This is a genomic window from Pseudoflavonifractor capillosus (assembly GCF_016902575.1).
Taxonomy (GTDB): domain Bacteria; phylum Bacillota; class Clostridia; order Oscillospirales; family Oscillospiraceae; genus Enterenecus; species Enterenecus capillosus_A.
The window spans coordinates 1-56,568 of record NZ_JACSNZ010000005.1; the positions used below are offsets into that span (position 1 = coordinate 1).

General features: G+C 53.5%; 57 protein-coding genes, 1 tRNA gene, 1 other RNA gene and 1 pseudogene (1 of these 60 only partly in view). 34 read left to right on the top strand and 26 right to left on the bottom strand.

Annotation, left to right across the window (positions count from 1 at the left end):
* Nucleotides 1–316 precede the first annotated feature (316 nt).
* The gene (locus tag H9X86_RS03000) at nucleotides 317–901 is read left to right on the top strand and encodes a helix-turn-helix domain-containing protein (RefSeq protein WP_204900104.1); all 585 of its coding nucleotides are present in this window, start codon (nucleotides 317–319) and stop codon (nucleotides 899–901) included.
* Nucleotides 902–1,149: 248 nt separating this feature from the next.
* Here the strand turns inward: H9X86_RS03000 and H9X86_RS03005 are convergent, their stop codons facing one another.
* The gene (locus tag H9X86_RS03005; protein ID WP_204900105.1) at nucleotides 1,150–1,965 is read right to left on the bottom strand and encodes a choice-of-anchor A family protein; all 816 of its coding nucleotides are present in this window, start codon (nucleotides 1,963–1,965) and stop codon (nucleotides 1,150–1,152) included.
* Between the two features lie 123 nt (nucleotides 1,966–2,088).
* Entirely contained in the window at nucleotides 2,089–2,367 is a 279-nt protein-coding gene (locus H9X86_RS03010; RefSeq protein WP_204900106.1) for an alpha-helical endospore appendage domain-containing protein, read from the bottom strand.
* Nucleotides 2,368–2,521: 154 nt separating this feature from the next.
* On the opposite strand from H9X86_RS03010, the gene H9X86_RS03015 reads away from it, so the two are divergent.
* The 3 genes from H9X86_RS03015 (at nucleotide 2,522) to H9X86_RS03025 (ending at nucleotide 6,286) form a co-directional block, all read left to right on the top strand.
* On the top strand, nucleotides 2,522–4,225 hold the full coding sequence (locus H9X86_RS03015; RefSeq protein ID WP_204900107.1) for an ABC-ATPase domain-containing protein: 1,704 nt from the start codon (nucleotides 2,522–2,524) through the stop codon (nucleotides 4,223–4,225).
* Nucleotides 4,226–4,355: 130 nt separating this feature from the next.
* Nucleotides 4,356–5,858, top strand: a complete 1,503-nt coding sequence (locus H9X86_RS03020) for a Y-family DNA polymerase (protein ID WP_204900108.1) — start codon at nucleotides 4,356–4,358, stop codon at nucleotides 5,856–5,858.
* Nucleotides 5,855–6,286 carry a hypothetical protein gene (locus H9X86_RS03025; protein WP_204900109.1) on the top strand — a complete coding sequence of 144 codons (432 nt, stop codon included), beginning with the start codon at nucleotides 5,855–5,857 and terminating at the stop codon, nucleotides 6,284–6,286. The genes H9X86_RS03020 and H9X86_RS03025 overlap by 4 nt, the downstream gene beginning before the upstream one ends.
* 41 nt (nucleotides 6,287–6,327) lie before the next feature.
* Here the strand turns inward: H9X86_RS03025 and H9X86_RS03030 are convergent, their stop codons facing one another.
* From H9X86_RS03030 to rnpB, 11 genes are all read right to left on the bottom strand, one after another.
* Complete coding sequence (locus tag H9X86_RS03030; protein ID WP_204900110.1) at nucleotides 6,328–8,028, bottom strand: CvpA family protein; 1,701 nt, start codon at nucleotides 8,026–8,028, stop codon at nucleotides 6,328–6,330.
* 123 nt (nucleotides 8,029–8,151) lie between these two features.
* A complete protein-coding gene (gene trxA, locus H9X86_RS03035) occupies nucleotides 8,152–8,457 on the bottom strand; it encodes a thioredoxin (RefSeq protein WP_204900111.1) in 306 nt (101 codons plus the stop codon).
* Nucleotides 8,458–8,531: 74 nt separating this feature from the next.
* The gene (locus tag H9X86_RS03040) at nucleotides 8,532–10,829 is read right to left on the bottom strand and encodes a xanthine dehydrogenase family protein molybdopterin-binding subunit (protein WP_204900112.1); all 2,298 of its coding nucleotides are present in this window, start codon (nucleotides 10,827–10,829) and stop codon (nucleotides 8,532–8,534) included.
* 2 nt (nucleotides 10,830–10,831) lie between these two features.
* The gene (locus tag H9X86_RS03045; protein WP_204900113.1) at nucleotides 10,832–11,302 is read right to left on the bottom strand and encodes a (2Fe-2S)-binding protein; all 471 of its coding nucleotides are present in this window, start codon (nucleotides 11,300–11,302) and stop codon (nucleotides 10,832–10,834) included.
* Nucleotide 11,303: 1 nt separating this feature from the next.
* On the bottom strand, nucleotides 11,304–12,095 hold the full coding sequence (locus H9X86_RS03050) for an FAD binding domain-containing protein (RefSeq protein ID WP_204900114.1): 792 nt from the start codon (nucleotides 12,093–12,095) through the stop codon (nucleotides 11,304–11,306).
* A gap of 117 nt (nucleotides 12,096–12,212) precedes the next feature.
* On the bottom strand, nucleotides 12,213–12,791 hold the full coding sequence (locus H9X86_RS03055) for a nucleotidyltransferase family protein (RefSeq protein WP_204900115.1): 579 nt from the start codon (nucleotides 12,789–12,791) through the stop codon (nucleotides 12,213–12,215).
* Between the two features lie 202 nt (nucleotides 12,792–12,993).
* Complete coding sequence (locus H9X86_RS03060; RefSeq protein ID WP_204900116.1) at nucleotides 12,994–14,337, bottom strand: RsmB/NOP family class I SAM-dependent RNA methyltransferase; 1,344 nt, start codon at nucleotides 14,335–14,337, stop codon at nucleotides 12,994–12,996.
* Between the two features lie 27 nt (nucleotides 14,338–14,364).
* Nucleotides 14,365–15,162: an HAD family hydrolase gene (locus H9X86_RS03065; RefSeq protein WP_204900117.1), complete on the bottom strand. Its 798-nt coding sequence runs from the start codon at nucleotides 15,160–15,162 to the stop codon at nucleotides 14,365–14,367.
* A 113-nt stretch (nucleotides 15,163–15,275) separates the two neighbouring features.
* Nucleotides 15,276–15,983, bottom strand: coding sequence for a queuosine precursor transporter (locus H9X86_RS03070; protein WP_204900118.1), 708 nt, complete (start codon nucleotides 15,981–15,983; stop codon nucleotides 15,276–15,278).
* The gene (locus tag H9X86_RS03075) at nucleotides 15,980–16,693 is read right to left on the bottom strand and encodes a radical SAM protein (protein WP_346011424.1); all 714 of its coding nucleotides are present in this window, start codon (nucleotides 16,691–16,693) and stop codon (nucleotides 15,980–15,982) included. The genes H9X86_RS03070 and H9X86_RS03075 overlap by 4 nt, the downstream gene beginning before the upstream one ends.
* A gap of 92 nt (nucleotides 16,694–16,785) precedes the next feature.
* Nucleotides 16,786–17,164, bottom strand: an RNA gene (gene rnpB, locus H9X86_RS03080) — RNase P RNA component class A.
* Between the two features lie 103 nt (nucleotides 17,165–17,267).
* Between rnpB and murD the strand changes: the two genes are divergently transcribed.
* Genes murD through H9X86_RS03120 form a run of 8 tightly spaced genes read left to right on the top strand, consistent with a single transcriptional unit; the run spans nucleotide 17,268 to nucleotide 26,984 of the window.
* Nucleotides 17,268–18,656 (top strand): UDP-N-acetylmuramoyl-L-alanine--D-glutamate ligase, encoded by a 1,389-nt coding sequence (gene murD, locus H9X86_RS03085; RefSeq protein ID WP_204900120.1) that lies wholly within the window; start codon nucleotides 17,268–17,270, stop codon nucleotides 18,654–18,656.
* On the top strand, nucleotides 18,653–18,805 hold the full coding sequence (locus H9X86_RS03090; RefSeq protein WP_204900121.1) for a hypothetical protein: 153 nt from the start codon (nucleotides 18,653–18,655) through the stop codon (nucleotides 18,803–18,805). Before murD ends, H9X86_RS03090 begins: the two co-directional genes overlap by 4 nt.
* A 5-nt stretch (nucleotides 18,806–18,810) precedes the next feature.
* The gene (locus tag H9X86_RS03095) at nucleotides 18,811–20,061 is read left to right on the top strand and encodes a methionine gamma-lyase family protein (protein ID WP_204900122.1); all 1,251 of its coding nucleotides are present in this window, start codon (nucleotides 18,811–18,813) and stop codon (nucleotides 20,059–20,061) included.
* A gap of 46 nt (nucleotides 20,062–20,107) precedes the next feature.
* Nucleotides 20,108–20,767 carry a sporulation protein YunB gene (yunB, locus tag H9X86_RS03100; RefSeq protein ID WP_204900123.1) on the top strand — a complete coding sequence of 220 codons (660 nt, stop codon included), beginning with the start codon at nucleotides 20,108–20,110 and terminating at the stop codon, nucleotides 20,765–20,767.
* 21 nt (nucleotides 20,768–20,788) lie between these two features.
* On the top strand, nucleotides 20,789–22,810 hold the full coding sequence (gene ligA, locus H9X86_RS03105) for an NAD-dependent DNA ligase LigA (RefSeq protein WP_204900124.1): 2,022 nt from the start codon (nucleotides 20,789–20,791) through the stop codon (nucleotides 22,808–22,810).
* Between the two features lie 19 nt (nucleotides 22,811–22,829).
* Nucleotides 22,830–24,008 (top strand): aminotransferase class I/II-fold pyridoxal phosphate-dependent enzyme, encoded by a 1,179-nt coding sequence (locus H9X86_RS03110; protein ID WP_204900125.1) that lies wholly within the window; start codon nucleotides 22,830–22,832, stop codon nucleotides 24,006–24,008.
* Nucleotides 23,998–24,912 (top strand): DNA/RNA non-specific endonuclease, encoded by a 915-nt coding sequence (locus H9X86_RS03115; protein WP_204900126.1) that lies wholly within the window; start codon nucleotides 23,998–24,000, stop codon nucleotides 24,910–24,912. Before H9X86_RS03110 ends, H9X86_RS03115 begins: the two co-directional genes overlap by 11 nt.
* A 23-nt stretch (nucleotides 24,913–24,935) precedes the next feature.
* Nucleotides 24,936–26,984, top strand: a complete 2,049-nt coding sequence (locus H9X86_RS03120) for an ATP-dependent helicase (RefSeq protein ID WP_204900127.1) — start codon at nucleotides 24,936–24,938, stop codon at nucleotides 26,982–26,984.
* Between the two features lie 124 nt (nucleotides 26,985–27,108).
* Here H9X86_RS03120 and nagE read toward each other — a convergent pair whose 3' ends face one another.
* The 7 genes from nagE to H9X86_RS03155 all read right to left on the bottom strand — a co-directional run bounded on the left by nagE (nucleotide 27,109) and on the right by H9X86_RS03155 (nucleotide 35,041).
* Entirely contained in the window at nucleotides 27,109–28,629 is a 1,521-nt protein-coding gene (gene nagE, locus H9X86_RS03125) for an N-acetylglucosamine-specific PTS transporter subunit IIBC (protein WP_243416808.1), read from the bottom strand.
* Nucleotides 28,630–28,758: 129 nt separating this feature from the next.
* On the bottom strand, nucleotides 28,759–29,019 hold the full coding sequence (locus tag H9X86_RS03130) for an HPr family phosphocarrier protein (RefSeq protein WP_204900128.1): 261 nt from the start codon (nucleotides 29,017–29,019) through the stop codon (nucleotides 28,759–28,761).
* Entirely contained in the window at nucleotides 29,016–30,638 is a 1,623-nt protein-coding gene (ptsP, locus tag H9X86_RS03135) for a phosphoenolpyruvate--protein phosphotransferase (protein ID WP_204900129.1), read from the bottom strand. The genes H9X86_RS03130 and ptsP overlap by 4 nt, the downstream gene beginning before the upstream one ends.
* A 31-nt stretch (nucleotides 30,639–30,669) precedes the next feature.
* On the bottom strand, nucleotides 30,670–31,164 hold the full coding sequence (locus H9X86_RS03140; RefSeq protein ID WP_204900130.1) for a PTS sugar transporter subunit IIA: 495 nt from the start codon (nucleotides 31,162–31,164) through the stop codon (nucleotides 30,670–30,672).
* Nucleotides 31,151–32,017 carry a PRD domain-containing protein gene (locus H9X86_RS03145; protein WP_204900131.1) on the bottom strand — a complete coding sequence of 289 codons (867 nt, stop codon included), beginning with the start codon at nucleotides 32,015–32,017 and terminating at the stop codon, nucleotides 31,151–31,153. The genes H9X86_RS03140 and H9X86_RS03145 overlap by 14 nt, the downstream gene beginning before the upstream one ends.
* Before the next feature lie 282 nt (nucleotides 32,018–32,299).
* Nucleotides 32,300–33,031 (bottom strand): copper homeostasis protein CutC, encoded by a 732-nt coding sequence (locus H9X86_RS03150; protein WP_243416809.1) that lies wholly within the window; start codon nucleotides 33,029–33,031, stop codon nucleotides 32,300–32,302.
* A gap of 129 nt (nucleotides 33,032–33,160) precedes the next feature.
* The gene (locus tag H9X86_RS03155; RefSeq protein ID WP_204900133.1) at nucleotides 33,161–35,041 is read right to left on the bottom strand and encodes a DUF4914 family protein; all 1,881 of its coding nucleotides are present in this window, start codon (nucleotides 35,039–35,041) and stop codon (nucleotides 33,161–33,163) included.
* Nucleotides 35,042–35,435: 394 nt separating this feature from the next.
* On the opposite strand from H9X86_RS03155, the gene metF reads away from it, so the two are divergent.
* The 5 genes from metF (at nucleotide 35,436) to H9X86_RS03180 (ending at nucleotide 40,226) form a co-directional block, all read left to right on the top strand.
* Nucleotides 35,436–36,305 (top strand): methylenetetrahydrofolate reductase [NAD(P)H], encoded by an 870-nt coding sequence (metF, locus tag H9X86_RS03160; RefSeq protein ID WP_204900134.1) that lies wholly within the window; start codon nucleotides 35,436–35,438, stop codon nucleotides 36,303–36,305.
* A complete protein-coding gene (locus H9X86_RS03165; RefSeq protein ID WP_204900135.1) occupies nucleotides 36,302–36,982 on the top strand; it encodes a methionine synthase in 681 nt (226 codons plus the stop codon). Before metF ends, H9X86_RS03165 begins: the two co-directional genes overlap by 4 nt.
* Nucleotides 36,969–39,377, top strand: coding sequence for a homocysteine S-methyltransferase family protein (locus tag H9X86_RS03170; RefSeq protein ID WP_346011425.1), 2,409 nt, complete (start codon nucleotides 36,969–36,971; stop codon nucleotides 39,375–39,377). The genes H9X86_RS03165 and H9X86_RS03170 overlap by 14 nt, the downstream gene beginning before the upstream one ends.
* Nucleotides 39,378–39,444: 67 nt before the next feature.
* The gene (locus H9X86_RS03175; protein ID WP_204900136.1) at nucleotides 39,445–39,648 is read left to right on the top strand and encodes a 4Fe-4S binding protein; all 204 of its coding nucleotides are present in this window, start codon (nucleotides 39,445–39,447) and stop codon (nucleotides 39,646–39,648) included.
* Nucleotides 39,645–40,226: a 4Fe-4S binding protein gene (locus H9X86_RS03180; protein ID WP_204900137.1), complete on the top strand. Its 582-nt coding sequence runs from the start codon at nucleotides 39,645–39,647 to the stop codon at nucleotides 40,224–40,226. Before H9X86_RS03175 ends, H9X86_RS03180 begins: the two co-directional genes overlap by 4 nt.
* A 38-nt stretch (nucleotides 40,227–40,264) precedes the next feature.
* Here H9X86_RS03180 and H9X86_RS03185 read toward each other — a convergent pair whose 3' ends face one another.
* The 3 genes from H9X86_RS03185 to H9X86_RS03195 form a co-directional block, all read right to left on the bottom strand.
* Nucleotides 40,265–40,924, bottom strand: coding sequence for a Crp/Fnr family transcriptional regulator (locus tag H9X86_RS03185; RefSeq protein WP_204900138.1), 660 nt, complete (start codon nucleotides 40,922–40,924; stop codon nucleotides 40,265–40,267).
* A gap of 12 nt (nucleotides 40,925–40,936) precedes the next feature.
* Nucleotides 40,937–42,922: a YgiQ family radical SAM protein gene (locus H9X86_RS03190; protein WP_204900139.1), complete on the bottom strand. Its 1,986-nt coding sequence runs from the start codon at nucleotides 42,920–42,922 to the stop codon at nucleotides 40,937–40,939.
* A gap of 89 nt (nucleotides 42,923–43,011) precedes the next feature.
* A complete protein-coding gene (locus H9X86_RS03195) occupies nucleotides 43,012–43,686 on the bottom strand; it encodes a Crp/Fnr family transcriptional regulator (protein WP_204900140.1) in 675 nt (224 codons plus the stop codon).
* A gap of 132 nt (nucleotides 43,687–43,818) precedes the next feature.
* Here H9X86_RS03195 and H9X86_RS03200 point away from each other — a divergent pair, with 132 nt between their 5' ends.
* Entirely contained in the window at nucleotides 43,819–44,187 is a 369-nt protein-coding gene (locus H9X86_RS03200; protein WP_204900141.1) for a VOC family protein, read from the top strand.
* 48 nt (nucleotides 44,188–44,235) lie between these two features.
* Here the strand turns inward: H9X86_RS03200 and H9X86_RS03205 are convergent, their stop codons facing one another.
* Nucleotides 44,236–44,697, bottom strand: coding sequence for a manganese catalase family protein (locus H9X86_RS03205; RefSeq protein WP_430736086.1), 462 nt, complete (start codon nucleotides 44,695–44,697; stop codon nucleotides 44,236–44,238).
* Nucleotides 44,698–44,735: 38 nt separating this feature from the next.
* Between H9X86_RS03205 and H9X86_RS03210 the strand changes: the two genes are divergently transcribed.
* The 7 genes from H9X86_RS03210 (at nucleotide 44,736) to H9X86_RS03240 (ending at nucleotide 49,539) form a co-directional block, all read left to right on the top strand.
* Nucleotides 44,736–44,933: a hypothetical protein gene (locus tag H9X86_RS03210; RefSeq protein ID WP_204900143.1), complete on the top strand. Its 198-nt coding sequence runs from the start codon at nucleotides 44,736–44,738 to the stop codon at nucleotides 44,931–44,933.
* Nucleotides 44,930–46,438, top strand: a complete 1,509-nt coding sequence (locus H9X86_RS03215) for a recombinase family protein (RefSeq protein ID WP_204900145.1) — start codon at nucleotides 44,930–44,932, stop codon at nucleotides 46,436–46,438. The genes H9X86_RS03210 and H9X86_RS03215 overlap by 4 nt, the downstream gene beginning before the upstream one ends.
* Before the next feature lie 65 nt (nucleotides 46,439–46,503).
* Complete coding sequence (locus H9X86_RS03220) at nucleotides 46,504–47,187, top strand: DNA alkylation repair protein (RefSeq protein ID WP_204900146.1); 684 nt, start codon at nucleotides 46,504–46,506, stop codon at nucleotides 47,185–47,187.
* Nucleotides 47,188–47,271: 84 nt separating this feature from the next.
* The gene (locus H9X86_RS03225; protein ID WP_204900147.1) at nucleotides 47,272–48,051 is read left to right on the top strand and encodes a DUF134 domain-containing protein; all 780 of its coding nucleotides are present in this window, start codon (nucleotides 47,272–47,274) and stop codon (nucleotides 48,049–48,051) included.
* Nucleotides 48,052–48,053: 2 nt separating this feature from the next.
* Nucleotides 48,054–48,521 (top strand): methylated-DNA--[protein]-cysteine S-methyltransferase, encoded by a 468-nt coding sequence (locus H9X86_RS12705; RefSeq protein ID WP_204900148.1) that lies wholly within the window; start codon nucleotides 48,054–48,056, stop codon nucleotides 48,519–48,521.
* Nucleotides 48,522–48,627: 106 nt separating this feature from the next.
* Complete coding sequence (locus tag H9X86_RS03235) at nucleotides 48,628–49,317, top strand: SanA/YdcF family protein (protein ID WP_204900149.1); 690 nt, start codon at nucleotides 48,628–48,630, stop codon at nucleotides 49,315–49,317.
* 145 nt (nucleotides 49,318–49,462) lie between these two features.
* Nucleotides 49,463–49,539: transfer RNA gene (locus H9X86_RS03240), tRNA-Pro, on the top strand.
* Nucleotides 49,540–49,838: 299 nt separating this feature from the next.
* Here H9X86_RS03240 and H9X86_RS03245 read toward each other — a convergent pair.
* Both H9X86_RS03245 and H9X86_RS03250 read right to left on the bottom strand, forming a co-directional pair.
* A pseudogene (locus tag H9X86_RS03245) lies at nucleotides 49,839–50,030 on the bottom strand (manganese catalase family protein); the annotation flags it as partial.
* Nucleotides 50,030–50,482, bottom strand: a complete 453-nt coding sequence (locus H9X86_RS03250; protein ID WP_204900152.1) for a spore coat protein CotJB — start codon at nucleotides 50,480–50,482, stop codon at nucleotides 50,030–50,032. The pseudogene H9X86_RS03245 and the gene H9X86_RS03250, both read right to left, overlap by 1 nt.
* Before the next feature lie 155 nt (nucleotides 50,483–50,637).
* On the opposite strand from H9X86_RS03250, the gene scfA reads away from it, so the two are divergent.
* The 9 genes from scfA to purB all read left to right on the top strand — a co-directional run.
* Nucleotides 50,638–50,781 (top strand): six-cysteine ranthipeptide SCIFF, encoded by a 144-nt coding sequence (gene scfA / locus H9X86_RS03255; RefSeq protein WP_087229878.1) that lies wholly within the window; start codon nucleotides 50,638–50,640, stop codon nucleotides 50,779–50,781.
* A gap of 70 nt (nucleotides 50,782–50,851) precedes the next feature.
* Entirely contained in the window at nucleotides 50,852–52,213 is a 1,362-nt protein-coding gene (scfB, locus tag H9X86_RS03260; RefSeq protein ID WP_204900153.1) for a thioether cross-link-forming SCIFF peptide maturase, read from the top strand.
* Between the two features lie 98 nt (nucleotides 52,214–52,311).
* Nucleotides 52,312–52,941, top strand: a complete 630-nt coding sequence (locus tag H9X86_RS03265) for a hypothetical protein (protein WP_204900154.1) — start codon at nucleotides 52,312–52,314, stop codon at nucleotides 52,939–52,941.
* Between the two features lie 103 nt (nucleotides 52,942–53,044).
* On the top strand, nucleotides 53,045–53,548 hold the full coding sequence (gene ruvC, locus H9X86_RS03270; protein WP_204900155.1) for a crossover junction endodeoxyribonuclease RuvC: 504 nt from the start codon (nucleotides 53,045–53,047) through the stop codon (nucleotides 53,546–53,548).
* Between the two features lie 10 nt (nucleotides 53,549–53,558).
* Nucleotides 53,559–54,164 (top strand): Holliday junction branch migration protein RuvA, encoded by a 606-nt coding sequence (gene ruvA, locus H9X86_RS03275; protein WP_204900156.1) that lies wholly within the window; start codon nucleotides 53,559–53,561, stop codon nucleotides 54,162–54,164.
* Nucleotides 54,165–54,184: 20 nt separating this feature from the next.
* Nucleotides 54,185–55,246, top strand: a complete 1,062-nt coding sequence (ruvB, locus tag H9X86_RS03280; RefSeq protein WP_204900157.1) for a Holliday junction branch migration DNA helicase RuvB — start codon at nucleotides 54,185–54,187, stop codon at nucleotides 55,244–55,246.
* A gap of 100 nt (nucleotides 55,247–55,346) precedes the next feature.
* Nucleotides 55,347–55,937: a sigma-70 family RNA polymerase sigma factor gene (locus H9X86_RS03285; RefSeq protein WP_204900158.1), complete on the top strand. Its 591-nt coding sequence runs from the start codon at nucleotides 55,347–55,349 to the stop codon at nucleotides 55,935–55,937.
* A gap of 65 nt (nucleotides 55,938–56,002) precedes the next feature.
* Nucleotides 56,003–56,281 (top strand): zinc-ribbon domain containing protein, encoded by a 279-nt coding sequence (locus H9X86_RS03290; RefSeq protein WP_204900159.1) that lies wholly within the window; start codon nucleotides 56,003–56,005, stop codon nucleotides 56,279–56,281.
* A gap of 229 nt (nucleotides 56,282–56,510) precedes the next feature.
* On the top strand, nucleotides 56,511–56,568 hold the 5' portion of the coding sequence (gene purB, locus H9X86_RS03295) for an adenylosuccinate lyase (protein WP_204900160.1). The gene runs 1,379 nt beyond the window's last position; the window shows 58 of its 1,437 coding nt (coding positions 1–58); the start codon lies at nucleotides 56,511–56,513; its stop codon lies beyond the right edge, outside the window.

A 56,568-nucleotide genomic window follows, 5' to 3' on the forward strand; every position in this document is an offset into this window, starting at 1 on the left:
AACGCCTTTAGGCGTGGCTAGTAACAAAGGGCTTTGCCCGCATATGAAGAACCCCCGGCTATGCCGGGGGGTTCCTATTGTCCTGGCCTATTTTGCAACAGGCCCTTTTGTTTTGGGAACTGTAAGTAATTTCAATGTTCGGTGGAAGTCATTTCTGGCTTTGCCAAGGTTTCCGCCCTTTGTGAAAATGCAGATACGGAGCATAAGTGGTGCCCCACTTATGCTCCGTATCTTGTTTGTCCTACGCAGCGTAGGTTGTGGCAGGGAGAAATGGCTGATATAATCACCCTACAAACTACGAAATGGAGGAAATTCCGTGAACCAATATGTCACAGGAGCTGTGATCAAACGTTTGAGGGAAGGAAAAGGTCTGACACAAGCTCAACTGGCGGAGAAAATAGACGTCAGCAGCAAAACCGTGTCCAAGTGGGAAACAGCAAAAGGATTGCCGGATATCTCACTCATCGAGCCTCTTTCATTGGCCCTGGGCGTCTCAGTGATGGAGTTGCTGTCCGGAGATGCGGTAGTCAACCAAAATAAGTCCGCCAACATGCTCCGTTCTGCCTTTTATGTGTGTCCCATTTGCGGCAATGTGATCCACTCTATGGGTCAGGCGGCCTTCAGCTGCTGCGGTGTGGCTTTGCCTGCCCTGGATGCAGAGGAATTGGATGAGGCGCATAGGATAACCATCGAAAAAGTAGAGGACGAGGAATATCTTACTGTGAATCATCCTATGACCAAAACCCACTTCATCTCTTTTCTGGCTTATGTTACATCGGATCGTTTTCAGATGGTAAAGCTGTACCCAGAGGGGAACCCATCTTGTCGTTTCCGGTTTCAGGGACGAGGATATTTATATCTCTACTGCAACCACCACGGTTTGATGAGACAGCGAATTTGATCAAACAACAACCAGCTCCGTGCACAATGTGCTGAGCTGGTTGTTGTTTCATATGGATTCCAGGAGGGGACACAGCTGGTGTTGAAAGATCTAATCCGGGTGATATTGTGTGCGGACCATGGTCATTGTGCACTTCTTTTTTACACTCTGTAATCATAAATGCAATCCTGAAACAAATCTAGCTTGCTTTTTAGAGCAGTCTGCTGCAATGCAACGAACCCCAACAGAACGGTGATGGCCTGACAGCGTCACTGAGCAACGGGTAGCTCACCTACGAACAATTCGTTGTGACTCTCCGCATTTCCGGTAAAGGAGGAGAAAACGATATTGCCGTTGAGTTGACTGAAGGTGGTGGTAGCATCAGCAAAGGGCGCAAGTACCGAGCCGTAGATGGCAGTGGTGCTGTTGGACCAGGTCAGGGCCTCGGGGTAGTTCCACACGATTCGGCGGGCATGGGCCCTGGTGGCTGCGGTGCCATTGCGGAAGATCGGGTGGCTGCCATATTGGATATTGGGCCCGGTGATGTTGATGAGGGTGGTGGAGGAGAGGGGTGCGGTGATGTTAATGCCATTGAGCTGGTTCAGAGCCAGCCCGGTTCCATAAATATCAGAGCTTTCAAAGTTGAAGATATTGAGGGCTTCGTCGGTGCCGCTCAAATTGAGCTGACCTGACACCACCTCGCCTACGCCATTTGGCTCCAAAGCGGCCCAGTAAATGGAGGCACACTTCAAATATCGCTCTCCCTCAGTAAAGTCAATGGGTGTTCCGATCACCAGCGAACCGTTGGGATTGCCCATGGTGTAACCGATGACGGTACTGCTGGGACTGATGACGGTATTGCCGCTGGCATTGGATCCGGCAGAAACATTTACGTTTCCTGCTATCACAAAGGAAGGGTCGGTGTTGGCCGGGGGAAGCGGGGCAATACCGGCTCCCACGCCATAGTTACTCAAGGTGGCAGTTCCGCCTACGGCCACCCGGCCCTCGGCATCCGTATTGCTCAGAGACATATCTCCAAATACAAAAACATTATATTCGTTGGCCAAGCCAAAATTTGTTGTCATGCTGGAATCCTCCTGGACAAAATAATGAGGCGTTGTTACCTTATGGCGCAGTACATGCCACCGCAAAAAGGTTGGGAGCTCCCAGAGAAGGTCCATCCTTGTGCGGGTTATTCCACGGGCATATCATCCTTGGGGCACAGATAGTACCGGAAGATGGACAGCTTGGAGTGGAGGAATCATTTCCAGTCTGGACACAGCGTTCACCATAGACTCCACAGACTTGTTGGTGAGCAACAGAACCTCGGGGCTAACGTCCTCCATGACCACCATCTTCTGGATTTTTCCACCTTCGGCATTGAGAATGTGAGACAGGGCAGTTTCCTCCAGAGCCACGGACTGGATGATGTCCGTAATGGCCTGTGCTCTAGTGGCGTTGCTGGGCGTAATGACTGGCATTTCCATATGATATCAACTCCATATCCAATCTAAGCTTGCGCTCCTCCTATCCTATGCAGGGGGTGCGCCCAATGTTCCGGGAAAATGAGTGGCGGTTGAAGGAGACGTGAACTTGGGGTATACTGAACTTGTAAACACTTTGACGCAGGAGGGCCAACGAATGCAGACTGCCTCACAACTTCAACAGCTTCTTACCCGTATTGATCGCAGGAGCTATCCCGCCTACAAAGAAACTCGGGGTACGTACCAGTTTCCCGACTATATGTTATCCATTGACCATGTGCAGGGAGATCCTTTTGCAGCTCCCTCCAAGTTGAGTATCCATGTGAAAGGGCGGAGAGCCGGATTTCCACCGGCTCTGTATGCACAGCCTTGCCAACGCATTGCACTGCAAGATGCCATTACCCGCCTGTTTGAGAAGCAAGCCAGCCAAGTATCCGGGGTAGCCAAGGGATCTGGTCACAGTGGCCTCATTTCCATCAGCCGCTGTGGTCAGGAAGTGCTGGAGCGCACGGCATGCAGCATAGATGCCGTCACTGGCGATGTTGTTTTACGGCTGGAGGTAGGCTTCCCAGCCAACGGGCGCACCATCAATGCCAGCCAGTTGAGCAAAATTCTCTTTGATCTGCTTCCCCAGTGTGTGGAGCGTTCTCTGTTTTATGTCAATCTGGACAGAAAGCACCTTCAGGCAGTGGCAGATTTGGCCGAGGATCAGCAGTTCATCCGACAGGCCTTGCCCCAAATGGGACTGTGTGCCTTTGTGGCCGACGGCAGTGTGTTGCCCCGGGCCTCTGGAATCTCTGCACAGCCTATGAAAGGCAGTGTGCCATTTCGTTCGCCCCGGGAGTTGGCTGTCACGCTGGAGTTGCCCCATAGAGGGAAAATCACCGGTATGGGGATTCCCCAGGGAATCACATTGATCGTGGGGGGAGGGTATCACGGAAAATCCACTCTGCTCAAGGCTCTGGAGCTGGGGGTATACAACCACGTCGCAGGAGATGGTCGAGAATATGTCATCACCGATGATACCGCCGTAAAAGTCCGGGCCGAGGACGGTAGAAGCATCAAATGTACAGATATCTCCATGTTCATTCAAGGTCTGCCCAATGGGAAGGACACCGCTCGATTTATCACAGAGGACGCCAGTGGCAGTACCTCTCAAGCTGCCAATGTGGTAGAGGCTATGGAGGCGGGCGCCAAGGTACTGCTTATGGACGAGGACACCAGCGCCACCAATTTCATGATTCGAGATGAGCTGATGCAGCGAGTGATACGCCGGGATAAGGAACCCATTACGCCGTTTTTGGAGCGGGTGGAGGAGTTGTATCACCGCCACGGTGTCTCTACCATCCTGGTGGCGGGCAGCTCCGGGGCCTATTTCCACGCTGCCCACCACATCATTCAGATGGACTGCTATGTACCCCGTGACATCACTGAACTGGCCAAGGAGGAAGCCCGGGCGTTTCCTGCTGCCTTCACGGGGTTGGAGCCAGCCAAAACCCCAAACGATATCCGTTGCCCTAAGCCTTCAGGTGATCTAAGGGGAAATGAACGGGTGAAGATCAAGACGCTGGGCCGGGACGGAGTATCTATCAACCGTGAGAGCATTGATTTGCGTTATGTGGAGCAGCTTACAGATGCTGAACAGCTTACTGCCTTGGCCTACTGTATGGTGTATGCCTATCAGCATCTGTTAGACGGGAAAAGAACCCTGCAGCAGGTGGTGGCTGAATTGAATGCAGCCACAGAAGGCAGGGGATTGGAGAGCCTGGTGGGGCGTGGCTTTAGTGTGCCATTCATGGCCCGGCCCAGGCCCCAGGAGATCTTTGCCTGCTTCAATCGGTATCGTGGGCTGAGAGCGTAAGAAATCAACCAGTTTGACAGGTAATGTGAACCTGACTATTCCCTATGGGGGTCGGAGCACATAAAAGTCCCAGTTATGGGACATTCTTTGAGGTAGAATTTTTCCATCATGCTGGAGGGAGGTGTGGTACATGGCGGAGAGAACCTATCTTTCCATCGACTTGAAATCGTTTTACGCATCCGTGGAATGTATTGAGCGGGGCCTTGACCCCATGACCACCCATCTGGTGGTGGCAGACCAGAGCCGGACGGAAAAAACCATCTGCCTGGCGGTATCTCCCGCTCTGAAGGCCTATGGAATTTCGGGACGAGCCAGGCTCTTTGAAGTGGTGCAGAAGGTCAAAGAGGTCAATGCTCAGCGACAGCGCAAGGCTCCGGGCGGCATTCTCACTGGCTCTTCCCATCAGGCACCCCAGATCCTGGCCTGCCCGCAGCTGGCCCTGGACTATCTGGTGGCTCCGCCCCAGATGGCCCACTACATTGATTTCAGCACCCGGATTTATCAAGTATATTTGAAATATATAGCTCCGGAGGATATGCACGTTTATTCCATCGACGAGGTGTTTATGGATATCACGCACTATCTGGACACCTACGGAATGACCCCACAGGAGCTGGCCCAAACCATCCTGCTGGATGTGCTCCACACCACAGGTATTACCGCCACGGCCGGGATCGGCACCAATTTGTACCTGGCTAAGGTGGCCATGGACGTTGAGGCCAAGCATATCCGGCCGGATAAAAATGGGGTGCGCATTGCCTGCTTGGATGAAATGAGCTACCGCCGCAATCTATGGACACACCGTCCCCTCACAGATTTTTGGCGGGTGGGCAGGGGATACGCAAAAAAGCTGGAGCGCCAGGGACTATATACCATGGGAGACATCGCACGGTGCTCTCTGGGCAAGCCCAGCGATTATTATAACCAGGAACTGCTCTACAAACTCTTTGGGGTCAATGCCCAGCTGCTCATCGACCACGCTTGGGGGTGGGAGCCGTGCACCATCGCAGACATTAAGGCCTACCGCCCCAGCGCCAATAGCTTAGGGTCAGGGCAGGTGCTGCAATATCCCTACGAAGCAGACAAGGCCCGGCTGGTGGTGCGGGAAATGACGGATCTTCTGGTGTTGGATCTGGTGGATCACCGCCTGGTTACCAATCAGATCACCCTGACGGTAGGCTACGACAGAACAAATCTGGAGGACCCCCAGCGACGGCAAGCCTATCACGGTGCAGTTTCCACGGATGTCTATGGCCGAGTCATTCCCAAACACGCCCATGGGACAGCCAATCTGGAAAGGTACACGTCATCCGCCCGGGAAATCGAGGCGGCTATGACACGGCTCTTTGACCGTATTGTTAACCCCAATCTTCTGGTGCGCAGGCTGAACATCACTGCCAATCGGGTGCTGCGAGAAGATTGCTTGCCTCAAGATCGGCCGCAACAGATGAGTTTGTTTGCCGATGATAGTCAGCAGGAACAGATTCGGCTGGAGCGAGAGCGGCAGAAGCAGCAGGCCATTCTCACCATCAAAAAGAAATATGGAAAAAACGCTGTGCTCAAGGGCATGAACCTCCAGGAGGGGGCAACAGCCCGGCAGCGCAACAACCAGATCGGAGGGCACAAGGCATGAAGTCAGAGCTGCATCCGTATCGGGACATCCTCCATATGCCTCGTCCCACACAGTATGCTCGTCCTCCCATGTCCCGGCAAGATCGGGCGGCCCAGTTTGCTCCCTTTGCCGCCCTTACCGGCCATGATGCCGCCATCGGGGAGACGGCCCGTATCACACAACAGCGGCGACACCTCACCGAAGACGTCCGAGAGCAATTAGATCGCAAGCAGCAAATTTTGCAGACCCACGCCGGGGATCACCCTCCTGTCACCGTGTGCTACTTCCAGGCAGATTCCAAAAAAGCAGGCGGTTCGTACCAAACGGTGACTGGACACCTGCGAGGTGTGGATTGCTATAAGCGGCTGCTGCGCCTTACAGAGGGAACGGAGATCCCCCTGGATGACATTGTGGAGCTGAACAGCCCTCTGTTTTCTCAAATGGATTGACAAAAGCGCCACCGACAGAAGTTTGTCGGTGGCGCTTTTCCTTAAGATTCCGGTAGGGCAGCAGGGGCATCAATGGTGAGAGAATATCCTTGGGCGATTGCCGCATTCTCTTCTGTGACCTGATGCTCAATGGTCACCTGGTCTCCCACATTTAGAATCACAGCCTCTTGGTTATCCCGGGCAGAGAGAGCATAGAAGACCGTCTGACCCTCCAGACGCACATAGTAGTAGGTGTTGCCATCCAGGACTGCAGAGCGAATCTCAGCCACGGTTCCTTGAACGGTGGTCTGGGGTACTTCCTCTTCCTGGGTCAACCCCTTGTCTGTGAGCATCCGGATATACTCCTGCTCACATTGAGAAACTGTATTTCCGGTGGCCACCAGCTGATACTGAGCCACATTGACCATGGCATAGCTCTTCACCAGTAGAGTGTCATCTTGCAAAGGAATGAAATAGGTGGGCTGACCTGCCACATTGATGAGCAAAGGGAAGGTGGCGGTGTAACCCAGGTCCTGTACCAAGCCCTCCGCAGATGCCTGGGCAGCTTCCTCAGTGGCACCGGGGGCATCATAGAAGAAGGTCTCCTTGGTGCGCTGGTTGGAGAGCAGGAATCCCAAATTGGATTGGTCTGAGTTGGCAGAAGTGACCCCGGTGTACACATACACATCGTCATTGATGGCAATATAGTTGTACCCTTCGGTGGTCACTGTCACGTCCTTTTGGCCAAAGATGGAGTTGAGGAATCCGTTGACCAACGTGCCGTAGTAGTCGTACTGCTGCATGATGAGGGCGGGGGTATACAGATTATCCACCCAGGAAGGCACCTCGTCATAATATTGGCTTTCCCCGGTGATGGCATTGCACAGCACCGCACCTTGGATGTCGGTGCCGCCAAACAGTCCGATGGTCTTTACCACCCGGGGAGCGATCCACCAAGGCTGTCCGTCCTCATCAATTTCAAACCGAGGGGTGGAGAACATAAACGTGGGGTACTGGAAGCGCAGATGCCGCATAATATTTCGGTTGAGCGGTTCGGAAAAGGAGTATTTCATTCCCTCATTCAGCCGCACCACCTGGGCTTCCTGGGTAACCATGTCCACCAATACATAGGCAGGGAGGCCCTCGCCCCGGTTTGTCAGCCATTTGATCAAATCGGCATAGGCCACAGGTGCCACCCGCACGGGACGGCCCTGGTAATTGATCTGAGTGGAGTCCCCGCCGTACTCGAACTGACTGACCATGTCGCTGAGGGTGCCCATTTGTCGATCACCCAGGTATTCCGCCGAAGTGCGATCCAACGTCGGAATTTCGTCAAAGGAGATTTGGCTGATATCCTGAGCAAACTCCCCGCTGTTCACAGTCAGCAGCTGGCGGTAATCCTGGGCCCGAAAGATAGGCAGCGAAACGATTTGACCCACACCCCCAACCACAACGAGCAGCAGCATGAAAATGCCAACGGGCAAGCACTGCTGTTTGATGAAACGGAAGTATTGTTTTACTTTTTCCTTTCCGTCCATCACCACATGGCTGTCTTGAAATCCAGAGGTGACCAGGGTGCAGATCATATAGACCAAGCATAGCAGGAACAAGAAGCCGTAAAACTCTGTGGCCTGAAGGTTAATGGCCGGTAGGGTGACGTAAAAGTAGACAAACCCCACCACAGCCGTCACCAAAAGATTGACCAGAATTTTCCCCAACTTTCCCTTCGGCCACGGGATGGTCTTCCCGTTGGATTTTTTCATAGCTGGTTGCTCCTTTCGCATTCGTAGGTTTGAGGTCAGTATACCCGTTTTGTAAGGAAAAAGCAACGGGAATACCAAACAACCCCCGCAGCCGTGTAGAAACAGCTGCGGGGGTTGACCTGCTTACAGCATGCGCAGGATGGCTTCTTTGGGCTGTACACCCACAGACTGGGCCACGGCCTCGCCGTTCTTCATCACCACCAAGGTGGGAATGCTCATCACTCCGAACTGGCGGGCCAGGTCGGGCTGCTCATCCACGTTCACCTTACCCACCTTGATGTCAGTACGCTCGGCAGCGATCTGGTCAATGACGGGGGAGAGCATCCGGCAGGGGCCGCACCACTCAGCCCAGAAGTCCAGCAGCACGGACTGGGAGGCCTGGAGGACCTCGGTATCAAAATTTTCCTTGGTAATGGTCATAGCTTTCATAGGAACATCTCCTTTAGGTTTGTTGTTTGATGGTGTTATCATACACCCGTTAGCATTTCCCTTCTGTGACAAAATCACACAGAGGTTTTTTCGTAGTATTTCTCACCCAGCAGAATCTTCTCCGGGGTAATGGGCAATTCTCTGTGCCATACACCAGTGGCGTTGTACACTGCATGGGCAATGGCAGGGGAGGGGGTGTTGATGACGATCTCACCAATGGATTTGGCGCCAAAGGGGCCGGTGGGCTCGTAGCTGGACTCAAATTCCACGTGGATCCGTCCCACGTCCTGGCGTGTGGGGATCTTATACTGCATGAAGGAATTTTCCCGGATGGCACCCTTGTCTGTATAGGTGATGTCCTCATACAGAGCCATGCCGATACCCTGGGCAATGCCGCCCTCGGTCTGTACCCGGGCCAAATTGGGGTTGATGACGGTGCCACAGTCCACGGTGGCCTCGTAGTTGAGCACCTGGATGGCGCCGGTGGCCATGTCGATCTCCACCTCTACCATGCCTGTCATATAGGGGGGCGGGGAAACGGGAGAAGAGGTGGTAGCAGTGAACTGGGTCTCAAACTGGTTGTTGACCATGGAGGCGGTGGCCACGTCCACCAGAGAAACCTTGCGCTGAGGGTCGCTGACACAGATCACTTCCTTGCCGTCAAACTCCGTGTCCTCCACGCCGCACTTGAGCAGAACGGCGCCAATCTTCTGGATGCTCTCCCGCAGCTTCTGGCAGGCCTCTTCCACCGCACGACCGGTGAGATAGGTGGTGGAGGATGCGTAAGAACCGGAATCATAGGGGGAGGCATCGGTGTCTGCACCGTAGACTACCACATTGTCCACGTCGCATTCCATTACTTCAGCCGCCATCTGGGCCAGAATGGTGTCACAGCCCGTACCCATATCAGCAGCGCCAATGGTCAAGGCATAGAATCCGTCGTCATTGAGCTTGATGGTGGCACCACCAATATCCACATTGGAAATGCTGGAGCCCTGCATGGCCATGGCCACACCCACACTGCGCACCTTGCCGTTGCCCATGTCCCGGCAGGGGTACTTTTCATCCCAGCCCATACGCTCAGCAGTGGCCTTAAGGCATCGGTCCAGAGCGCAGGCATTACAGGGCTCATAATAATAGGCGGGGAGCACCTGGCCCTCTGCCACCAGATTCATCTCACGCAGCTTCACAGGATCCATCTTCAACTCGGCAGCCAGCTCGTTGACAATGCTCTCCACAGCAAACAGACCCTGGGTAGCGCCGTAACCACGGTAGGCTCCGGCCGCCTGCACATTGGTGTATACCACGTCGTAGCAGAAACGATAGGCCTCTTGATTGCGGTTGTAAAGCGGAATGGATTTATGCCCGGACAGACCCACGGTGGTGGGGCCGTGCTCTCCGTATGCTCCGGTGTTGGACAGGGTATACATATCAAACCCACGGATGCGGCCATCCTTCATGGCACCGATGCGCACCGTGATCTCCATCTCATGACGGGGGCTGCCGGCGGTCTGGCTCTCCTGACGGCTATAAACCAGGTAGGCAGGTTTACCGGTTTTCCAGGTGACCAGAGCAGGGAAGATTTCCGTGACACAGCTCTGCTTAGCGCCAAATCCGCCGCCGATACGGGGCTTGGTCACCCGCACCTTGGACTTAGGAATGTCCAGGGCATGGGCGATGATGCGTCGGGCGTGGAAGACGATCTGCGTGGAGCTGAGCACATTCAGCCGCCCGTAAGTGTCTATATAGGTGTAGGTGCGGAAGGTCTCCATCATGGCCTGGCTGTTGGCTTTGGTATGGTAAGTGCGCTGGAGAACAACGTCACAGTCAGCCAAAACAGCCTCGATGTCGCCGTGGCCAGTCTCCTCATGGGCACACAGGTTGCGGTGATTATCCGCCCCCACAGGACAGTGCGCGATCCAGTTGTCCTCGGGGTGAACCAGAACAGGGTTATCCTTGGCAGTGCGGAAGTCCAACACAGCAGGAAGCACCTGATAGGTGACTTTAATGAGCTTTAGGGCTCGATCCACAGCCTTTTCCGTTTCCCCGGCCACCACAGCCACGGCATCCCCGTGAAAGCGCACATGGCGATCCAGCAGCAGTCGGTCATAGGGGCTGGGTTCAGGGTAGGTCTGACCGGCCATGGTAAATCGCTTCTGGGGCACATCCTTGTAGGTGAAAATGGCCTCGATTCCCGGCACCTTCATGGCGATAGAGGTGTCAATGCTCTCAATCATGGCATTGGCGTGGGGGCTGTGAAGTACCTTCACCACCAGAGCATTGGGGTCACGAAGATCACCGGTATATACCGGCTTTCCTGTGACCAGGGCCATGGCGTCCTTTTTACGAACGGGTTGGCTCACATGTCGCATATTCACGCCCCTCCTTTCTGGGCATCCTTGAAGGCCAGATAGGCCTGGATGCCTCGCAGCTGACCCTCATAACCGGAGCAGCGGCACAGATTACCGCTGAGGTAGGAGAGAATTTCCGCCTCGGTGGGGTGGGGGTTTTCCCGGAACATGGCAATGGCGTTCATCATCAGGCCGGGATTGCAAAATCCGCACTGCTCAGCGCCCTGGTCAGCGATGAAAGCACCGAAGTCGGCAGCCTCCTCCTGGAGTCCCTCCAGTGTGGTGATGCGATGACCTGCCACCCGGGCAGCCAGCATAGAGCAGGACAATACCGGTTTATCGTCCATAAAAACGGTGCACAGACCGCAGTTGGAGCTCTCACAGCCACGCTTGACGCTGGAGCATCCCAGTCTGCGCAGTACATCCAGCAACAGGCTATCCGCTTCAATGGCGGTGGTTACAGGTTTCCCGTTGAGTTCAAATTTCAGTTCCATGTTAGTTCTCCTCACAAGCGGCCATAACACCCCGCTGCACCAGTGTGCCGCAGATCTGTTGGCGATATTGGGCACTGCCCCGCATATTGGAGCCAAAGCTCAGCTTCTCGCTGACATAGGAGCCAAACTTTTGGGCACTTTCTATATTTACACCCTGGCACAGCAGCGACTCCTGGTCACGCACTACCTTGGCCTTGTGGGGGCGTGCACCCACCGCAGCTTGCCAAACGCCGTCCACACAGGAAACAGCGCAAGTAAGAATGGGAAAGTCGGTGCGGGCGTGACGCATGGCTTGGTAAGAAACCTGGATGGGACGCTTGTCCACCACCAGCTTCACCAGAATGTCCCGATCCTGCTCCTTCTGCGCATACTCCTCCAGAGAGAGTACCCCAGCATGGTGGCACACCACCTTGGCGTTTAGTGCTAAGAATATGGTGAGCACATCGGAGAAGCCATAGCGGCCGAAGATAGATCCGCCCACTGTGGCAGTGTTGCGGAACTGCACACCCACAATATCTTTCACTGCATCAGCCACGGCGTTATGGGTGAAGGCATTGAGGGCTGGGTGCAGCTCCAGCTGACGCATTGTGACCATGCACCCGATTTCAAAAGCGGTATCCGTCTCTACAATGGTGTCCAATCCCAGATTGGACAGGTCGATGGCAGTGTCCACATTGCGGGTGGTCATTTTCATCCAGTGCATTCCGCCCAAAATGAGGTTGGACTTCTTTTGATTCAATTCATAGGCTTGTTCCAGACTCTCTGCCCGGATATATTGTTTGATGGTCAACAAGATACTTCCTCCAAACCTTATATATTCACACGTTCGGCCAATGCACAATAATACACAATATATTGTACCCTAATTTTCTCGGTATGTAAAGCGACAAAAAAGCACACCCCATACCCATCAGGGGTGCGCTTGTAAATACTGTTGGATTTTGGATAATTGCTCAGGGATGTCTGCATCCCATAGCTCATGTGCCCCCTTCGCCTCCACATAGTATACCGGTGTTTGACCCACAGCGGCCATACCGCCCCGCTCCCCAGTCAACTGCATCAGAGCAGGGAAGAGGTGGGAGGGAAAGATGGTGGGGCTGGAGTGCTGCCCTTCATAGGAAAGTCGGTGAACGGCTTGAGGCAGGGAGAGAAAAGCATCTACCAGCCGTTGGATGGTGTCTGCGCTGCACAGGGGCTGATCTCCCATCACAAACAGGCACCCATCCGCTTCTCTCAGGGCCTTTAACCCCAGTCGGATGGATTGACTCTGAGGCCCACCCTGGTAGGCACAGACCTCCATGCCCTGATCTTTGCATAGCAGCGCAACCTCTGGGTGACTGACCACAGCTAAAATCTGAGCAAACAGGGGAGTGGGGATTGCATGCAACGTGTGTGATAAGAGGGGAGCGCCACTAACTGGAGCCAGTAGTTTATTTTCACCGAAACGCAGGCTTTTCCCCGCAGCTAAAATGATACAGGCAATCCGCATCGACGTTCCTCCTCACAAGGAAATGATGTACAGCAAATCCTTGGCACCCAAGGTTTCTTTTCCCTGGTTGGTGGCAACAAATCCAGAGTATGCCACCAAAGGCGGCATTCCATGCCTGGATTTGAATATCGGCCAAAACCGGGGCATCCTCTGGAACAGCTGGGCGAAGCATTATCTCCATATTGGGCATCTCTCCTCACGTTTAGCGCAGCGTACGCCGCAACCCTTTGGGAAAGTGATTTTTCAACACCCCGTTACTCCCTTTGACCCAGCCCAGGGACAAGCCGTCCACCTTGAGCAGCGTCCAACCGTTTTGGGTTCCGGGGATGGTATTTCCAGAGAGATAGGCGGCAATCTCCGGGCTGTCCACGGGGTAATCCACCTGAGACGCTGTCTCCTTCAGCCACAGAGCCAGGGCATGAGCAGGCTCAAAGCGATTTTTCAGCAGCTGACCCAGTTCCAATCCTGCCCGAAGCACTTTCAGCCCTTTCAACGCAGGCATTTCACTGGGCACCATCCACAGATTTTTCCCAAAGGAAATTAGCTTACCGTCCGGCAATACAACCCCGGCAGCTTGACAAAATTCCGTCAGCTCCTTGGGGGCGGAGATGCCAGGCTCCAGAGGCTGTGCCTGTCCTGCTTCATCGCCCTGCCGTTCCAGCACCGCCGCAAAGTGGCCCTCTCCATGTAGATGGTGCGGCCAGAGCCGGAATGTGCGCTCCAGACCGCAGGGCGGGGCATCCACCCAGTCCGGGCGACCGGGCGTAAACCAAGGCGCCTCCACGGCAACCAGGGAGAAATCCGGATGGCTTTGGAGAAATCCGGCAATGACCCCCTCATTCTCCTCTGGAGCAAAGGTGCAGGTGGAGTATACCATTCGTCCACCGGGACGGAGCATCTGGGCAGCAGAATGGAGAATTTCGCTCTGCCGATGGGCACACATCTGAATGGTCTCCACACTCCAGTCGGTGGATGCAGCTTCTTCTTTGCGGAACATTCCCTCCCCAGAGCAGGGAGCGTCCACCAAAATGCGGTCAAAATACGCCTGGAATCGTCCGGCCAGCTTGCGGGGATGCTCATTGAGCACCAGGGAATTGGCCACAGCCATACGCTCCAGATTGCGGCTGAGAATGACTGCCCGCTTGGGTTCAATTTCGTTGGACACCAGCAATCCCTGTCCATCCAGCAGGGCAGCTAACTGAGAAGACTTACCTCCTGGGGCGGCACACAGATCCAGCACCCGCATCCCGGGTCTCACATCCAGTAGCCCGGCCGGGGCCATGGCGCTGGCCTCCTGGAGATAGTACAGTCCTGCCTCATGGTAGGGGGACAGGCCAGGTCTGGTGTTGGGATCGTAATAATACCCCAGTTCTGCCCAGGGTACTGGAGTCAGGCCAAATTGACTCAGAGGCGGGGGCGTAGCTGTTTTCAATTTGTTGATGCGCAGCGCCACCCAACGGGGATGCTCTGCAGCGGCTAGAAATTGTGTCAGTTCCGCTTGGCCCAGCTGCTCTTCCAGCCGTTTGAGAAATCCTTCTGGAAACATAGGTCGTCCTCCATTTTGCGGGAAATATCAGGGCAGTTGGTTGGTGTCCAGATAATGACGCAGCACGTCCTCCACCCGGTGGCAGGTGGTGGGAAACCGCTTGAGCAGTTCCTCTTCTGCTGACGCCATCAGGTATGGATGTCCCACCACAGAGAGCATGGCTACATCATTCCAGTTGTCGCCAAAGGCCAGGACGTTCTCAGGTTTGATTCCCAGCACATCACATAGGCCCAGAACGCCTTGTCCTTTATCTGCAATGGTAAAGTCCAGCCAATCCTCGCCTGCCACAGCCATTTGAAAGACCTGAGACCAAGTGGGGCCCAGGGCATCCGCAGCAGGCTGAGTCCCCAGAGGGCAGTAGGCGGACACCTTCAGTATTTCCTCTGGGATCTCCGCCACATCCTCCACAATTTTCAGCTGAAATCCCTTAAAGTCCCGCATATGCGCTACGTACTCTTGGGTGCACCGACACAGATAGGCATACTTTGCCCCGGTAATCAGCAGCTGGCTGTCCGGCAAGTCCAAAATTTCACGGGCCAGGGCTAACGATTTCTCTCTGTCCATGGGGAAGGATGTGAGAATGGGAGCTTTCTCCTCAGTGCCGGGGCCATAGACGACCCCACCATTTTCACACACGTAGGATAGCTCATCGGCCATGCTCGGGAAGAGCGTACGCAGCGAGTGATACTGCCGCCCGGAAGTGGGACAGAAGGGGATCCCTCGGGCCTTGAGCTGCTGGATGAGGGTAAATACTTCGTCGGAAAGCACGGTGTCGCCGTAAGGCAGCAGAGTGCCGTCAATATCGCTGACAACAAGTTGGATCATATGGTTCATTCCTCCAAGCGGAAACGATGTGAAATCCCGGTGATTATATCACATTGTCCCGATATTCACAAGAGAAAACCCTCCACGAAAGGGTCTCGTGAAGGGTTCAGGTGTCAAGACTGGGATGCCTGTTTTTTCTCGTGAATGAGCCGGGCCCAATATACAATAGGGGTGTCCAGCAGGGAAGTGAAGATAAAAATCACGTAGCTGGATAGAACGATGGACACCAGGGTGGAGGTATCATACATGCCATAGAAGGCAAAAATGGTGTACAAAATGGCGTTAAGCAGCTGAGAGATAAGGGTTGATCCATTGTTGCGCACCCAGAGGAAACCACGCCGGTCACCACTGAGACGCTGGGTCAAATCCCACCATTTGTGATACAGCCACACATCAAAGATTTGGACAATGGCGTACACTGCCAGGGAGGCCAGCATCAGCCTGGGAGTGTTGGAAAAAATGATTTTAATGGCGGGTGTTGCCCAATCCCCGGAAGATGGCAAATACATTAACCATGACTGGGACACCAGCACAAAGAGGATGTTGGCGGCGATGCCGATCCAGACCGCCTGCTGTGCTTGTTTTTTTCCTGCAATCTCGCTGAGGATATCTGTTACCAGGAAGGTAGTGGCGAAGAGAATATTACCCAGGGTCATCTCCATGCCAAAGGCCTGCACCAAAATCAGCACCTCGATGTTGGCGGCAATGGTGGCAAAGACGGTGAAGCTCAGCAAGCCGCTGGTGCCAAACAGAGCAAACCATACCAGCACTGAGCCGTACAGGACCAGCAGGGTGATGATGAGCAGCATTTCATTTCTCATAGTTTTTCTCCTACTCCAAAGTCTGTATTATCCAGCAGAATATCCACCCTGGGGTTATCTTTATACAGAGGATAGACCTTCTCAATAAAGATCTCCCGCACAGCCGAGTCCGGCTGTACTTGGGTTGTATTGGGCACCATAATATTGATACACACTCGCTGAAAATGGGCAAGCCCCGTCTCCACGTCTCGCTTCATGCTCTCCTCGTTCTGGCCGGAAAGTCCAAAAAGAAGGCAGCAGTCGTCAAAGGGGGCTGCAATGGCAGCGGGATCACTCTCGTCGATGCCCTTGTCCAGTACCTGCTCACGGTATACCGCATCAAAGGTCTCCACGCCAATCTTCACGTGCAGGCAGATCCCCATGGATTCAAAATGCTTGCGCAGCGCAGGCAGGGTCTTGCGAAACAACCAGTGGCTCTCCACATGAAGATCTCGAATCCCCCGCTCCCGGCACACCCGATCCACCTCCAACAGCGTGGAGGGGTGCAGCTCGGCAAAGGAGCCGGAGTTAATGACCTCTAAACGGTGGTATTGACCAGTGACGTGGGACAGAGCCTCCCGGTTCAACTCTAGATTGGCCTGTTCGTCCTGTGAAGCGTCCAAATGGTAGTCGCAAAATCGACACCGCTTCCAGGCGCAGCCCCGGCCGCGCAGCAGCACGATCTCCCGTGGATTCTTATCTTCTATGACGGAATAACGACTGAGCTCCACTGCCATCTCTCCTCGACAAAAAATACGGCGCACTCCTTGCAGAGTACACCTGAAAATGAAACAGCCCGCACCCAGCAGGAGCGAGCCGTTTTGGTACAAGTGAGCCTATAAGCCGGGTTCTGTCCTTTAAGACAGCCATCTATCTAGGCGCAGCGTTGCCACTACGCTCCAGCCACCTCCTCAACGCAGCCGGGCCGGCTTTGTGTGCGTTTCCACGGTGTTGCTCCGGATAGAGTTTACAGCGATGAGCAGTTCCCAGTCATCGGGCGGGCGCTTATCTCCGCCTTTCCACCCTTACCTTAGCCACCGCCCCTCTTTCGAGGGCCATACTAGACTAAGGCGGTATATCTCTGTTGCACTTTTCCTGAAGTCGCCTTCGGCGGGCGTTACCCGTTATCCTTGCCCTACGGAGCCCGGACTTTCCTCATGAACGGCCTTTCGACCTGCCCACGCGGCTGTCCAGCTTACTTGCCGTATCATTGTACTTCAACTTTGCATGATTGTCAAATGGCAGTTTATGCGTTATAATATTCTGATGTCATTTACTCCTAAAGGGAAAGGGAGGCCGAAGTCAATGGAATCAATTTTAACAGATTATTTGAACTCTCTCAAGGGGAAAAAGATTGCCGTTATCGGCATGGGGGTGTCCAACGCCCCCTTGGTAAAGCGGATGTTACAGGCCGGACTGAGCGTCCGGGTATGCGATAAGCGGGAGCGGGAGAATTTTGAAGGCCTGGCCGAACTGGAGGCCAAGGGTCTGCGGGTAAGCCTGGGCGCCAACTATCTGGATGGTGTGGAGGGCGCCGATGTGATTTTCCGCACCCCCGGTGTCCGTCCTGACGTGCCTCAGATCACCCGAGCGGTGGAGCAGGGAGCGCGGCTGACCTCCGAGATGGAGACGTTTTTGGAGCTGTGTCCCTGCAGCGTCATTGCGGTCACTGGTTCGGACGGCAAGACGACAACCACCACCATCATTGCAGGCCTTTTGAAGGCAGCTGGTTACCGCACCTTTGTGGGTGGCAACATTGGACACCCACTTCTGTGCGAGGTGGATGAGATCCGTCCCGACGACATGGTGGTACTGGAGTTGTCCTCCTTCCAGCTGATGACCATGAAGCAAAGCCCCAATATTGCCGTCATCACCAACCTGTCCCCCAATCATCTGGATGTTCACAAGGACATGGAAGAATATATTGCTGCCAAGCGCAATATTTTTGCCTACCAGGACACCGGGGACAAGTTAGTGCTCAATGCAGACAATGAAATCACAGCCAGCTTTGCCTCTCAGGCCAGAGGAGAGGTTACCTTGTTCAGCCGGAAGAAGAATCTGGAGCGCGGGGTCTGCGTACGGGAGGGAATGATCTGTTACCACACCCGCCCCATTCTGGCTGCCGACGATATTCTTATCCCCGGTGTACACAACTTGGAGAACTACATGGCAGCCATTGCCGCCCTAGATGGCCTGGTGTCGGATGAGACCATCCGGGAGTATGCCAAATCCTTTGGCGGAGTGCCCCACCGCATCGAGCTGGTACGGCAGCTGGACGGGGTGCGCTACTACAACGACTCCATTGCCTCCAGCCCTACCCGCACCATCGCCGGACTGCGTTCCTTCCAGGACAAGGTGATCCTCATCGCCGGTGGCTACGACAAGCACATTCCCTACGACGTGCTTGGCCCACAGATCGTCCAGTCTGTCAAGTGCCTGATTTTGACTGGAGCCACCGCAGACAAGATTGAACAGGCTACCCGGCAATCCACCGGCTATACCCCAGGCAACCCTGAGATCATCCGCTGCGACAACCTGGAACAGGCCGTGCACACAGCCCACGACCAGGCAGAAAGCGGGGATGTGGTCATTCTCTCTCCCGCCAGCGCGTCCTTTGACTGCTTCCGCAACTTCGAGGAGCGGGGCAACAAGTTCAAACAGTATGTAAATACGCTGGAGGGTGCTCATTCTTGAATATCTTGGAAAGCCTTAAAATTCTGTGTCAGACTGGGGGCCCCTCCGGTTACGAACACGCAGTGGCTTCGGTGGCTGCCAGTGGCGTGCAGGCCTGCGTGGACCTGGTGGCCAAGCTGGCCAATACTAAGCTAGAGAAAGAGTGTTAAATATAATGTCTTTACAGTTTTCTGACGAGTTGCGTACCCTGGCCCAGCGGGCAGAGGAGACGCTGAAGGAGCAGTTCGCCCGCATTGATGCGGTAGCAGAGGCGAACACCCTGCGGGTGTTGGATGCCTTCCGTCAATTCCGGGTAGCAGAGAGCTACTTCGCCGGTACCACTGGGTACGGCTACGACGATCTGGGCCGGGACAAGCTGGACGAGATCTATGCCCACCTCTTCGGTACGGAGGATGCTCTGGTGCGTATCGGGTTTGTCAACGGCACCCATGCCATCTCCGCCGCTCTCTTTGGCTGTCTGCGCCCCGGAGATGTGCTGGTGTCCGCCGTGGGGGCCCCCTACGACACCCTGTTGGGCGTCATTGGTGTGACAGATAAGGGCTCCGGGTCTTTGAAAGACTTCGGTGTGGCCTACCGACAGGTAGATCTCACTCCGGAGAATACCCCGGATCTGGATGGGCTGGCCCAAGCGGTGGCCGACCCCAAGGTGAAAGCAGTGCTCATTCAGCGCTCTAAGGGTTACTCTACCCGTGCATCCCTGTCTGTGGATGAGATTGGCCAGATGTGTGAGATCATCCGCCGCCACAATCCCAACACTGCCATTTTGGTAGACAACTGTTACGGAGAGTTTGTGGAGGAGAAGGAGCCCACCCACGTGGGAGCTGATTTGGTGGTTGGCTCTCTCATCAAGAACCCTGGCGGTGGTCTGGCCCCCACTGGGGCCTATCTGGCTGGCCGCCACGACCTCATTGAAGGGGCTGCCATGCGTTTGACCTGCCCGGGAATCGGCAAGGAGTGCGGTTCCACTCTGGGGAACAATCGGCTGCTCTATCAGGGCCTGTTTATGGCCCCTCACACTGTGGCTCAGGCCCTAAAGACTGCGGTGTTTGGAGCTGCCCTCATGGAACAGATGGGGTATGCCACGGAACCTCACTCTTTGGCACCACGCCACGATATCATCCAGATGATTCACCTGGGTAATGGGGAAGGAGTCAAGGCATTCTGTCGTGGCATCCAATCCGGAGCTCCTGTGGACTCCTACGTAACGCCGGAACCCTGGGATATGCCTGGCTATGACTGCCAGGTGATTATGGCTGCCGGAGCCTTTATCCAGGGTGCTTCCATCGAACTGTCCGCAGACGCTCCTATGCGAGAGCCCTATACCGTCTATCTCCAAGGCGGACTCACCTATGAGTCCGGCAAAGCGGGCCTGATGCTGGCTGCTCAGGAACTGTTGGGACACTGAATGAGTCAAGCCCCCGGGTGCATACAATGGCCCCGGGGGTGATGACGTGTCAGTACCATTGCGCTGTCGGTTGCAGCGATGGAGTCAGCGGTCAAAGTCTCGTTTTCTCGTCCTGACCCTGTTGCTCTGTCTCTTAATACTGCTTCTCTTCGAGTTTTTTTCCAACCATCTTCGGCCGGTAGTGGAGACCGTTGCCGTGAGTGAAGCCACCAACCTCATCTCTGTTGCCGTAGCAAATGTGGTAGAGCAGTGTATGCAGGAGCAGGGATTGGGGTACGATGATTTGATGGAAATTCGTCAAACCCAGGAGGACGGAATCGTCACCGTTACCGGGCGCACAACCGTCATCAGCCAGCTGAAAAGTGAGATCATACAGTCCTTGGTAGCGCAGTTGGAAACCCTGGACGCAGGGCAGTTGGGGGTACCCTTGGGCAATCTCACTGGGTGGATGCTGTTTTCTGGGCTGGGTCCCAAATTACGGGTGTCCATCGACTCGGTGGGAGATGTGACGGCACAAGTGCGTAATTACTTTGAAAGTGCGGGCATCAATCAGACGCACCACCAAGTGCTCATGGATATCTCCGCCACAGTGCATCTGTTCATTCCCGGCGAAATCACTTCTGTGACAGTAGAAGATACCGTATGTCTGGCCGAAACGATACTCATCGGGAAAGTCCCTGACAACTATATACAAACTGGATCATAATCACAAAGGAGCTCAACGGATATGGATCCCTTACAGCAAATTCAGAAGCTCCGTCAGGAGCTCAATCAGCACAACTATCAATATTATGTTTTGGATCAACCCACCATCTCTGACTTTGAATACGACCATATGCTACGGCAGCTGGAGGAGCTAGAGCAGGCATATCCCCAGTGGATTACCCCAGACTCTCCCACCCAACGAGTGGGCGGAAAAGCTCTGGATAGCTTCAACCAAATCGCCCACCGGGTCCCCCTCCAGTCTCTGCAGGATGTCTTTTCTCCGGAGGAGCTGATGGAATTTCACCAGCGCATCTCTCAAAACGAAAGGCTGGAATACTTGTTGGAGCCCAAGGTGGATGGCCTGTCCGTAGCCTTGGAGTATGAAAACGGGGTTTTTGTCCGTGGTGCTACTCGTGGAGATGGCATGGTGGGAGAGGATGTCACCGAGAACCTGCGCACCATTCGTTCCATCCCCATGGTGCTGGAAGGTGCGCCGGAGACCCTCATTGTCCGGGGCGAGGTGTATATGCCCAGGAAAACCTTTGAACGGCTCAATCAAGAGCGAGAGCTGCGGGGTGAACCTCTGTTTGCCAATCCTCGCAACGCTGCTGCTGGCTCCATGCGTCAGCTTGACCCGAAAGTTGCGGCATCTCGTGGCCTTGACATTCTAATTTTCAATATTCAGTATGTAAACGGAATTACCTTTACAGCTGATAGTGACAGTTTGGACTATTTACGGGGTTTACGATTCAAGGTCATTGACTATCTCAAATCCTCTGACATGGATGAGATTCAACGGGAGATTCAAAAGCTGGGAGAGCAGCGGGAAAAATATCCCTTTGATATCGACGGAGCTGTTGTGAAGGTGAATAGCTTTACTGTGCGTGAAGCTCTAGGAGAAACTGCGAAGTTCCCCCGTTGGGCTGCTGCCTTTAAGTATCCACCCGAGCAAAAGGAGAGTGTGGTACGAGATATCGTCGTACAGGTGGGACGTACCGGGGTGCTCACACCCAAAGCAGTGGTGGATCCCGTACGGTTGGCAGGAACGACGGTGACCAACGCCACCCTTCATAATCAGGATTTTATCTCTGAAAAGGATATCCGCATCGGGGACACCGTGGTTGTGCAGAAGGCAGGGGAAATCATCCCGGAGATCGTTTCCGTTGTTGCCTCCAAGCGCCCTGACGGCACCGTGCCTTACGAACTGCCCCACCAGTGTCCGGTATGTGGTGCCCCAGTGGTGCGTGATGAGGACGGGGCTCACGTGCGTTGTACAGGCGCAGAGTGTCCTGCACAGCTGCTGCGTAATCTCACGCACTTTGCCAGCCGGGATGCTATGGACATTGAAGGCCTGGGCCCCGCAGTGGTAGAGGCTCTGGTGCAGGCTGGGCTGGTACGCACCCCTGCTGATCTCTACACCCTCCAGCAGGATGAGGTAGCCGAGTTGGATCGGATGGGGCAGAAGTCCGCAGAGAATCTGCTTGCTGCCATCCTGCGTTCCAAGAAAAATGATCTGTCCAAACTTCTCTTTGCCTTTGGCATTCGTCAGGTAGGGCAGAAGGCTGCCAAGGTATTGGCAGCCAAATTCGGCTCCCTGGAGGCACTGGCACAGGCCGGGGTAGAGGAGCTTACCGCCATTGATGACATTGGCCCCATCACAGCTGAATATCTGACAGCTTGGTTTGCGTCCCCTCAGAGCCAGCATTTGGTGCAGAGTTTGGTCCAGGCAGGGGTGAACACCTTGAGTACCGCCGTACCGGTGGGAGACCGCCTGGCAGGGCTCACCTTTGTCCTCACCGGTGAGCTGTCACACAATTCCCGGAAAGAGGCAGGTGCAATGCTAGAGGCTTTAGGGGCCAAGGTGTCTGGCTCCGTGTCCAAAAAAACCAGCTGCGTCATTGCAGGGGAAGCTGCCGGTTCCAAACTCCGCAAGGCCAATGAATTGGGTGTCCCCGTGCTGGACGAGGATCAATTCTTACAACTGGTCAGCGATGATGCCCAGCTTTATCAGCCAATTCTGGCATCTATCACCGCCGAGAAATAGAAAACGAGGTAAGATTGTCATGCAATACAAAGAGGCCCAGCGCATGGAACAATTCCAGCCTGGTATTTTCAACGTCCTGGATGAACGCCGTCAGCAGCGTCTGTCCCAGGGGTTGCCCGTCTATAACCTGTCCATCGGCACCCCGGACTTTCTTCCCGAGCCACATGTGGTACAGGCACTGGCTCAGGCGGCATCCGACCCGGACAACTATCACTACTCCCTCACTGAACTGCCCCAGCTGGTGGATGCCGTACAGCAGTGGTATCTCCGTCGCTACGGGGTCAAATTAGCACCTGACGAGTTGATGAGTGTCTACGGTTCTCAGGAAGGGCTGACTCACGTTGGCTGGGCACTGTGTGACCCGGGAGACGTGGTACTGGTTCCTGATCCTGGCTATCCTATTTTCGAAATGGGCCCCGCTCTGTGTGGCGCCCATATAGTCCGTTATCCTTTGATCAAGGAGAAGGGGTATCTGCCAGATTTGGATGCCATTGACCCGGAGCTAGCCCAAAAGGCCAGGTTGATGGTGGTGTCCTATCCTGCCAACCCCGTGTGTGTCACGGCACCGGACGAGTTCTACCACAAGCTCATTACCTTTGCCAAAGCAAACAACATTATTATTCTCCACGACAATGCCTACTCCGACATTATCTTTGACGGCCGGGAAGGTAAATCTTTTCTGGCCTACGAGGGGGCCAAGGAGGTTGGTGTGGAGTTTAACTCTCTATCCAAGACCTATAACCTCACTGGGGCTCGTATTTCCTTCGTCCTTGGCAACAGAGAACTGATTCAGACATTCCGGAGGTTGCGCTCCCAAATTGACTATGGCATCTTCCTGCCGGTGCAGTATGCGGCCATTGCAGCCCTCAATGGACCTCAGGAAAGCGTGGCACGCAATCGGCAGGAATACCAAGCCCGACGTGATGCCCTGTGCGGTGGTCTGCGCTCCATTGGCTGGGATGTTCCAGACAGTCAGGGCAGCATGTTTGTCTGGGCGCCATTGCCCCAAGGGTATCACAACTCTGTGGACTTCTGTTTTGAATTACTGGAACGAACCGGACTGTTGTGCACGCCCGGCTCTGCCTTTGGCCCTCTGGGAGAAGGGCATGTGCGGTTTGCCCTGGTTCAGCCGGTGGATGTGATGGAGAGAATTGTAGATGCTGTGGCAGAAAGCGGGATTGTCAGCCATGAAGAATAAGATATTGATTTTCTGCCTTTCTGTGCTGATGGCGGTGCAGATGATTGGCTGTTCCACCACCTCTGTGCCAACACAAAGTCTCCCTGCCACCACTGTTCAACCCAGTGCTTCACCGTCTTCCAATGAGATTACTTATACCTTAGATTCCCTGCCTCCCTATGAGGATACCCCCTATGTGGTGCTCCAAGATAATGTGCCGGGCTTCCAGGAGTCTGATTTTGCCACCGAAGCCTTTGAAACCTATTCTTCCTTGGATGAGTTAGGGCGGTGCGGTGTCGCTTATGCCAACATCTGCACGGAGCTGATGCCCACGGAGGAGAGAGGGGAGATCGGGCAAGTGAAGCCCTCCGGCTGGCACACAGTGACCTACGACGTGGTAGACGGAAGATATCTATACAACCGTTGCCATCTCATTGGATTTCAGTTGGCTGGTGAGAATGCCAATAAGGAAAACCTCATTACAGGCACACGGTATCTCAATGTGGAGGGGATGCTTCCCTTCGAAAACCAGGTGGCAGACTATGTCAGGGAGACGGACAATCACGTCCTCTATCGAGTTACCCCTGTGTTTCAGGGGGATGATCTGGTTGCCTCCGGCGTTCAGATGGAGGCCTACTCCGTAGAAGACGGCGGCGAGGGTATCTGTTTCAACGTTTACGTCTATAACGTCCAGCCCGGTGTGGTCATCGACTATGAAACCGGGGAGAGCTGGCTGGACGAGAGCGTTTCACCCTCTGAAGGTATGGACACTCATTACGTTCTCAACACCAACTCCAAGAAGTTTCATCTCCCGGATTGTTCCGGCGTGCAGGACATGAAGGAATCCAACCGTCAAGATTACCAAGGCACCCGGAAGCAGCTGCTGGAACAGGGCTACACCCCCTGCAACATATGTCATCCATAAAATCACAGACAACGGAGTCTATCATGACACTGACCCAGTTTTTGAATACCTATCACCTATCCCTCAATCAACAGCAGCAACTGGCCGTCCAGACATTGGATGGCCCAGTGCTGCTGTTAGCAGTCCCTGGCAGTGGGAAAACTACCGTCTTAGTCAGCCGCATCGGCTACATGGTACTGGCTTGTGGCATTGCACCCGAATCCATCCTCACCATGACCTACACGGTCTCGGCAGCCCAAGACATGCGTGGACGATTTGCGGCACTCTTTGGGGCTGAGTATGCCAAGCGGCTGGAGTTTCGCACCATCAATGGGGTGTGCAGCCGTATTATCTCTTGTTATGAGCGCATGACAGGACGCAAGGCCTATGCCTTGATGGAGGATGCCAGAGAGCAAAGTGCCTTGATCGGCAGCTTGTACCATCAGCTTACCCAGGAGTATGCTACTGAAAGCACCATCAAGTCCATACAGACTGCCATCACCTACGCTAAAAACCAAATGCTCAAGGATGATGCACTGGAGCAGGTGGAGGTAGATGGAGTGGAGTTTCCAGCCCTGTATCGAGCTTACAATCAGACCTTGCAGCAACAGCAAAAGATGGACTATGACGACCAAATGGTGTACGCACGAAAAATTCTCCGTCTGTGTCCTCCAGTTCTGCGCTACTTTCAGCAGCGATATCGCTACCTCTGTGTGGACGAGGCCCAGGACACCTCTAAAATCCAGCACAGTATCATAGCCCTGTTGGCTCAACATAGTCAGAACCTCTTTATGGTTGGGGATGAGGATCAGAGCATCTACGGCTTCCGGGCCGCCTATCCCCAGGCCCTGCTCCAATTTCAAAGCTCCTATCCTAACGCTAAAGTTCTGTATATGGAAACCAATTATCGCTCCACCCGGGAGATCGTCACCGCAGCACAGTCCTTTATTGAGAAAAACGCCAATCGACATCCAAAGCAGATGATTTCTACTGGACGGAGAGGGCCAGATATCCGGCAAGTTACGGTGTGGGATCGCAAAAGTCAATATACATATCTGGCTAGAGTGGCCAAAGAGGCCACCCATCCCATTGCCATTTTATATCGGGACAATGACAGTACAATCCCTCTCATTGACCTATTCCAGCGCCAGGGAATCAGCTATCGCTGCCGACAGGTGGACTGCGGCTTCTTTTCCCACCGAGTGGTGCGGGACATCTGCAACATCATCCGCTTCGCCTATCAGCCCTGTCATGGCGGTCTTTTCCTGGATATTTATTATAAACTGGGGGCCGGCATCAGTCGGGTAGCGGCGGTGGAAGCCGTAGCTCGCTGTGAAGGGGAGGGGATGACCATTTTGGAGTTTCTCTCCCAATGCTCGATGCTCAGTCCCTGGTCTCGGAAGCAGTGTGCAGCTCTGCAAACACACTGCAACAACCTGGTTTGCCAACCTGCCCATCAGGCCATCTACCGCATCGTCCACTATATGGGATATGGAAAGTATGCGGAGGAACGAGGCGGAGACTTGGGTAAAGCCGAAATTTTAGAAGCCCTGGGACAATATGAGCCAACACCTCAGGATTTGCTGGCACGATTGCAGGTATTGTACCAGTTGGTTAGCGAGGGGAAAAATGATGGACAAGAGCTCATCACACTGTCCACCATACATTCCAGCAAGGGCCTGGAATATCCCCATGTGATTCTCATGGATGTATTGGACGGGCTCCTTCCAAAGGTATCTGATGGAGAGGAAAACTTCGATGCTTATCAAGAAGAACGGCGTCTCTTTTATGTGGCCATGACACGTGCTAAAGACACTCTGTGGGTACTTGCTTTTCGTAATGAACAGCTATCCTCCTGCTTTACCCAGGAGTTGTTCCCGCCACAGTCTCCCAAACAGACAGAAAATCAGGGTCTTTCCATTTCTTCTGGAATGGCCATTCACCACAAAAAATATGGGCAGGGAATTGTCCTCAACCGAGTTGGAGACATTGTCACCGTCTCCTTCCCGTCAGCAGGGGAGAAGAAGCTCTCTATATCTACTGCTATCAAAAATCACTTGATTTGTATTGATAAAACGGTCTGTTCAGATTAACTGAACAGACCGTTTTATCATGAATAAATAAAAAAGGCCCTGTCCCACTGTGGGCAGCGGGACAGGGAATTTTCTATGAGAAATTTCTCATGAAAATACATTCTTTTTGGGAGTCAGGTAGAACTTACTTTACCAGCTTTTTGAACTCGTCAGCCACGAACTGGACCTTGGGCCCAATGATGACCTGAACGGAGGTCTTGCTGGGACGGATCACACCAGCGGAGACAGCCTTAACCTTCTTCTCGTCAACCAGGGTGGAGTCCTTAACCTCCAGACGGAGTCTGGTGATGCAGTTGTCCACGGAGGTCACGTTGGAAGCGCCGCCGATTCCTTCCAGAACCTGCTTAGCAATCTCGGTGTAGTCGTTGTTAGCCAGAGCGATGTTCTGCTCCTCGTCGGTGTCGTCATCCTCACGGCCGGGAGTCTTCAGGTTCAGAGCGACGATAGCCACACGGAACACGATGTAGAAGACGATGGCAGCGGCAATGCCCAGAGGAATGATCAACAGAGTCTTCTGAGCGGCAGGCAGAGCAGCAGAGAAGATCAGGTCGGTCAAACCAGCGGAGAAGGAGAAACCAGCGCGGAAGCCAACCACGGTGGTGACAGCCACGAAGATGCCGTACAGCAGGGCATAGATCACGTACAGGCCGGGAGCCAGGAACATGAAAGCAAACTCGAAGGGCTCGGTCACGCCGCAAACGAAGGAAGCGATAGCGGCGGACAGCAGGATGCCCATGGCAGCCTTGCGCTTCTCGGGCTTAGCAGTGTGATACATAGCCAGAGCAGCAGCGGGAATACCGAACATCATGCAGGGGAAGAAGCCGGACATGTACATACCCAGGCTCCAGGACACATCAGCGGTGGTCTTACCAGCCCAGAAGTTGGACAGGTCGCCCAGACCGATGGTGTCGAACCAGAACACGTTGTTCAGAGCGTGGTGCAGGCCGGTGGGGATCAGCAGACGGTTGAAGAAGGCATAGAGGCCAGCGCCAACAGCGTCCATCTTGGCGATGCCCTGGCCCAGAGCGACCAGAGCGCCGAAGATCACGGGCCACACGAACAGCAGGATCACGGAGGCCACGATGGAGGCCAGACCGGTGACGATAGCCACGCTGCGCTTGCCGCTGAAGAAGGACAGCCAGTCAGGCAGCTTGGTGTTCTTAAACTTGTTGTAGCACAGACCAGCAATCAGGCCAGACAGAATGCCGATGAAGGGGTTGGCAATCTTGGAGAAGGCGATGAAGTTGGTGCTGGTAGCATCGATGACACCCTCAGCATCCAGAGGCAGCATGAAGGGAGCAACTGCGCCCACAGTGCCGGTGCTCAGCAGGTTGGTGATCATCAGCCAGGACACCAGACCGGCCAGGCCGGCAGTGCCTTCCTTGTCGTCAGCCATACCAACGGCAACGCCGATGGCGAACAGAATGGCCATGTTGTCGATCAGAGCGCCACCGGCCTTGATCAGGAAGAAGCCGATGGAATAGCCCAGGCCAGAAGTAGCATAGCCCAGACCCTCAGCCACAGCGCCGCCCATCATGTAGGCGGGGCAGAGCCAGTAACCAATACCCATCAGAATACCACAGATGGGCAGAACAGCCACGGGCAGCATCAATGCTTTGCCGAGACGTTGTAAAAATCGCATCATAATAAATGATACCCTCCCTCAATAGATGTATGGGTCAGTTTGCACTGACCCTTTTTTGGTGGCCGTCGCCCACGACGGCCACCTTTCTACACCCAAAAAGAACGCAGGAGTATGCTTTTTATGAATGGATTACAGGTTGGCCTTCAGAAAAGCCTCCATACCGGCAGCGGCAGCGGCCTCATCGCCACCCTCACAGGTGACAGTCAGGGTGTGGCCCTGCTTGGCGCCCAGCTTCATCAGGCCCATGATGCGCTTGGCATCAGCGGTCTGGCCGTTGACAGTGATTTTGATGTCACAGTCAGCAAAGCCGCCAGCAGTCTTGGCCAGCTGGCCAGCGGGACGGGCGTGGATGCCCAGAGGATCCTGAATCACGTAGTTAAAAGTAGTCATTGGTGTTTACCCTCGCTTTCGCAAACTTTCTTTCTCAATTCCAACACCCGGGTGGGGGAGACGGACAGTTCGTCGTAACCCATATCCAGGAATGTCTCGGTCAAAGACGGATCGGCACCCAACTCGCCGCAGATGCCGCACCAGATGCCGGCCTTGTGGGCATTCTCGGCAATCATCCGCAGCAGACGCATGATGGCGGGGTGGTGGGTATCGCCAAACTCCTCCAGAGAGGGGTTCTGACGGTCCACAGCCAGGGTGTACTGGGTCAGATCATTGGTGCCGATGCTGAAAAAGTCAACCACCTTGGCCAGCTCGTCGCTGATGACGGCGGCGGCGGGGGTCTCGATCATAATGCCGTGCTCCACTTCGCCCACGGGGATGCCCTGCTCCTCCAGCTCCTTGCGGAAGGCATCGCACATCTCACGCACACGCTTGACTTCCCAGACAGAGGCGATCATGGGGAACATGACGCTGACGGGGCCGTGAGCGCTGGCACGGTAGATGGCGCGCATCTGAGTGCGGAACACCTCGGGACGGCGGATGCAGATACGGATGCCGCGCAGACCCAGAGCGGGGTTCTCCTCGGCGTCCAGGTTGAAGTAGTCAGCCTGCTTGTCAGCACCGATATCCAGAGTACGGATGACGCAGGGACGGCCCTGCAGGCCCTCAACCACCTTGCGGTAGGCCTGGTACAGATCATCCTCAGTGGGATAATCCTCGCGGCCCAGGTAGAGGAACTCACTACGCAGCAGGCCCACGCCCTCGGCGTCGCCCTTGATGACGTGCTCCACGTCGGAGGGGTTACCGATGTTGGCGTACAGCTTGATCTTCTGACCATTGCGGGTCACGGAGGGCTTACCACGGTAGGCCTCCAGCTCCTGCTGGTGGCGAATCACGGCCTCGCGCTTCTCAGTCATGGTCTTGAGCGTCTCATCGTCGGGCTGGATGTAATAGTTGCCCTCGATGCAGTCCACCACCATCATCTGACCGCTCAGGGAGTCATCCATGGCGATGTCAGCCTTCACCAGGGAGGGGATACCCATGATGCGGGCCAAAATGGCGGTATGGCTGTTGGCGGAACCGTGCTGGGTAACAAAGGCCAAAATCTTATCCTTGGGAAGCTGAACGGTTTCAGAGGGGGTCAGATCCTCTGCAACCAGAATGCCAGGCTGATCCATCTCAAAACCCGAACTACCGCCACAGAGAATGTTGACCACGCGAGTAGATACATCGCGTACATCCACTGCACGAGCCTGCATATAGGAGTCATCCATGGAAGCGAAATCCTTGGCAAACTCCTCACCAGTCTGCTTCACAGCCTGAGCCGCACCCTGTCCGTTCTGGATCTTGGTCTGAATGCTCTCCAGATAGTCCAAATCATCCAGCATCATCATCTGGACATCCAGAATCATGGCCTGCTCCTCGCCCAGCTCCTTGGTGGCGTGATCTACCAGATGCTGCAGTTGAGAAAGTGCTACGTCCTTGGCCTGCTCAAACTTCTGCTGCTCCACGGCAGCATCACCACAGGAACCGGGCAGGGTTGCCTGTCCTTTGCGATAGAGGTAAGCAGGACCGATGGCTACGCCGGCGCAAACCGGCAAACCTGTACCTTGTGTCATAACGTGCCTCCTAATTTTTCTCTAAACTTCATCATTTCTTCAGGGTCAGCAGCACATCGCCGGCCTTGACGGGGCCAGTGTGAGCTTCCACCTGAGAATAGCTGTCGGAATTGCACACCACCATGGGAGTAATGGTGTCATAGCCAGCGGCCTTAATGGCCTCACGATCAAAAGTAATGAGCAGCTGGCCCTTCTTCACCTTGTCGCCGTTGGCGGCATGGACAGTGTAGTGGGTGCCCTTGAGGTTGACTGTCTCAAGACCCACGTGAATGAGAATCTCAGCGCCGTTATCGCACTGCAGGCTCACAGCGTGGCCGGTATCAAACATCATCTCCACAGTAGCGTCACAGGGAGCAACCACCTGAGTGCCGGTGGGGCGCACAGCCACACCCTTGCCCAGAATCTCTTCGCTAAAGGTGGGGTCGTTTACCTCGCTGACAGCAACAGCCTCGCCGTCCAGGGGGGCATAAATCACCAGTCCTTCGTCACGGGTGCCCTTGCCCAGCAGCTTATCAAACAGTCCCATGTTCCTTCACTCCTTCTTTTCCTTTATTGATGCGATGTAGATGAACAGCCAAATAGGCTTTTTGTTCCTCTGATAACTTCTCTCCGCAGGCTTTCTCCAACTCACTGGTGAGAACCTCAGCCAAGCGAAATTCCTGGCTCAGCGCATTCCTCACCAGTTGAGAAAAATCATAATCCGGCTGGTGCGCCCTGCGGGGAGAGTAAAGATCAAGCGCCAAGAACTTCAGATGGATCACAAGCTCATCATAGTAGAGCGTATTGCGATCCACTTGAAATCTTTCGTCTGACTCCAGCGTGTGAATCATTTGTCCCAGGGCTTGTGTTACTTTCAAAGTAATCCCTAAAGACATCTCGTGTTCAGCATTCACCAAGTGAAGTGCAATAGAAGCAGCTTCATCCTGGGGGAGGGTGACGTGAAAACGCCGCTGAATTTCACTCAGGGCATGGCATCCGATGTTGTACTCTTGGGGATAAAAGAGCCGGACCTCGGTATGCAGCGCATTGGTAAATTCCATCCCGGACTCCGCTCGCCGAATGGCGAAACTGATATGGTCGCACAAAGTCAGATAAATTCCCTCATTCAGTGGATGCTCCAAAACCTGATTGGCATACTGGATAATCTCTGTACAGAATTCAACCTGAGGCTGAGGACAGCGAGCCAACAAATCCTTCATCTGCTCCAAATTTGCCGGATTTGTAACGCTGAATACCTTCTCCACACGCTCCGGATCAATCTCATCACCCTGTTTGACACCAAACCCCAGACCTCGTCCCATGACGATGTGCTCTTGATTGGTTTCATCCAAACAGCTGACTATATTGTTGTTGATCGTTTTAAGCACGTGGAATACCACCGTAATTCCTCCTCTTAGGGGTAATAGAAGGACGAGCAAAGAGAAAAACCAGGCCTCACCCGCTCACAGAGAATTGGGCACCGCCCAGACATTTCAGCTCTGTAACCTCGTCAAGGTGAGTCCCGGTTTTGCCCGCTCATGCGGTAACAATCCAAGCTACTGGATAAATATTATAAAATGAGCTGGGATTTGTCAATAGTGTTTTAGATAAAAGCAATAATACCGGACTCATTCACAAAATTTACGAAAATTTTTTGTGCAAAATCACTTCTGCATATGCGATCAAGCGTTCCGTACACGGCTTGCACGACGCACTTCTTCTTCACTGGTATACACCCGCTGATATTCACTGGCAAAGGGAAGACCCATGGGTACACCCTCTCGCCGAAATCTCATACCACCGTCCACCGTATGCTTCCCGGACATATGGAAGGAAGTGATTCCCGTTCGATCCCGAATCAGCGCAATGTTATCAGCGGACACACCGCTGCCTGCCAGCAGAGTGATTCTCCCTTGTGCCTGTTTCTGAAGTTGAGCCAATGTCTCCAAGCCGTCTACTGCTGTGGCGGCTTGTCCGGAAGTAAGTATGGTATCAAAGCCCAGAGCCACAGCTGTCTCCAGACCCTGCTGTGCGTCAGCGCAAACATCAAACGCACGATGCAGGGTTTTCCCCATACTACCTGCAGCCTGTACCAGGGAGGTTAGGAAGGGCACATCTAAAGTTCCGTCTGCCTGCAGCGCTCCCAGCACCACGCCATCCACGCCCATAGACCGACACATCTCCACCTCTTTTAGGAGAATCTCCTTTTCCGATGAGGTATAGAGGAAATCACCAAAGCGTGGACGCAGCAGCACACGAACCGGAATATCTAACTTTTTCACCGCTTCAATGAGAAACGGACTGGGACTGGTGCCTCCAATGAGCAAGTTTCCGCACAGCTCCAATCGATCAGCTCCGCCGGCCACAGCAGCCTGGGCAGATTCTACACTGTCCACACAGATTTCCAAGAGCATGGCAATCTCCTCCTTGTTGTAATTCATATGCTATTTTAGCCAAAATAAGTCCCAAATGCAAGTGGCATATGCTGGTGGGGCAAAGAACCCCCTCAGCTTTCTGATTCCGGAAAGCTGAGGGGGTTCATCTCATTTCAGTCCGAGGGGGGTAATGGCGCAGTAGTCTTCAATGCTTCCACGCTTTTTGAAGCACTCCAGGATCTGCTTGCCCACAGGATGCAGCTCCTCCACATCGAAGGCTTCCAGCTCCTTTGCAAAGAAGTCATAGAGGATTTGAGCGCCCTTCTGATAACCCTCCATTCCCATCTGTTCCTGGGTCTCAGGGTGGAGGAAGGTGGTGCGAATCTCCTGGCCATCTACTTTCATCTCATTCATGCAGTAGCCCAGCAGTGCGCAGGGAGCAGGTGTGAGGCGGTCCATCTTCATGTTAACACCGCCACGGCGGGCCAAATACTCTCTGGCAATCCACTCCGCAGCAAAGCCGATGCGATACACGCCAATGTGCTGGTTGGGGATGAGCACATACTTGGTGTTGGGGGAGTTGAGAATCTGCTCCAGCAACAGGTTAGCCTGCACCACCTTTTGTCCGGTGGCAAAGGGCCAGTAGGAGCCCACACCCTCGCTGGCCAAGGGGGAGTTGCCGCTGATACTGGGGTTCTTAAAGCCACGAGGAGCAACCAAACGCCACAGCCAGGCCAGGGCAGGGGGGATAATGTGCATCAGGCCCATGATACCGTAATCAGGATGAGCAGCAGAGGAGGGCGGCATACGAACACCGAAGCTGCGCACATCTACTTCTACAGGAGCCTTTTCAATGTTGTCCACCATATCACGGGGAATGATAACCCGAGGATTGGGGCAGGGCTTCCCGTTGGAATCCATGGTATGATCCCAAATCAGGCAGGTAGCGCCAGGCACACCATCAATGTTAAAGAACATGAGGGGTTTCTCACTCTGAATGGTGATACGCTCGTACATGGGGTCGCTGCCATACTCAGTGATACCGTCTACACGAAGGAACCAACCGTCCTCGCCATCATACAGAGCCAGCTTTCCGCTCTCGGTCTGGAAAGAGGGGTGGCAAATGGCCATGTCATCGGTGACAGGATAGATGGTACAGGTATCGCTCATGTGCAGGTAATCCTTTTCACCGTTCTCCAGGTTGGTACCCAGCAGCACTCGGCCATCGGGCACACGGTGTACATCCTGGAGCAACTCACTCTTGCCACCGCCGGATGCGCCCTCGTGCATCATCACCATTTCGTTTTCATAGGGGGTGACAATGCGGGCGGCAGAGGCGTGGGCAGTCACCCAGCCCTCCTGCTCACCAATGTCCAGCAGTACACTATAAATTCCCTTCTTGGCAGAGGGACCGGGATAGAGGTTGTAGGAGAACACCTCGTGGCGATCCTCAGTACGATTGTGTACGCACACCTGTTTGCCGTTGAAATGGGTGTGGCGGAAGGGAGGTGCCACATAGACAATGGCTCGAGGCTTGAAGTTGTGAATATCCTGAGCACTGACAAAGGCCTGGAGCTGAGACAGCGCAAAGGCAAAGAAGGCAGCATTGCGAGGGCAGACCAACAGTGCCTCATAGCCGTACTTCTTGCCGCCTGCCATAAAGGGGACCAGGATCAGCTCCTGACGGGCCAGCCACTTGTAGGTTTCCACCTTCAATTTATCAAAGTCGTAACCATACACATCCTTGAAGCGGGGCTTATCCGTGGGCAAATCATCGCCGATGCGCATACAATCCGGATCGCGGCGACGCATATAGTCCTCGGTAAAGTTGACCGCAGCACCGTTTTTACAACGAGAGACCACAGCTTCCTTCACCAGTTCACCGTTGATCCGGTAGCATACATCTACCTGATTGGTATTGGTTCCGTTATTGCCAAAAATCAGGCTGTACAGCATCTCCTCCGTCTTGGGAATGATGATACTGGGGCTGTTATCCAGTATTTTTTCCAAGTCGGGGGGGAGCACAAACTCTTCCAATAACACGTTCATGTACCGCAACCTCTTTTCCGTGACATAGTTTGAAATTTAACATACTACACGTAGAGTATCAAACATAGCGCCACCTTGTCAACCACTCTTTTCTTGCAAGATTCATTTTTCTTCTTGCATTTTCGTGTTTGCACCCATTGGGCTAGAATAGCAACTTTTTATTTACGTCCATTTTTTCTTCAAACTCTAGCTATACTATGATAATTTTCCCGCTTTTGTGATATAATGCAGATTTCATTACAAATCGGAGCGATTTGCAGCAAAATTTAGATTTTACACTTTCTTAACATCTTGTTGCCTCCCACTGGGAAGTCTTGCATTTTACCTGTTTTTCCTGTATACTCACAGCATATGCAGCTATTTAGCGAAAAAAAGCAAACGAGTGAGGTGCCCCATGAAAATTGCAGAATTATTTGGACACGGGCGTCCTGTTTTCTCCTGTGAAATCTTCCCCCCAAAGAAGGATTCGCCCATCGACAGTATATATCAGACGCTGGATGGACTTCGGGACATTCGCCCTGACTTTATTAGTGTGACCTATGGTGCCGGAGGTTCTGGCGCTGTGAACCACTCCACTCAGGAAATTGCCTGCATGATCCAACACGACTATCACATTACAGCCATGGCCCATCTCACCTGTGTGGGGTGCACCAAAGAGAACTCACTGGAAATTCTGAAGACACTTCAAGAGGGTGGGGTAGAAAATATTTTGGCCCTGCGTGGTGACCGCAACCCTGATATTCCAGCCCATACGGACTTTCTCCACGCCAATGACCTGGTATCCTGGATCGGAGCGCATGGCGACTTCGGCATTTCTGGAGCTTGCTACCCCGAAGGGCACCCAGAAAGCCCGGATATTGTTTCCGACATCCGCTACTTAAAACAGAAGGTAGATGCCGGTGCATCTCACCTGGTCAGCCAGCTGTTTTTTGACAACGATGACTTTCTTCGCTTTTTGGAGCGGTGCCGTTTGGCCGGCATTGAAGTGCCCATCGAGGCGGGCATCATGCCGGTACTGAGTAAATCCTCCATTCAGCGTATGGTCTCCATGTGCGGCGCATCTCTGCCCCGAAAACTCACCCGGATCTTGGCCCGGTACGGCGACCACCCTCAGGCCATGCGGGAGGCGGGAATTGCCTACGCCATTGATCAGATTTCTGATTTGATTGCCGCAGGGGTAGATGGAATCCACCTGTACACCATGAACAATCCCCAGGTGGCCCGTCAAATCAGTGACAGCATTTCCGCCATTCGCAGCGTATGAGTCCATTTACTCTGACGTTCGTGGACAGCGACGAGGTACTGCGGTACATGGGTTGTCCCCCTCAGCAAGCAGATACATCTCTGAGAGAGACGGTGGCCCAGTGCACCCATACTTTATTGGAAGCAGTCCGGCCCCGATGGACGCATCGGGCATTCTCCATTACCCAGGAGCAGGGCGGTGTGCGGTTGTCCTCTGGGCTGTTACTGCCGGGGCAGGACATTGCTGCTCATCTTCAGGGCTGCTCTCAAGTGGTGGTGTTTTGTGCCACCTTGTCTGCCCAAGTTGACAGACTCATCCGCCAGGCAGAGAGCCGGGATATGCTCCAGGCCCTCTGCCTGGATTGCTGCGCCACAGCAGCAGTAGAGCAGCTGTGCGACCAGATAGAAACTCATATTCACGGGGAATATCCGGATTGTTTCTTTCCCTTTCGTTTTAGTCCCGGATATGGAGACTTACCTCTGTCCGTTCAGGGTCCCTTACTGAACCTGTTGGACGCTCCCCGCACACTGGGACTGTGCGCCAGTTCCAGCCATATTCTAACCCCCCGCAAGTCGGTGACGGCGCTGGTGGGAGTCTCCCACGCGCCGATACATCATGCCAAACGCAGCTGTTTGAGCTGCCCCGCCGGGGGACATTGTCAATATCGAAAGGCAGGTGGACACTGTGGAACTACGTAAACTGCTGGCCTCTGGTCAGCCCATCTTGTTGGATGGAGCCATGGGCACCATGCTGCAAGCCAAAGGGCTGCCCACCGGAGCCACACCTGAACTGGTAGCTTTGGAGCACCCCCAGTGGTTGCTGGACATTCACAAGGCATACCTGGATGCAGGCAGCCAAATCATCTATGCCAATACCTTTGGCGCCAACCGGGAAAAACTGGCCCACTGTGGCGCAACGGTGGAGGAGGTTGTGCACGCTGCCGTCTCGTTGGCCCGCCAGGTAGCCCAGGGGAGGGGACTGGTAGCACTGGACATTGGCCCCATCGGCCAGCTGCTCCAGCCCACCGGAACTCTGGAATTTGAAGATGCAGTGGACATCTTCGCACAAGTTGTTCGGGCCGGAGCCGCTGCCGGGGCGGATTTGGTAGTCATTGAGACCATGACTGACTTGCAGGAAGCTCGTGCTGCCCTGCTGGCTGTGAAAGAAAACAGCCAGCTGCCTGTCATGGTTACCATGACCTATGAGGCCACCGGACGCACCTTTCTGGGCTGCCGCCCCGCCTGCGCCGCCCTCACGCTGGAGGGAATGGGTGCGGATGCCATCGGTATCAACTGCTCTCTGGGCCCCCGGGAAATGCCCCCGCTTGTGGAGGAACTGATCGTCTGGACTACGCTCCCCATCGTCCTCAAGCCAAATGCAGGGCTTCCTCATCCGGATGGCTCCGGCTACGATATCACCGCAGAGGAATTCGCCCAGAGTCTGGCAACCTGTGCCCAGCTGGGCGTGCAGGTGTTTGGCGGCTGTTGCGGCACCACCCCGGAGTATATTTGTCTGCTTCGGCATGCGCTCCATGAGACTCAGGTGCGCTGCGTGCCTCGCAGTGTGCCCCCGGCAGTGTGCAGTGCCACCAAGGTGGTGCCCATCGACCGCGTGCGGGTCATTGGCGAGCGCATCAACCCCACCGGCAAAAAATTGATGAAAGAAGCCCTGCGCCGTGGGGATGTGGACTATATGCTGGGCCAGGCTCTGGCCCAAGTGGACGCAGGGGCAGATATTCTGGATGTCAATGTGGGTTTGCCTGACATCAACGAAGTAGAAATGATGGTAGCGGCAGTGAAGGCCATCCAAGGTGTCACCGATGCACCCTTGCAGTTGGACTCCACCGACCCAAAGGTTCTGGAACGGGCACTGCGTGTGTACTGCGGCAAGGCCATTGTCAACTCTGTCAACGGAGAAGATGCCGCAAGCTGCCACATTCTCCCCTTGGTGAAGAAGTACGGCGCCGCAGTGGTAGGCCTGACCTTGGATGAACGGGGCATTCCTCAAAGCGCCAGTCAAAGGGTAGACATCGCACGCCACATTCTCACACGTGCTCAAGAATACGGCATCGCCAAGGAAGACGTCTACATCGACTGCCTGACCCTCACTGTATCCGCCGAGCCCACTGGGGCGGTGCAGACTCTTGCAGCCCTCCGGCAGGTGAAAGAGGAACTGGGTCTCAAAACCGTACTCGGGGTATCCAACATTTCGTTCGGCCTGCCCGCTCGTGGCTTAGTCAACCAAAACTTTCTGACGATGGCCATGGCCGCAGGACTGGATCTGCCCATTATGAACCCCAATGTGGACACGATGATGGCAGCGGTGCGCTGCTATCATCTACTCACCACCGTGGATGAAAACGCCGCCGACTTTATTGCAGCCTATGGAAACGCCACCGTTTCCACCTCCATCACCAGTAACAGCTCTGCAAACTCATCGGTGCAGCCCTCAGGCACCAGAACACTGGAAGATGCGGTACAAGCAGGGTTGAAGGCAGAGGCTGCTGCTGCAACTCAGACCCTTTTGGTGGATTGCCAGCCCATGGACATCGTAAATGAAATGCTCATCCCGGCTCTGGATCGTGTGGGTACAGATTTTGAGCAAAACAAAGTCTTTCTGCCCCAACTCATCCAGTCCGCTGGGGCGGCTCAGGCCGCCTTTGACGTTATCCGTCAGCATATGGCCACCGGAGGGCAGGAGCAGGTGAACCAAGGCACCATCGTGGTGGCCACTGTCAAGGGCGACATTCACGACATCGGCAAAAATATCGTCAAAGTGCTGCTGGAGAATTACGGCTATACCGTGATAGATTTGGGCCGAGATGTGGATCCGCAGAAGGTGGTGGAGGCCGTCCGGCAGCACAAGGCCCCTCTGGTGGGTCTGTCTGCCCTGATGACCACTACCGTCAAGAGCATGGAGGAAACCATTTTCCAACTGCACAAGGCAAAGTTACCCTGTAAGGTGATGGTGGGCGGGGCAGTGCTTACCCCGGAATATGCCCGCCAAATTGGGGCTGACTTCTACGCCAAAGATGCCAAAGAATCTGCAGATATCGCCAAGCAGGTATTTCCCCAGCTCTCTTCCTCCGTGTGATTTGGTCACAGACGTTGTTTGAAAATCATAGTATGATAGCCTCAATCAATTTAGGGAGGCCAATGCTATGATTCCAGTCAAACGTCGTGCTGTTGTAGAGCAGGCCCTGTGCGTAGCCTGTGGCTGCTGTGCCAAGGTGTGCCCATTATCCGCCATTGAGGTGTTCCACGGACTCTATGCCAAAGTGGATTCCGCCCGATGTGTGGGGTGCGGCAAATGCGTGAAAGAATGTCCTGCTTCCATCATTCACGTGGAGGAGGTGGCACGATGAAGGGTAAACACTGGTATGATTACCTTTGGGTCCTGTCCGCAGCTTATCTCATCCTAGGCTTTTTCAACATTCTCTTTGCCTGGCTGGGGCTGCTGTGTTTTTTCATCCCCCTGATTCTCTCAGTAGCCACCGGGCAAAAAAGCTATTGCAACCGCTATTGCGGTCGTGGTCAGCTGTTCGCTCTGCTGGGCGGGCGATTCGGTCTATCCCGCCGCCGAGACATACCAAAGTGGATGAAAAGCAAGGCTTTTCGGTATGGTTTCCTGGTGTTCTTCTTCATCATGTTCTTTTTGATGCTGTGGAACACCTATCTGGTGTTTGCAGGTGTTAAGTCCCTGTCCCAGGCGGTAACCCTTCTGTGGACCTTCCGTTTGCCTTGGCACTGGGCCTACCACGGGGCTCTCTTTTCTCCTGGGGTGGCTCAGTTTGCCTTTGGATTTTACAGCGTCATGCTCACCTCCACCGTGCTGGGACTCATCACCATGGTGCTTTTCAAGCCCCGCTCCTGGTGTGTATACTGCCCTATGGGCACCATGACCCAGCTGATTTGTCAGGCCAAGTACAGCAACAATAAGTAAAAATCGGCTGCTATCCATGGCGATAGCAGCCGATTTTTTCATTCATTACTCAATTCTCTCAGGGCATTCTCATCCACCAGATCCACCACGCCTCTGGAGAGGGACACCAGCCCCTCCTGTTGGAAGTAGCGGAGCATCCGGGTCACCACTTCACGGGCTGTACCCATGTGGTTGGCAATTTTCTCGTGGGTCAGTTCCAGGTGAGAAGTGCCCTCCAGCACGCTTTCCTGGAGCAAAAAGTCCGCCAAACGCTTGTCAAAGCTCTTCCACATCACCTGCTCCATCAGCCACATCACCTCAGAAAACCGGGTGCTCATCACTTCATTGGTGAAATTGGCCACAGCAGGGGACTGCTCCATGAGAGATTTGTACACATCCGGTGGGATCACCCAGAAGTCTGCATCCTTTTCCACTTGGATCTGAATGTCAAACTGAATGCTCTGGAGCATACACGAGGCAGAGAACAGGCACATGTCTCGTTCAAAGAGTCGATACAAGGTGATTTCTCGTCCTTCGTCAGAAAGGATATAACCTCGCAACTGTCCGCTGCACACCAGCAGAAGCCCCAGGCAATCTGCGGAGCCGTTGTGCAGCACCGTCCCTTTCTCAGCGTGGGTATAGATTGCTGAGCCTTCCAACAGTGCTTGTTGGGCCGGAGTAAGCTGTTCCCAAACAGGAAAGATCTCTGAAAATCTCATCGTTTCACCCGATTACTTTCTGCCACTGCGTTTCTTTCTTGAGTTGCTGGGTTTGGCCACAGCCCACCCTGCCTTTTTCTTGGGGTGGCGGTCCTTGTTAACCTCAGGTTTAGCCGCCCCTGTTTTGGTTTTTCCCCTCGGCTTTTCCTGGGGCTTCTGGGTATGGAAGCCGTTCTCTCCCGGCTTTTTCCCGGCCCATTGTCCGCCCTTGGGACGAATCAGGCAATGCTTATCGTAGCCTATCAAATCTTCACGTCCAGCCCGCACCAGAGCCTCATGAACCAACATATAGTTTTTGGGGTTCCGGTACTGAATCAAAGCCCGCTGCATGGCTTTTTCGTGGGGATTGGTGGGTACATACACCGGCTTCATAGTACGAGGATCCACCCCTGTATAGTACATCGCCGTGGACAGGGTAGAGGGAGTGGGGTAGAAATCCTGCACCTGTTCAGGCATATATTCCAAATCTCGGAGGTATTCTGCCAGCGCCACCGCTTCTTTCAGCGTGGAGCCTGGGTGAGAAGACATGAGATATGGCACCACAAATTGCTTCAGGCCAAATTGCTCATTGAGCCTCCGATACTTAGCCAAGAATTTGTCGTACACAGCTCTGGGTGGCTTGCCCATCTTCTCCAATACAGGATCAGCAATGTGCTCTGGAGCAACCTTCAGCTGACCGGACACATGGTGCTGCACCAATTCCTTGAAGAAGGTGTCATCAGCGTCAGCCAACAGGTAGTCAAAGCGAATACCCGAGCGAATGAACACTTTCTTCACGCCTGGAATGCTGCGCAGCTTGCGCAGCAGAGATAGGTAGTCCCGGTGGTCAGCCACCAGATTCTTGCAAGGTTTGGGGAAGAGGCACTGTTTGGTGGGACAGACTCCCTTGGTCATCTGTTTCTCACAAGATGGGTGCCGGAAGTTTGCAGTGGGGCCGCCCACATCGTGGATGTATCCCTTGAAGTCCGGCTCCCACACCATCTGTTGGGCCTCGGCCAAAATGGATTCGTGGCTTCGGGTCTGCACAATGCGTCCCTGGTGGAAGGTAAGGGCACAGAAGCTGCACCCACCAAAGCAGCCGCGGCAGGAGACCAAGCTGAAGCGCACCTCTTCAATGGCAGGCACGCCACCTGCCTGCTGATAGGAGGGATGGTAGGTACGCATATAGGGTAGTCCATACACTCGATCCATCTCGGACTGACTCAAAGGCTTCTGGGCCGGATTCTGAATGACGTATTCCTTGGGGCCGTAGGGCTCCACCAGTGTCTTCCCAGAGAAGGGATCCGTGTTGCAGTACTGGGTATAGAAGCTCTGGGCATACTTCCGCTTATCCTCAAACAGCTCATGGAAGGATGGCAGGGTGAGGTACGGCACCATCAGGTCCACCTGAGTGGCACGGTACACAGTGCCATCCACAAAGGTGATGTCTTGAGGCTTGAGACCACTGTCCAGGGCATCTGCCACCTCCACCACAGAGCGCTCTCCCATGCCGTACATGAGAATGTCTGCCTGGCTGTCCAACAGGATGGAGCGCTTGAGTTTATCCGACCAGTAGTCGTAATGCGCCATCCGGCGCAAGCTGGCCTCAATGCCACCAATGAGGATGGGGATGTCCTTATACACCCGGCGGATGAGATTGCAGTACACCACAGTGGCGTAGTCCGGGCGCTTTCCTATAACCCCACCAGGTGTAAAGGCATCCATCTTGCGGTGTTTCTTTGACACGCTGTAATGATTGACCATGGAGTCCATATTGCCACCAGTGACCAGAAAGCCCAGGCGAGGCCGCCCCAAAATGGTAATGGACTGTGGATTCTTCCAGTCAGGTTGGGAAATGATACCCACCTTATACCCTGCCGACTCCAGCACACGACTGATGATGGCGTGTCCAAAGGAAGGGTGGTCCACATAGGCATCCCCGATGACATAGACAAAGTCGCACTGGTCCCATCCTCGCCGCTGCATATCTGCTCTGGATATTGGTAAAAAGTCACGCATACTGCGTCCTCCTTAGATGAAAGCGTAAGTTTTTTTATTGTATATGATAATCCTCTGCTTGACAATCCTCGTTTTCCTGTTGCCTGGAGCTATATGGTGTCTGAGGATTCCACTAATAGGGTAAATCGCCTGCCATTCACCCGCATCAGTCCATCCCGCTGCATTTTGCTCAGTTCGTTGGACAGGGCGCTGCGCTCCACATTCAAAAAATCTGCCATCTGTTGGCGATTGAAAGGAACGGTGAATGTGGGGCTTTGGTGCTGGGATGCCTGCTGGGAGAGATAGGTAAGCAACCTTCCCCGGATTGTTTTGGCCGTGGTACAGGCGATTTTTCTGGACAACTCCAAGTTTTTCTGGGCTGAGATCATCAGCAGGTTCTCCACCAGCTTTTGGTGAAAGACACATCCGTTGCTGCACACACGCAGCATTTGCGGTGTCTCCAGGAACAAGACAGAGCTGGGTTGTTCCGCCACCACACTCACCATAAGCGGCTGGCAGGGAACACAGGCGTAGGTCTCTGCAAACATCTGTCCCGGCTGCAAGGTGGAGAGAATGCTGGTATTGCCCCAGAAGTCATCTCTCTGTATCCGCACACTGCCATTCAGCACCATGCCCATGGCAGTGACATGGTCTCCGGCATGATAGATGATCTGCCCTTTTGCATAGGTTTGTTCCCTGGCCCGCAGGCACCCCAGCATAGAGGAGATATCCTGGGCATCCATATCACGAAATAGCGGGGTATGCGTCAAAAAGGTCAGATCCATCTGGTTCCCTCCCGGCGTGTTCAGTGATGCTCTTATTGTAAGCGTTGGAGCAAATTACGTCAACCGTATTGCAGAGAGGCCAACGCTCAGGTATAATATGGCTTGTCTATTTTTCCCGGAGGAGTGGCCCATATGATTCAATTTCAGCATTTTAACTTCAATGTACTGGATCTGAACAAAAGTCTGGAATTTTACCGCAACGCCTTGGATCTGTCCCCCGTGCGGGAGCATCTTGCCCAAGACGGTTCCTTCAAACTGGTTTACCTGGGCGATGGCCAGAGCGACTTCACTCTAGAGTTGACCTGGCTGCGGGATCGCACAGAGCCCTACAATTTAGGAGAGTGCGAGTTTCATCTGGCTTTTGTCACCGATGACTACGAAAACCTTCACGCCCGCCACCAAGAGATGGGGTGCATCTGCTACGAAAACCCCGCCATGGGCATCTACTTTATCTCTGATCCTGACGGCTATTGGATAGAAATTGTTCCCAGTGCAAAGTAAGTACCACCCCCAACAAGGCTGGAAGCCCTGTTGGGGGTAAGTTTTTATTTATCGTTTTCCATCGAAGGCAGGGTTGGTCAAGTAGATGTTTTTCTGATCCATACGCTCTTTGGCCCGGTAGATGGCTTCTCCAAAGCGTTGGAAGTGGACGATCTCCCGCTCCCGAAGGAATCGGATTGCGTCGTTGACATCGGGATCATCAGACATACGCAGAATGTTGTCATAGGTCACTCGGGCCTTTTGCTCAGCTGCCAGATCCTCGGTGAGATCGGCAATGATATCGCCCTTCACCCCAATACCTGCGGCATTCCAGGGTGAGCCGGAAGCGGCTGTGGGATACACCCCGGTGGTATGGTCAAGGAAGTAGGGGGCAAATCCGCCCTCCCGTAGTTGCTCTTGGGTCAGGTTCCGGGTCAGCTGGTAAACGATGGTGCCGATCATCTCCAGGTGTCCCAACTCCTCGGTCCCTACATCGGGGTCAAAATGACACCCGACAAAGTCAAGGGACAGGCTGCCGTTGCATACAAGAGAGGAGGGGGGTCTCATTTATGAAGGCAAAATTTGTTCAACTCCATCACATCACATATAACGGCCCTGCAATGCCAGATCGTTACCCAGCATTTCTTCATACACTCCAGGCCGGGCTGCTTTTGGCATTGAAGGAAAAACAGCTCATAGACAGCAGTCAGTGCACAGCGGTTCTGGAACAGTTAGCGGTGCGGACAGAGAAGGAGAAAAACACATGATATCTGTGGCCAGCTACTGCCGGGTGTCCACAGACAAAGAGGATCAGGCCAATTCCTTCGCTGCCCAGCAACGATATTTCACTCAATACATCTCAGCTCATCCCCAGTGGCAGTTGTACCGAGTATATGCAGACCAAGGCATAACGGGAACCAGTGCCAACAACAGGCCTCAATTCCAACAGATGATACAGGACGCACAGAACAACAAATTTCAAATGATTCTCACCAAGGAAGTCAGTCGGTTTTCTCGCAATCTTCTCGACACCATCGCATATACCAGAATGTTAAAATCCCTGGGAATCTTTGTTATCTTTCTCACCGACGGCATCAATACACAAGAACCTGACGCCGAGCTCAGGCTGTCCATTATGGCCTCCATTGCCCAGGAGGAGAGCCGGAAAACCTCCGCTCGGGTTAAATGGGGCCAAACTCGTCAAATGGAGCGGGGGGTTGTATTTGGTCGTTCCATGTTGGGTTATGATGTAACGGGTGGAAAAATCTTCGTCAACCCCGCCGGAGCGCAGCTGGTACAGCGTATTTTCCATATGTATGGGGTGGAAAAGTTGAGCACAACTCAAATCGCCCGCACGTTAAGCCAAGAAGGAGTCCATACATGTTCTGGGAACCCACATTGGCATCCCAGTTACATCATCAAAATTCTAAAAAACGAGAAGTATGTGGGGGACTTAATACAAAAGAAAAGCTACACGCCTGACTACCTCACACATCAGAAAAAATCGAATCACGGGGAGGAGCCCCTGATTACACTTAGAAATCACCATACCCCCATCATCTCCAGAGCGTTATGGACTCAAGTGCAGCAAGAGATCAAGCGCCGAGGAAAGCGAGCCCAATCCAGTCATTCCGTCCACCATACACTGTCCGGCAAAATCATATGTGGAGCTTGCGGCAAGCCCTTCGTTGCCCGTCAAAGAAGAGCCGCCAACGGAAGTGTGAGTCTGCGCTGGAGCTGTGCCACCGCTGCCCGGTTCGGTTCGGCAGAGAGCTCCGGCGGGTGCAGCATCGGCAGGTTGCTGCGGGACGATGATGCCAAGCAAATGGTGGTTCAAGCTCTTGCATCGTTAGAACTGAACCAAGAAGCCATAGTTTCCAGCATCACAGCCCTAATGGGGAAGATGTCCGAACCTGCCACTCTGGCGCAATGGCAGGCCGAGAAAATCCACCTGTGCAACAAAAAAGAAGCAGTGATGGATGCCTATTTTTCCGGCAACATCACCGCAGAGGAAATGCAGAAGATGAAAGCCAAATACCAACGCCAAATAGATGTTATTCAAGATAGACTTGATCATCAAAGCCAGGTAGAGAGCCACGTTCTTATGCGGAAAGCCATGCAAGAGGCCGCATCTATCTTGGCTGGAGAGATAGAGAGCGACGCATGGTTCAAAACATTGGTGGACTCCATAACCGTCTACCCAGACCGTCATTTGGAATTAAGGCTGTGCCAGTTGCCCCACATTTTTTATTTTCAGGATGAAATTCGTTGACTGACCTTGTTGGCATCACTCAGCCGGGATATAATGGAGCTATCCATACCAGAAGGAGTGAGCCTGTGGACACCGCCATTGTACAGCAACTTTTCGCTTTGCAAGATTCGTCTTATCGGCAATTTCAATGTAATCTGATGCCCACTGTCCATCCCAATACGGTGATTGGTGTGCGAATGCCTGCCCTGCGTCGGATGGCCAAAGAATTGCAAGGCACCCAGGAAGGGGAGACTTTTCTCTCTCAACTCCCCCACACCTATTATGAAGAAAACAACCTACATGGACTTTTGGTATGCGGAAAATCAGATTACAATGAAACGGTTTTAGAGTTAAATCGCTTCTTACCCTATGTGGATAACTGGGCCACCTGTGATCTGTTAGTTCCAAAATCCTTCAGAAGGCATCCAGAGCCATTGCCTATGCAGGTGTGGCAGTGGCTGCAAGCAGAACACACCTATACTGTGCGCTTTGGACTGGGCGTCCTGTTGCATTTTTATCTTGATGACTGTTTCCACCCCAAATATCTGGAGTGGGCTGCCCAGGTGCATCAGGATGGATACTATGTGCAGATGATGACGGCCTGGTACTTTGCCGAGGCCCTGATCAAGCAGCCTCAGGCTGCCATGCCTTATCTGTTAGAACACCGCCTCTCACGCTGGATTCACAACAAAACCATTCAAAAAGCGGTGGAGAGTTATCGGATTCATCCAGAGCAAAAAATCTATTTGCGCACACTTCGTAGAAAATAACAGCTCTCCATTTATGGCATATGTCAAAAATATATTGACATATGCCACAAACCGTTTTAGGATAGAAGGGCAGGAGGGATGCCTATGCCACGACCAACAAAATGCAGGCGGGTGTGCCACTATCCCCATATCATGAAGTTTAACCCTGCCACCAATGAAAAGGGGAAACACCCAGTCATTCTGACCCTAGACGAATATGAGACCATTCGCCTCATTGACCAGGAGGGAATGTCTCAGGAGCAGTGTAGCCAACAAATGCAGGTAGCTCGCACCACGGTACAGAAGATATACGGCAACGCAAGAAAGAAGTTGGCGGATGTTCTGGTGCTTGGATTACCGCTGCGCATTGAAGGCGGGGATGTACAGCTGTGTGACGGAATATCCAATGGATGTATCCAATCTAGCTGTTTTAAGCGTCATTTTCACACACAATATCAAAAACCAGAAGGAGATGCTGTTATGAGAATTGCAGTTACATACGAAAACGGGGAAATTTTTCAGCACTTTGGCCACACCAAGCAGTTTAAGGTGTATGACATTGTAGATGGAGCTGTGAAAAACGCCCAGGTGGTAGACACCAACGGAAGTGGCCACGGCGCCCTTGCGGGTATTCTCCATGCTCTGCAGGCGGATACACTCATCTGCGGTGGCATTGGCGGGGGCGCACAAGCGGCTTTGGCAGCAGCCAACATCAAGCTCTATGGTGGAGTGTCTGGCAGTGCTGACCAAGCCGTAGAAGCGCTTTTGGCTCAAAATCTGACCTATGATCCCAATGTGAAGTGCAGTCACCACGGGGAGCATCACCATCATGAGCACACCTGCGGAGATCACGGCTGCGGCAGTCACCACTGCTCTCACGAATAATCATGTTTGCCATTTATTCTTTTCCCTGTGGTTCGTTCCGCATTGAGGAGGGGGACGGATTTATCGTCTCCCTCACTGCGGTGCAGGCTCAGCCATCGCATCACGGGACACCCACTCCGCTCACAGACAATTTGGCAAATCAAATGTGGGAATACTTTCAGGGCCACCGCAAAAGTTTTGATGTTCCCTATCTGTTGCACGGCACTCCGTTCCAAGAGAAGGTATGGAAAGCCCTGTGTCAAATTCCCTATGGCCAGACCCGCAGTTACCGGGATATCGCTCAATATGTAAACAGCCCCCGCGCCTATCGGGCTGTGGGAATGGCCAACCATCGCAATCCCCTGATGTTGCTTGTGCCATGTCATCGGGTCATCGGAGCGGACGGCTCTTTGGGCGGCTACGCAGGCGGAATTACATTAAAGCAATATTTACTAGACCTGGAAAAATCATATGAATCAAAGACCCAGTGATGAGAAAACTCATCACCGGGCATTTTGTTCACAGTTTATCCCTAGACTTAGGCACTAAAACGAGATACACTGAACCCATCACAAATGAAAGGGGAGGAAAACCCCAATGAAGATTTTGCTTCGTGCCGTCAAAATCACAGCGTGTGTTTTGGTGGTCTGCATGGTGGTGGGTCTGATCTCCGTTCTGGCCATCAACGGAAGAGTGGTGTCTGTAGGAAAGGAGCGGCTACTAACCGCCCAGCAGGCGGCTGAACTGGACGATGTAGACTGCATTCTGGTTTTAGGGTGTGGTGTCAAAGCCGACGGTACTCCGAGCCTGATGTTACAGGACCGTCTAGAACGAAGCCTCCAACTCTATCAGCTGGACGTAGCGCCAAAGCTGTTGATGAGCGGAGACCATGGACGCCAGGACTACGATGAAGTAGGCACCATGAAGGAATTTGTCGTAGATGCGGGTGTCCCGTCCTCTGACGTGTTCATGGATCACGCTGGATTCTCAACTTACGAAAGTATGTACCGAGCCAAGGATGTGTTTCAAGCTGGCAAGATTGTCATCGTGTCCCAGGAGTACCACCTGTATCGTGCCATTTATATTGCTCAAGCCCTGGGTTTGGATGCCTATGGCGTTGCAGCTGACGGAGAAGATTACGCAGGACAGTGGGGGAGAGATGTCCGGGAAGTCTTAGCCCGGGTAAAGGATTTCTTCACTTCCATTTGGAAGCCTCAACCCACCTATTTAGGGGATGCGATTCCTGTGAACGGAAATGGGGATATCACCAACGATACCACAGCATGAGCAAAAAGGAGCGGGACGCACCAGCGAGGAGCCCCGCTCCTTTTGACGTCCCACAAAAAAATTATAAAAAATCGAAAATTCCTCTTGCATTTTCATTTTCTGTGTGCTAGTATATTTAAAGTCGATTGACCGAAAAACAATATATCCGGGTGTGGCGAAGTTTGGTATCGCGCTTGACTGGGGGTCAAGAGGCCGCAGGTTCAAGTCCTGTCACTCGGACCAAGCAGAGTATTCGTAGCAGTTACGAGTACTCTGTTTTTTTATTATTTAGTGAACCTGCGGCCTCTTGGTGCCGTCAGGCACATAAAATCCGCCGCCCTATGGCGCACAGAGCGTCAGCTCTGGGGGCCATAGGTTCAAGTCCTGTCACTCGGACCAAGCAGAGTATTCGTAGCAACTACGAGTACTCTGTTTTTTATTATTTAGTGAACCTGCGGCTTCTTGGTGCCGTCAGGCACATAAAATCCGCCGCCCTATGGCGCACAGAGCGTCAGATCGGGGGCGAGGTGTCATATTGACCCTTCTGTCCCTATATCGGTTAGGAGACCTTTCAGCTCGGGCCAGGGCATGGAATACCGCTGACTGAGGTAACGCAGAGAGGCGCCAAGTTCCCCGTCCGGGCCGCCGTATTGGCTGATGATGAGAGCTGCCAGCTTCGGGTTCGTATTCTTAATCCGTACCGGGTACTGCAGTTTCTTCTCATAGACAAACATTAGCGGGCACCTCCTTCTTGACGAAACTCCCAGGGCCATGGATCGTTCAGCCAGGTGTATTGATCCTGGTTTGCTGCGGCCTGCTTGGTGAGCGGGCCGTACATGGCCTCATAACGGCGACGGCCTTCCTGGGCCAATTTGCCGTACTCCCGGAACAGTTCAAAAGCCTCTTTGTCATCCGGGTGAGTATCCAAATATAACCCCAGCTCCAACATCACGAAATTCAGTGCCTGCAGCTCCAAGGCGCCGGTTTGAGCTGGGGTAGTGGCCACCGTATTGATTTGAAACGGCAAATTCAATCCGGGAAACAGCGTGCCGTTGGCCAACGCATCCTGCTGGGAATAGGTCTGGCTCCCAGACTGCTGAAACGGGACATAAGGAACTGCCAGCGGCGCACAAGAGGGAAGTGTGCCTTGCCCATCGCCGCAGATTCGTTTATTTGCTTCACTCATATTCAAAAGGGTTTCCTCCTTTATAAGCCTGGCATCCTGTGCCGCTCCATCCTATGCTGCTCGACATCCCATTGTCCACCTGGGAAAACTTCATATTGAAATTTTGTGAATGGTGTGGTATACTGTCATCAACTAAGCAGAATGGAGGGATATCCATGACTCACGTCAAGACTCTCAATGGTGCTACCCTGAAGCAGAGCGCTGCCCACGGTGGCTGCGGCGAGTGCCAGACCTCTTGCCAGTCCGCTTGCAAGACTTCCTGCACTGTCGCCAATCAGAAGTGTGAGAACAATCACTAAGCATTGATTAGACACCGGAAAGGGTGGGCCTGGTCCCACCCTTTTTCTGTGTGTTTGGAGGAGAACTATTATGGTACATACTTTTCGCTGTTTGGATGCAAATATCGCCGTGGATGTGAATAGCGGTGCTGTGCATGTGTTGGATCAGACCGCCTACGATCTGCTGTCCCTGCTGGATGCCCCCATGGGGGAACACTGCCCAGATGAAGTAGCAGCCAAACTTCCCCAATATGACCGTGAAACCCTAAACTGCGCTTGGGAGGATCTCTACCAGCTTCAGCAGGAGGGATTGCTCTTTACTGACGACAGCTACATCGATCCCGAGGCCGCCGTTCTCATGCAGAAGGACGCCCCCGTCAAAGCTCTGTGTCTCCACGTGTCCCACGACTGCAACCTGCGCTGCAAGTACTGCTTTGCATCCACAGGGGACTTCGGCACCGGCCACCGGATGACCATGAATGTGGAGACAGCCAAGAAAGCCATTGATTTTGTCATTGCACGCTCCGGAAAGCGCCGCAACATCGAGGTGGATTTCTTCGGCGGTGAGCCGCTCATGGCAATGGATACTGTCAAGGCCACCGTGGACTATGCTCGCTCTCTGGAGAAAGAGCACAACAAGAATTTCCGCTTTACCATCACCACCAACGGTATTTTACTGGACGATGAGAACATCGCATACATCAACGAGAATATGTCCAATGCCGTGCTCTCCCTGGATGGACGCCCCGAGGTCAACGACAATATGCGTCCCACCATCAATGGCAAGGGCAGCTATGACGTCATCCTCCCCAAGTTTCAGAAGCTGGTAGCCGGACGAGGTGACAAGGATTACTACTTGCGTGGAACTTTCACCCGCAACAACCGAGACTTTGCCAAGGATGTCATTCACATTGCCGACCAGGGCTTCCGTCACGTGTCTGTGGAACCCGTAGTGGGCGATGCTAAGTATGACTACACCTTCAAAGAAGAGGACTTGCCCGGCATCCTGGAGGAGTACGAGAACCTGGCCCGGGAACTGCTGAATCGGGACGACATCAATTTCTTCCATTTTAATGTTGACTTGACCCAGGGTCCCTGCGTCATAAAGCGGATGCGCGGCTGCGGCGCAGGCTGCGAGTACGTGGCCATCACCCCCGACGGGGACATCTATCCCTGTCACCAGTTTGTGGGCAAAGAGGAGTACAAGCTGGGCAACGTGTATGACAACACCTTTGACATGGATATCTCCCGGAAGTTTGCTGGACTGAACATCTACACCCGTCCCGACTGTAAGGACTGCTGGGCCCGCTTCTATTGCAGCGGTGGCTGTTCTGCCTCCAATCTGGAGGTAAACGGGGATATGATGATCCCCAACCGCTTTGGCTGTGATATGCAGCGCAAGCGTCTGGAGTGCGCCATTGCCATGAAGGCTCACAAGGCTGGCATGGTATAATCCTTTACACCTCTTGACAGCCGCCCCTGCTTTTGCCGGGGTGGCTGTTTTTTGCATAAGGGCCGTGTTGCTGCATACAGTTGCAAGAGGTGATAAATATGCTGCATCCCAAGCGATTGCATGTGGTGCGCTCAGTGCGCAATCAATCCAAAAAGCAGGCAAAAAGCCCGTTTCTCCCCCTGTGCCTCTTTTTTCTCATTGGTGCACTGCTTGGGAGTGCATTTGCAGTCTTAGGCGGCAGTCACCCACAGTTGGCTGAGCGTCTGACCGCATTTTTCCAATCAGCTGTCCAAAATGGAGCTCCCAGCGTATCCCTGTGGGCTACGGTCTGGGAGGCAATCTGCTGGCCTCTGCTTCTCATCTTATTTAGCTTTGGCCCGCCGGGTGTGATTGGAATTCCCTGTGTGTTTCTAGTTCGAGGCTTCTTGCTTAGCTATGCCTGCTCCAGCTTTGTGGCAATGTTTGGACTAACCGGCTTGGGATGGAACGTGGTGATTTTCGGGATCTCCGCACTGTTTTTGCTTCCTGTTCTTCTTTGTGTGGGGCACTGGGCCTTTTCCAACGCCTGTAAGCAGTGCTTCCCTCAAGAGGCATCCCCATCCCATCTTCCTTCCAGTCCCATACTTGTGTACTGTGGGATTCTGTTGGTTTTATTCATCTTTCTTCAGAGCCAAGTGTTGCCTATGTGGCTGCCGAAGCTGTGTGAAAAACTGTTGTCCATGCACTGAGCTACCATTCGAAACTTCTGAGGCACTGGTCATTTTCCTTGCGGAAATAAGCAAATTATGATACAATAGTTCGAGTAGATTCACCAGGCAGGAGGGTTCTGGATTGCGAATTTTAGGAATTGACCCAGGTTATGCCATTATGGGGTTCGGCCTGATCGACGCTCTGCCTGGAAAGCAGAGATTGGTAGCCTGCGGTGCCATTAACACGCCTGCCGGTGTGAGGCTCCCCGCCCGACTGTGGCAGATCGCCACAGACCTTGAAGAACTTATTGGGCAATTTCACCCCGAAGTTCTAGCCATCGAAGAGTTATTTTTCAATCAGAATGTCACAACTGGTATCGGGGTAGCACAAGCCAGAGGCGTGATTCTCATGACTGCCGAAAAATGCGGGCTTCCCGTTATGGAGTACAACCCCTCCCAGGTCAAACAAGCTGTGGTAGGGTATGGGAAGGCAGAAAAAAAGCAGGTAATGGAAATGACTCGTAAACTGCTTAGGCTTTCCCATGTGCCCAAGCCCGATGACGCAGCAGATGCAGTGGCTATCGCCCTGTGCCACGCCCGGAGCTGCACCTCACGATTGTCTCAGCGAGCCATCAACCACACCTAAGGAGCAAGCCATGTTTTACTATCTCAATGGAACCGTGGCCCATATCGGGCCCTATTTAGCCGTCATTGACTGCGGCGGTGTCGGATACGCCTGCCGCACCACCAACTACACACTTTCCAGCCTAACCAAAGGAGCACAGGCCAAGCTCTACACGTACCTTCATGTACGGGAAGATGTCTTCGAACTGTATGGATTTTCCTCAGAAGGGGAGTTGTCCAGCTTCCAAATGCTGCTGGGGGTTTCCGGCGTAGGGCCAAAGGCCGCTCTGGCCATTCTATCCTCCACCACCCCTGAGGGTCTGGCTATGGCCATTGTCTCGGAGAATGAAAAAGCGCTGACCTGCGCCCCCGGCATTGGCAAAAAAATTGCTCAGCGAATCATTTTGGAGCTGAAAGACAAGTTGGCCAAGGGTCAACTCACCTCCGGTAACGGGGAGACCTTCTCCGGCGGTGTTACCATCATTCCCGAGAACAAGACCAGCGAAGCTTCTGCTGCGCTGGCTGTACTGGGTTACAGCCAGCCCGAGATCACCGCTGCATTGAAGGGACTGGATTTGGACCAGCTCTCTCTGGAGCAGATCATCAAGCAGGCACTCAAACGCATGGTGCGGTCATGACTGCCACGAGGTGTTAGAATATGAGCATCGACTTTTCCAATCACGAATACGAGGAGGACTCATTCCAGCCCTTGGTGAGCACTTCTCTCACATCAGCGGACGAGGGCGAATCCACTCTCCGCCCCCAAACCTTGGATCAATACATTGGGCAGTCCAAAGCCAAGGGAAATTTGGAAGTGTTCATCCAAGCCGCAAAAATGAGAGGGGAACCTTTGGATCACGTATTGCTTCACGGCCCTCCGGGTCTGGGCAAGACCACCCTCAGCGGCATCATCGCCAATGAGATGGGGGTGCAGATTCGTATCACTTCCGGCCCTGCCATTGAAAAACCAGGCGATTTGGCGGCACTACTGACCAATCTCCAGGAAAACGATATTCTGTTTGTGGACGAGATCCATCGGCTCAACCGCTCCGTGGAGGAAATTCTATATCCCGCCATGGAGGATTATGCCATTGATATTATCATCGGCAAAGGTCCTTCCGCCAACTCGATTCGTTTGGATTTGCCCAAGTTTACCCTGATTGGGGCCACTACCCGGGCAGGTCAGCTATCTGCCCCTTTGCGTGACCGTTTTGGCGTCACGTTACGCCTGGAACTGTATACCCCCCAGGAGCTGAGCCAAATTGTCACCCGTTCTGCCGGGATTCTCAATGTCCCTATTGAGCCGGAGGGTGCCATGGAAATTGCCCGCCGCAGCCGTGGCACCCCTAGAATTGCTAACAGAATGCTGCGCCGTGTGCGGGATTTTGCACAAGTGACCGCTGGAGGCGTCATCACCCAATCTGTTGCTGATCGCGCACTCCAGGCTCTGGAAATTGACCACCTGGGCTTGGATCAGACTGACCGCCGGATGCTGATGAGTATCATCGAGAATTACGCCGGCGGTCCTGTGGGCCTGGATACGCTGGCTGCTACCATCAACGAGGAGTCCGTCACGCTGGAGGATGTGTATGAACCATATCTGATGCAGTTGGGATTTCTCACCCGTACTCCTAGAGGTCGATGTGTCACCGCAAAGGCCTATCAGCATCTGGGTTTATCCGTCCCAAAAAGCGACGAAATGGAACAACTTTCCTTTTGATTTCCCATAGTTCTCTCTTGACCACAAACCGTTTTTAGATTTTGCATAAAAATCATTGACATTTGCGTCGGTTTGTGATAAAAGTAAACAAGGTTACAATATGAAACACTTTAATGCGTTGACAACAGAATATTCTGATGAGGCACTTTGTGCGAAAGCCCAGACTGGCAGTTTGGATGCAGAGGAGGAGTTGGTTCTCCGATACCAAAGGCAAGTACGGATGTGTGCACGTCCTTATTTTTTGGCTGGTGGTGACAGTGAGGACCTGATCCAAGAGGCTATGTTTGGCCTGATTAAGGCCATCCGGGAGTTTGACCCCAGTCGGGATATCCAATTTCGCACCTTTGCAGATGTGTGCATCCGCAACCGGATTCGATCTGCCATCGTCTCTGCTTCCAGAGGCAAGCACATGCCCTTGAATGACAGCGTTCCCTACGATTCCATGATGGTTGAAAGTGATTGCAGCCCGGAAGAGCTGTATATTTCCAGAGAGGAAGAAGCGGAACGGATGACACAGCTCAGAAAGTGTTTGTCTTGTCTTGAACAGCAAGTTTTGACTCTGTTTCTCCAAGGACTTTCTTATCAGGACATCAGTTGCCATGTCGGTCGCTCAGTAAAGTCTGTGGACAATGCTGTACAGCGGATTCGGCGAAAGGTTGCCCCATATTATGGCGATTTCAGCAAAGGCTGACGCAAATATTACAGTCCCAGCAGTGGCTTTCCCCGATACTGGGCATCAAAAGAGAGGGTATTTCCATGTACGAAGACAAGACTTTAGTTTGCAAAGAGTGTGGCCAGGAATTCGTGTTCACCGCCGGTGAGCAGGAGTTCTATGCTGAGCGTGGCTTCCAGAACGAGCCCCAGCGCTGCAAGTCCTGCCGTGACGCTCGCAAGGCTGCCGCCCGTGGCCCCCGTGAGTACTTCACTGCCACCTGCGCCGCTTGTGGCCGTGAGGCAAAGGTTCCTTTTGAGCCCAAGTCCGACCGTCCTGTTTACTGCAGCGAGTGCTTCGCCAAGATGCGTGAAGAGGGCTAATCCTTTTTATCCCCTGATGCGTTAACCGGGGCTGCCTATGTGGCAGCCCCGGTTTTCTTTGTCCATTTTACACCAACCTTTTTCTGCTCATCCCTTGTTCCCACTTTGGAACTGTGATATAATGTTATCGTCTATGAGACGCATTTTCTACATATTTCATTCCTGAAACAGGTGGGGGAACAGACCGCAAGTACCTCTGCCCACATACAACAAGGGGGTTCTTTTCACTGTGAACAAATCAATTTATGAAAGTCCTCTCTCGTCTCGCTATGCCAGTGATGAGATGC

Excerpts from the sequence above, each read along its gene's own strand:
- H9X86_RS03005 (WP_204900105.1), bottom strand. The coding sequence starts at position 1,965 with ATGACAACAAATTTTGGCTTGGCCAACGAATATAATGTTTTTGTATTT.
- H9X86_RS03010 (WP_204900106.1), bottom strand. The coding sequence starts at position 2,367 with ATGGAAATGCCAGTCATTACGCCCAGCAACGCCACTAGAGCACAGGCC.
- H9X86_RS03015 (WP_204900107.1), top strand. The coding sequence starts at position 2,522 with ATGCAGACTGCCTCACAACTTCAACAGCTTCTTACCCGTATTGATCGC.
- H9X86_RS03020 (WP_204900108.1), top strand. The coding sequence starts at position 4,356 with ATGGCGGAGAGAACCTATCTTTCCATCGACTTGAAATCGTTTTACGCA.
- H9X86_RS03025 (WP_204900109.1), top strand. The coding sequence starts at position 5,855 with ATGAAGTCAGAGCTGCATCCGTATCGGGACATCCTCCATATGCCTCGT.
- H9X86_RS03030 (WP_204900110.1), bottom strand. The coding sequence starts at position 8,028 with ATGAAAAAATCCAACGGGAAGACCATCCCGTGGCCGAAGGGAAAGTTG.
- trxA (WP_204900111.1), bottom strand. The coding sequence starts at position 8,457 with ATGAAAGCTATGACCATTACCAAGGAAAATTTTGATACCGAGGTCCTC.
- H9X86_RS03040 (WP_204900112.1), bottom strand. The coding sequence starts at position 10,829 with ATGCGACATGTGAGCCAACCCGTTCGTAAAAAGGACGCCATGGCCCTG.
- H9X86_RS03045 (WP_204900113.1), bottom strand. The coding sequence starts at position 11,302 with ATGGAACTGAAATTTGAACTCAACGGGAAACCTGTAACCACCGCCATT.
- H9X86_RS03055 (WP_204900115.1), bottom strand. The coding sequence starts at position 12,791 with ATGCGGATTGCCTGTATCATTTTAGCTGCGGGGAAAAGCCTGCGTTTC.
- H9X86_RS03060 (WP_204900116.1), bottom strand. The coding sequence starts at position 14,337 with ATGTTTCCAGAAGGATTTCTCAAACGGCTGGAAGAGCAGCTGGGCCAA.
- H9X86_RS03065 (WP_204900117.1), bottom strand. The coding sequence starts at position 15,162 with ATGATCCAACTTGTTGTCAGCGATATTGACGGCACTCTGCTGCCTTAC.
- H9X86_RS03070 (WP_204900118.1), bottom strand. The coding sequence starts at position 15,983 with ATGAGAAATGAAATGCTGCTCATCATCACCCTGCTGGTCCTGTACGGC.
- murD (WP_204900120.1), top strand. The coding sequence starts at position 17,268 with ATGGAATCAATTTTAACAGATTATTTGAACTCTCTCAAGGGGAAAAAG.
- H9X86_RS03095 (WP_204900122.1), top strand. The coding sequence starts at position 18,811 with ATGTCTTTACAGTTTTCTGACGAGTTGCGTACCCTGGCCCAGCGGGCA.
- ligA (WP_204900124.1), top strand. The coding sequence starts at position 20,789 with ATGGATCCCTTACAGCAAATTCAGAAGCTCCGTCAGGAGCTCAATCAG.
- H9X86_RS03110 (WP_204900125.1), top strand. The coding sequence starts at position 22,830 with ATGCAATACAAAGAGGCCCAGCGCATGGAACAATTCCAGCCTGGTATT.
- H9X86_RS03115 (WP_204900126.1), top strand. The coding sequence starts at position 23,998 with ATGAAGAATAAGATATTGATTTTCTGCCTTTCTGTGCTGATGGCGGTG.
- H9X86_RS03120 (WP_204900127.1), top strand. The coding sequence starts at position 24,936 with ATGACACTGACCCAGTTTTTGAATACCTATCACCTATCCCTCAATCAA.
- nagE (WP_243416808.1), bottom strand. The coding sequence starts at position 28,629 with ATGATGCGATTTTTACAACGTCTCGGCAAAGCATTGATGCTGCCCGTG.
- H9X86_RS03130 (WP_204900128.1), bottom strand. The coding sequence starts at position 29,019 with ATGACTACTTTTAACTACGTGATTCAGGATCCTCTGGGCATCCACGCC.
- ptsP (WP_204900129.1), bottom strand. The coding sequence starts at position 30,638 with ATGACACAAGGTACAGGTTTGCCGGTTTGCGCCGGCGTAGCCATCGGT.
- H9X86_RS03140 (WP_204900130.1), bottom strand. The coding sequence starts at position 31,164 with ATGGGACTGTTTGATAAGCTGCTGGGCAAGGGCACCCGTGACGAAGGA.
- H9X86_RS03150 (WP_243416809.1), bottom strand. The coding sequence starts at position 33,031 with ATGCTCTTGGAAATCTGTGTGGACAGTGTAGAATCTGCCCAGGCTGCT.
- H9X86_RS03155 (WP_204900133.1), bottom strand. The coding sequence starts at position 35,041 with ATGAACGTGTTATTGGAAGAGTTTGTGCTCCCCCCCGACTTGGAAAAA.
- metF (WP_204900134.1), top strand. The coding sequence starts at position 35,436 with ATGAAAATTGCAGAATTATTTGGACACGGGCGTCCTGTTTTCTCCTGT.
- H9X86_RS03165 (WP_204900135.1), top strand. The coding sequence starts at position 36,302 with ATGAGTCCATTTACTCTGACGTTCGTGGACAGCGACGAGGTACTGCGG.
- H9X86_RS03175 (WP_204900136.1), top strand. The coding sequence starts at position 39,445 with ATGATTCCAGTCAAACGTCGTGCTGTTGTAGAGCAGGCCCTGTGCGTA.
- H9X86_RS03180 (WP_204900137.1), top strand. The coding sequence starts at position 39,645 with ATGAAGGGTAAACACTGGTATGATTACCTTTGGGTCCTGTCCGCAGCT.
- H9X86_RS03185 (WP_204900138.1), bottom strand. The coding sequence starts at position 40,924 with ATGAGATTTTCAGAGATCTTTCCTGTTTGGGAACAGCTTACTCCGGCC.
- H9X86_RS03190 (WP_204900139.1), bottom strand. The coding sequence starts at position 42,922 with ATGCGTGACTTTTTACCAATATCCAGAGCAGATATGCAGCGGCGAGGA.
- H9X86_RS03195 (WP_204900140.1), bottom strand. The coding sequence starts at position 43,686 with ATGGATCTGACCTTTTTGACGCATACCCCGCTATTTCGTGATATGGAT.
- H9X86_RS03200 (WP_204900141.1), top strand. The coding sequence starts at position 43,819 with ATGATTCAATTTCAGCATTTTAACTTCAATGTACTGGATCTGAACAAA.
- H9X86_RS03210 (WP_204900143.1), top strand. The coding sequence starts at position 44,736 with ATGAAGGCAAAATTTGTTCAACTCCATCACATCACATATAACGGCCCT.
- H9X86_RS03215 (WP_204900145.1), top strand. The coding sequence starts at position 44,930 with ATGATATCTGTGGCCAGCTACTGCCGGGTGTCCACAGACAAAGAGGAT.
- H9X86_RS03225 (WP_204900147.1), top strand. The coding sequence starts at position 47,272 with ATGCCACGACCAACAAAATGCAGGCGGGTGTGCCACTATCCCCATATC.
- H9X86_RS12705 (WP_204900148.1), top strand. The coding sequence starts at position 48,054 with ATGTTTGCCATTTATTCTTTTCCCTGTGGTTCGTTCCGCATTGAGGAG.
- H9X86_RS03235 (WP_204900149.1), top strand. The coding sequence starts at position 48,628 with ATGAAGATTTTGCTTCGTGCCGTCAAAATCACAGCGTGTGTTTTGGTG.
- H9X86_RS03250 (WP_204900152.1), bottom strand. The coding sequence starts at position 50,482 with ATGAGTGAAGCAAATAAACGAATCTGCGGCGATGGGCAAGGCACACTT.
- scfA (WP_087229878.1), top strand. The coding sequence starts at position 50,638 with ATGACTCACGTCAAGACTCTCAATGGTGCTACCCTGAAGCAGAGCGCT.
- scfB (WP_204900153.1), top strand. The coding sequence starts at position 50,852 with ATGGTACATACTTTTCGCTGTTTGGATGCAAATATCGCCGTGGATGTG.
- H9X86_RS03265 (WP_204900154.1), top strand. The coding sequence starts at position 52,312 with ATGCTGCATCCCAAGCGATTGCATGTGGTGCGCTCAGTGCGCAATCAA.
- ruvA (WP_204900156.1), top strand. The coding sequence starts at position 53,559 with ATGTTTTACTATCTCAATGGAACCGTGGCCCATATCGGGCCCTATTTA.
- ruvB (WP_204900157.1), top strand. The coding sequence starts at position 54,185 with ATGAGCATCGACTTTTCCAATCACGAATACGAGGAGGACTCATTCCAG.
- H9X86_RS03285 (WP_204900158.1), top strand. The coding sequence starts at position 55,347 with ATGAAACACTTTAATGCGTTGACAACAGAATATTCTGATGAGGCACTT.
- H9X86_RS03290 (WP_204900159.1), top strand. The coding sequence starts at position 56,003 with ATGTACGAAGACAAGACTTTAGTTTGCAAAGAGTGTGGCCAGGAATTC.